At 70.1% G+C, this 56,038-nt stretch carries 52 protein-coding genes and 1 pseudogene (2 of these 53 running past the window's edge); 31 read left to right on the forward strand and 22 right to left on the reverse strand.

The window, feature by feature from the left end; genetic code table 11:
* From AB0H86_RS25435 to AB0H86_RS25445, 3 genes are all read left to right on the forward strand, one after another.
* Positions 1 to 561 carry the 3' portion of a TetR family transcriptional regulator gene (locus AB0H86_RS25435; protein WP_362443017.1) on the forward strand. The gene continues 81 nt to the left of window position 1, outside the view, so only the last 561 of its 642 coding nucleotides appear in the window; its start codon lies off the left edge, out of view; it ends in the stop codon at positions 559 to 561.
* A gap of 89 nt (positions 562 to 650) precedes the next feature.
* Positions 651 to 1,868 (forward strand): alpha/beta hydrolase, encoded by a 1,218-nt coding sequence (locus tag AB0H86_RS25440; protein ID WP_362443019.1) that lies wholly within the window; start codon positions 651 to 653, stop codon positions 1,866 to 1,868.
* A 57-nt stretch (positions 1,869 to 1,925) separates the two neighbouring features.
* The gene (locus tag AB0H86_RS25445) at positions 1,926 to 2,786 is read left to right on the forward strand and encodes a DUF4429 domain-containing protein (protein WP_362443237.1); all 861 of its coding nucleotides are present in this window, start codon (positions 1,926 to 1,928) and stop codon (positions 2,784 to 2,786) included.
* Positions 2,787 to 2,852: 66 nt separating this feature from the next.
* Here the strand turns inward: AB0H86_RS25445 and AB0H86_RS25450 are convergent, their stop codons facing one another.
* Positions 2,853 to 3,869, reverse strand: a complete 1,017-nt coding sequence (locus AB0H86_RS25450; RefSeq protein WP_362443022.1) for an aldo/keto reductase — start codon at positions 3,867 to 3,869, stop codon at positions 2,853 to 2,855.
* Entirely contained in the window at positions 3,869 to 4,330 is a 462-nt protein-coding gene (locus tag AB0H86_RS25455; RefSeq protein WP_362443025.1) for a MerR family transcriptional regulator, read from the reverse strand. The genes AB0H86_RS25450 and AB0H86_RS25455 overlap by 1 nt, the downstream gene beginning before the upstream one ends.
* A gap of 97 nt (positions 4,331 to 4,427) precedes the next feature.
* On the opposite strand from AB0H86_RS25455, the gene AB0H86_RS25460 reads away from it, so the two are divergent.
* Both AB0H86_RS25460 and AB0H86_RS25465 read left to right on the forward strand, forming a co-directional pair.
* Positions 4,428 to 4,895: a GNAT family N-acetyltransferase gene (locus tag AB0H86_RS25460; RefSeq protein ID WP_362443028.1), complete on the forward strand. Its 468-nt coding sequence runs from the start codon at positions 4,428 to 4,430 to the stop codon at positions 4,893 to 4,895.
* Positions 4,896 to 4,914: 19 nt separating this feature from the next.
* Positions 4,915 to 5,748, forward strand: coding sequence for a serine hydrolase domain-containing protein (locus AB0H86_RS25465; RefSeq protein ID WP_362443031.1), 834 nt, complete (start codon positions 4,915 to 4,917; stop codon positions 5,746 to 5,748).
* A 154-nt stretch (positions 5,749 to 5,902) separates the two neighbouring features.
* Here AB0H86_RS25465 and AB0H86_RS25470 read toward each other — a convergent pair whose 3' ends face one another.
* Both AB0H86_RS25470 and AB0H86_RS25475 read right to left on the reverse strand, forming a co-directional pair.
* Positions 5,903 to 6,040, reverse strand: coding sequence for a hypothetical protein (locus AB0H86_RS25470; protein WP_362443034.1), 138 nt, complete (start codon positions 6,038 to 6,040; stop codon positions 5,903 to 5,905).
* A gap of 26 nt (positions 6,041 to 6,066) precedes the next feature.
* Positions 6,067 to 6,717: a pirin family protein gene (locus tag AB0H86_RS25475; protein WP_362443240.1), complete on the reverse strand. Its 651-nt coding sequence runs from the start codon at positions 6,715 to 6,717 to the stop codon at positions 6,067 to 6,069.
* Positions 6,718 to 6,790: 73 nt separating this feature from the next.
* On the opposite strand from AB0H86_RS25475, the gene fasR reads away from it, so the two are divergent.
* The 5 genes from fasR to fabF all read left to right on the forward strand — a co-directional run bounded on the left by fasR (position 6,791) and on the right by fabF (position 11,748).
* Positions 6,791 to 7,993, forward strand: a complete 1,203-nt coding sequence (gene fasR, locus AB0H86_RS25480; protein WP_362443036.1) for a fatty acid biosynthesis transcriptional regulator FasR — start codon at positions 6,791 to 6,793, stop codon at positions 7,991 to 7,993.
* Between the two features lie 89 nt (positions 7,994 to 8,082).
* Positions 8,083 to 9,021: an ACP S-malonyltransferase gene (locus AB0H86_RS25485; protein WP_362443039.1), complete on the forward strand. Its 939-nt coding sequence runs from the start codon at positions 8,083 to 8,085 to the stop codon at positions 9,019 to 9,021.
* 17 nt (positions 9,022 to 9,038) lie between these two features.
* Positions 9,039 to 10,040, forward strand: a complete 1,002-nt coding sequence (locus AB0H86_RS25490; protein ID WP_362443042.1) for a ketoacyl-ACP synthase III — start codon at positions 9,039 to 9,041, stop codon at positions 10,038 to 10,040.
* Between the two features lie 80 nt (positions 10,041 to 10,120).
* Complete coding sequence (locus tag AB0H86_RS25495) at positions 10,121 to 10,369, forward strand: acyl carrier protein (RefSeq protein WP_057583001.1); 249 nt, start codon at positions 10,121 to 10,123, stop codon at positions 10,367 to 10,369.
* A 98-nt stretch (positions 10,370 to 10,467) separates the two neighbouring features.
* Positions 10,468 to 11,748, forward strand: a complete 1,281-nt coding sequence (gene fabF / locus AB0H86_RS25500) for a beta-ketoacyl-ACP synthase II (protein ID WP_362443045.1) — start codon at positions 10,468 to 10,470, stop codon at positions 11,746 to 11,748.
* A 158-nt stretch (positions 11,749 to 11,906) separates the two neighbouring features.
* Here the strand turns inward: fabF and AB0H86_RS25505 are convergent, their stop codons facing one another.
* Entirely contained in the window at positions 11,907 to 12,401 is a 495-nt protein-coding gene (locus AB0H86_RS25505; protein WP_362443048.1) for a DUF3145 domain-containing protein, read from the reverse strand.
* Between the two features lie 339 nt (positions 12,402 to 12,740).
* On the opposite strand from AB0H86_RS25505, the gene AB0H86_RS25510 reads away from it, so the two are divergent.
* Both AB0H86_RS25510 and AB0H86_RS25515 read left to right on the forward strand, forming a co-directional pair.
* Positions 12,741 to 13,634, forward strand: coding sequence for an SGNH/GDSL hydrolase family protein (locus AB0H86_RS25510; RefSeq protein WP_362443051.1), 894 nt, complete (start codon positions 12,741 to 12,743; stop codon positions 13,632 to 13,634).
* 37 nt (positions 13,635 to 13,671) lie between these two features.
* Complete coding sequence (locus AB0H86_RS25515; RefSeq protein WP_362443054.1) at positions 13,672 to 14,643, forward strand: aldose epimerase family protein; 972 nt, start codon at positions 13,672 to 13,674, stop codon at positions 14,641 to 14,643.
* Positions 14,644 to 14,756: 113 nt separating this feature from the next.
* Here AB0H86_RS25515 and AB0H86_RS25520 read toward each other — a convergent pair whose 3' ends face one another.
* Complete coding sequence (locus AB0H86_RS25520) at positions 14,757 to 17,192, reverse strand: glycoside hydrolase family 3 C-terminal domain-containing protein (protein WP_362443057.1); 2,436 nt, start codon at positions 17,190 to 17,192, stop codon at positions 14,757 to 14,759.
* Positions 17,193 to 17,296: 104 nt separating this feature from the next.
* Here AB0H86_RS25520 and AB0H86_RS25525 point away from each other — a divergent pair, with 104 nt between their 5' ends.
* Positions 17,297 to 17,872, forward strand: a complete 576-nt coding sequence (locus tag AB0H86_RS25525; protein ID WP_362443243.1) for a TetR/AcrR family transcriptional regulator — start codon at positions 17,297 to 17,299, stop codon at positions 17,870 to 17,872.
* Between the two features lie 194 nt (positions 17,873 to 18,066).
* Here the strand turns inward: AB0H86_RS25525 and tnpB are convergent, their stop codons facing one another.
* Positions 18,067 to 19,557: an IS607 family element RNA-guided endonuclease TnpB gene (tnpB, locus tag AB0H86_RS25530; RefSeq protein ID WP_362443060.1), complete on the reverse strand. Its 1,491-nt coding sequence runs from the start codon at positions 19,555 to 19,557 to the stop codon at positions 18,067 to 18,069.
* Positions 19,554 to 20,138, reverse strand: coding sequence for an IS607 family transposase (locus AB0H86_RS25535; RefSeq protein WP_362443064.1), 585 nt, complete (start codon positions 20,136 to 20,138; stop codon positions 19,554 to 19,556). Before AB0H86_RS25535 ends, tnpB begins: the two co-directional genes overlap by 4 nt.
* Positions 20,139 to 20,231: 93 nt before the next feature.
* Here AB0H86_RS25535 and AB0H86_RS25540 point away from each other — a divergent pair, with 93 nt between their 5' ends.
* Entirely contained in the window at positions 20,232 to 21,506 is a 1,275-nt protein-coding gene (locus AB0H86_RS25540; protein ID WP_362443067.1) for a pyroglutamyl peptidase, read from the forward strand.
* Here AB0H86_RS25540 and AB0H86_RS25545 read toward each other — a convergent pair.
* Together AB0H86_RS25545 and AB0H86_RS25550 are read right to left on the reverse strand one after the other, a co-directional pair.
* On the reverse strand, positions 21,457 to 22,284 hold the full coding sequence (locus AB0H86_RS25545; protein ID WP_362443070.1) for an EI24 domain-containing protein: 828 nt from the start codon (positions 22,282 to 22,284) through the stop codon (positions 21,457 to 21,459). The genes AB0H86_RS25540 and AB0H86_RS25545 overlap by 50 nt on opposite strands.
* A gap of 111 nt (positions 22,285 to 22,395) precedes the next feature.
* Entirely contained in the window at positions 22,396 to 23,316 is a 921-nt protein-coding gene (locus AB0H86_RS25550; protein ID WP_362443073.1) for an alpha/beta hydrolase, read from the reverse strand.
* A gap of 289 nt (positions 23,317 to 23,605) precedes the next feature.
* On the opposite strand from AB0H86_RS25550, the gene AB0H86_RS25555 reads away from it, so the two are divergent.
* The 3 genes from AB0H86_RS25555 (at position 23,606) to AB0H86_RS25565 (ending at position 25,950) form a co-directional block, all read left to right on the forward strand.
* Positions 23,606 to 24,481, forward strand: a complete 876-nt coding sequence (locus AB0H86_RS25555) for a helix-turn-helix domain-containing protein (RefSeq protein ID WP_362443076.1) — start codon at positions 23,606 to 23,608, stop codon at positions 24,479 to 24,481.
* Between the two features lie 97 nt (positions 24,482 to 24,578).
* Positions 24,579 to 24,869, forward strand: a complete 291-nt coding sequence (locus AB0H86_RS25560) for a DUF2255 family protein (protein WP_362443079.1) — start codon at positions 24,579 to 24,581, stop codon at positions 24,867 to 24,869.
* A 436-nt stretch (positions 24,870 to 25,305) separates the two neighbouring features.
* On the forward strand, positions 25,306 to 25,950 hold the full coding sequence (locus AB0H86_RS25565) for a dihydrofolate reductase family protein (RefSeq protein WP_362443082.1): 645 nt from the start codon (positions 25,306 to 25,308) through the stop codon (positions 25,948 to 25,950).
* A gap of 121 nt (positions 25,951 to 26,071) precedes the next feature.
* Here the strand turns inward: AB0H86_RS25565 and AB0H86_RS25570 are convergent.
* The 3 genes and pseudogenes from AB0H86_RS25570 to AB0H86_RS25580 all read right to left on the reverse strand — a co-directional run.
* Positions 26,072 to 26,398, reverse strand: a pseudogene (locus AB0H86_RS25570) (transposase); the annotation flags it as partial.
* 244 nt (positions 26,399 to 26,642) lie between these two features.
* Positions 26,643 to 27,509, reverse strand: a complete 867-nt coding sequence (locus tag AB0H86_RS25575; protein WP_362443085.1) for a class I SAM-dependent methyltransferase — start codon at positions 27,507 to 27,509, stop codon at positions 26,643 to 26,645.
* Positions 27,482 to 28,363: a hypothetical protein gene (locus AB0H86_RS25580; RefSeq protein WP_362443088.1), complete on the reverse strand. Its 882-nt coding sequence runs from the start codon at positions 28,361 to 28,363 to the stop codon at positions 27,482 to 27,484. The genes AB0H86_RS25575 and AB0H86_RS25580 overlap by 28 nt, the downstream gene beginning before the upstream one ends.
* Before the next feature lie 419 nt (positions 28,364 to 28,782).
* On the opposite strand from AB0H86_RS25580, the gene AB0H86_RS25585 reads away from it, so the two are divergent.
* Together AB0H86_RS25585 and AB0H86_RS25590 are read left to right on the forward strand one after the other, a co-directional pair.
* Positions 28,783 to 31,395, forward strand: a complete 2,613-nt coding sequence (locus tag AB0H86_RS25585) for a M14 family zinc carboxypeptidase (RefSeq protein WP_362443091.1) — start codon at positions 28,783 to 28,785, stop codon at positions 31,393 to 31,395.
* On the forward strand, positions 31,392 to 32,543 hold the full coding sequence (locus AB0H86_RS25590; protein ID WP_362443093.1) for a serine hydrolase domain-containing protein: 1,152 nt from the start codon (positions 31,392 to 31,394) through the stop codon (positions 32,541 to 32,543). Before AB0H86_RS25585 ends, AB0H86_RS25590 begins: the two co-directional genes overlap by 4 nt.
* A gap of 145 nt (positions 32,544 to 32,688) precedes the next feature.
* Here the strand turns inward: AB0H86_RS25590 and AB0H86_RS25595 are convergent, their stop codons facing one another.
* Positions 32,689 to 33,711, reverse strand: a complete 1,023-nt coding sequence (locus AB0H86_RS25595) for an NADP-dependent oxidoreductase (RefSeq protein WP_362443096.1) — start codon at positions 33,709 to 33,711, stop codon at positions 32,689 to 32,691.
* A 94-nt stretch (positions 33,712 to 33,805) separates the two neighbouring features.
* On the opposite strand from AB0H86_RS25595, the gene AB0H86_RS25600 reads away from it, so the two are divergent.
* Positions 33,806 to 34,249: a MarR family transcriptional regulator gene (locus AB0H86_RS25600; RefSeq protein WP_362443099.1), complete on the forward strand. Its 444-nt coding sequence runs from the start codon at positions 33,806 to 33,808 to the stop codon at positions 34,247 to 34,249.
* A gap of 74 nt (positions 34,250 to 34,323) precedes the next feature.
* Here AB0H86_RS25600 and AB0H86_RS25605 read toward each other — a convergent pair whose 3' ends face one another.
* The gene (locus tag AB0H86_RS25605; protein ID WP_362443102.1) at positions 34,324 to 35,307 is read right to left on the reverse strand and encodes a hypothetical protein; all 984 of its coding nucleotides are present in this window, start codon (positions 35,305 to 35,307) and stop codon (positions 34,324 to 34,326) included.
* Between the two features lie 416 nt (positions 35,308 to 35,723).
* Here AB0H86_RS25605 and AB0H86_RS25610 point away from each other — a divergent pair, with 416 nt between their 5' ends.
* From AB0H86_RS25610 to AB0H86_RS25645, 8 genes are all read left to right on the forward strand, one after another.
* Positions 35,724 to 36,884, forward strand: a complete 1,161-nt coding sequence (locus AB0H86_RS25610; RefSeq protein WP_362443105.1) for a mandelate racemase/muconate lactonizing enzyme family protein — start codon at positions 35,724 to 35,726, stop codon at positions 36,882 to 36,884.
* Complete coding sequence (locus AB0H86_RS25615) at positions 36,881 to 37,894, forward strand: alcohol dehydrogenase catalytic domain-containing protein (protein WP_362443107.1); 1,014 nt, start codon at positions 36,881 to 36,883, stop codon at positions 37,892 to 37,894. The genes AB0H86_RS25610 and AB0H86_RS25615 overlap by 4 nt, the downstream gene beginning before the upstream one ends.
* A 112-nt stretch (positions 37,895 to 38,006) precedes the next feature.
* A complete protein-coding gene (locus tag AB0H86_RS25620) occupies positions 38,007 to 38,975 on the forward strand; it encodes a hypothetical protein (protein WP_362443110.1) in 969 nt (322 codons plus the stop codon).
* Positions 38,976 to 39,120: 145 nt separating this feature from the next.
* Positions 39,121 to 40,233 carry a multiple monosaccharide ABC transporter substrate-binding protein gene (chvE, locus tag AB0H86_RS25625; RefSeq protein WP_362443113.1) on the forward strand — a complete coding sequence of 371 codons (1,113 nt, stop codon included), beginning with the start codon at positions 39,121 to 39,123 and terminating at the stop codon, positions 40,231 to 40,233.
* Between the two features lie 42 nt (positions 40,234 to 40,275).
* A complete protein-coding gene (gene mmsA, locus AB0H86_RS25630) occupies positions 40,276 to 41,826 on the forward strand; it encodes a multiple monosaccharide ABC transporter ATP-binding protein (protein WP_362443116.1) in 1,551 nt (516 codons plus the stop codon).
* Positions 41,823 to 43,070: a multiple monosaccharide ABC transporter permease gene (gene mmsB / locus AB0H86_RS25635; protein WP_362443119.1), complete on the forward strand. Its 1,248-nt coding sequence runs from the start codon at positions 41,823 to 41,825 to the stop codon at positions 43,068 to 43,070. The genes mmsA and mmsB overlap by 4 nt, the downstream gene beginning before the upstream one ends.
* A 138-nt stretch (positions 43,071 to 43,208) precedes the next feature.
* Positions 43,209 to 44,357, forward strand: coding sequence for an aldose epimerase family protein (locus AB0H86_RS25640; protein ID WP_362443122.1), 1,149 nt, complete (start codon positions 43,209 to 43,211; stop codon positions 44,355 to 44,357).
* A gap of 184 nt (positions 44,358 to 44,541) precedes the next feature.
* On the forward strand, positions 44,542 to 46,311 hold the full coding sequence (locus AB0H86_RS25645; protein ID WP_362443125.1) for an aminotransferase class I/II-fold pyridoxal phosphate-dependent enzyme: 1,770 nt from the start codon (positions 44,542 to 44,544) through the stop codon (positions 46,309 to 46,311).
* 112 nt (positions 46,312 to 46,423) lie between these two features.
* Here the strand turns inward: AB0H86_RS25645 and AB0H86_RS25650 are convergent, their stop codons facing one another.
* The 5 genes from AB0H86_RS25650 to AB0H86_RS25670 form a co-directional block, all read right to left on the reverse strand.
* On the reverse strand, positions 46,424 to 47,419 hold the full coding sequence (locus AB0H86_RS25650; RefSeq protein ID WP_362443128.1) for an arabinan endo-1,5-alpha-L-arabinosidase: 996 nt from the start codon (positions 47,417 to 47,419) through the stop codon (positions 46,424 to 46,426).
* A 169-nt stretch (positions 47,420 to 47,588) separates the two neighbouring features.
* The gene (locus tag AB0H86_RS25655) at positions 47,589 to 48,431 is read right to left on the reverse strand and encodes a carbohydrate ABC transporter permease (protein WP_362443131.1); all 843 of its coding nucleotides are present in this window, start codon (positions 48,429 to 48,431) and stop codon (positions 47,589 to 47,591) included.
* Between the two features lie 3 nt (positions 48,432 to 48,434).
* Positions 48,435 to 49,385 carry a sugar ABC transporter permease gene (locus AB0H86_RS25660; RefSeq protein WP_362443247.1) on the reverse strand — a complete coding sequence of 317 codons (951 nt, stop codon included), beginning with the start codon at positions 49,383 to 49,385 and terminating at the stop codon, positions 48,435 to 48,437.
* Between the two features lie 117 nt (positions 49,386 to 49,502).
* On the reverse strand, positions 49,503 to 50,843 hold the full coding sequence (locus tag AB0H86_RS25665; protein ID WP_362443134.1) for a sugar ABC transporter substrate-binding protein: 1,341 nt from the start codon (positions 50,841 to 50,843) through the stop codon (positions 49,503 to 49,505).
* Positions 50,844 to 50,898: 55 nt separating this feature from the next.
* Positions 50,899 to 51,921, reverse strand: a complete 1,023-nt coding sequence (locus tag AB0H86_RS25670) for a LacI family DNA-binding transcriptional regulator (protein ID WP_362443137.1) — start codon at positions 51,919 to 51,921, stop codon at positions 50,899 to 50,901.
* A gap of 180 nt (positions 51,922 to 52,101) precedes the next feature.
* Between AB0H86_RS25670 and AB0H86_RS25675 the strand changes: the two genes are divergently transcribed.
* Complete coding sequence (locus tag AB0H86_RS25675) at positions 52,102 to 53,472, forward strand: mucin-1 (protein WP_362443140.1); 1,371 nt, start codon at positions 52,102 to 52,104, stop codon at positions 53,470 to 53,472.
* A 192-nt stretch (positions 53,473 to 53,664) separates the two neighbouring features.
* On the opposite strand, the gene AB0H86_RS25680 is transcribed toward AB0H86_RS25675, so the two are convergent.
* On the reverse strand, positions 53,665 to 53,958 hold the full coding sequence (locus AB0H86_RS25680) for a hypothetical protein (protein ID WP_362443143.1): 294 nt from the start codon (positions 53,956 to 53,958) through the stop codon (positions 53,665 to 53,667).
* 146 nt (positions 53,959 to 54,104) lie between these two features.
* On the opposite strand from AB0H86_RS25680, the gene AB0H86_RS25685 reads away from it, so the two are divergent.
* Positions 54,105 to 54,899 (forward strand): intradiol ring-cleavage dioxygenase, encoded by a 795-nt coding sequence (locus tag AB0H86_RS25685; protein ID WP_362443146.1) that lies wholly within the window; start codon positions 54,105 to 54,107, stop codon positions 54,897 to 54,899.
* 47 nt (positions 54,900 to 54,946) lie between these two features.
* Here the strand turns inward: AB0H86_RS25685 and AB0H86_RS25690 are convergent, their stop codons facing one another.
* The gene (locus AB0H86_RS25690) at positions 54,947 to 55,438 is read right to left on the reverse strand and encodes an ATP-binding protein (protein ID WP_362443149.1); all 492 of its coding nucleotides are present in this window, start codon (positions 55,436 to 55,438) and stop codon (positions 54,947 to 54,949) included.
* Between the two features lie 130 nt (positions 55,439 to 55,568).
* Here AB0H86_RS25690 and AB0H86_RS25695 point away from each other — a divergent pair, with 130 nt between their 5' ends.
* Positions 55,569 to 56,038, forward strand: the 5' portion of a protein-coding gene (locus AB0H86_RS25695; RefSeq protein ID WP_362443250.1) for a helix-turn-helix transcriptional regulator. The gene runs 370 nt beyond the window's last position; the window shows 470 of its 840 coding nt (coding positions 1–470); its start codon is at positions 55,569 to 55,571; the stop codon falls past the right edge of the window.

Raw genomic sequence — 56,038 nt, forward strand, 5'->3', positions numbered from 1 at the left:
CTGTTCACGACCCGGGGGTACGACGGCACCACCGTCGACGACATCGCCGACGCCGTCGAGGTCTCGCAGCGCACCTTCTTCCGCTACTTCGCCGGCAAGGAGGAGGCCGCTCTCGCCCTGACCGAGATGACGGTGGCGCAGTTCGTCGAGTCGGTGCGCGCGCGCCCGCCGCACGAGGCCCCGGTGGAGGCGCTGCGCCAAGCCGTCCTGGAGGGGTGGGACACCCTCAACGACATCGTGGCGGAGGTCGTCCCCGTCGAGCTCTATCTGCGGATGTACCGGGTGATCGAGTCGACGCCCGTCCTGCTCGCCGCCTATCTGCGCCGCTCCGACGAGGCGGAGGAGGAGATCGCGCGGGTGCTCGCCGCACGGGAGGGCCTCGATGTCGAGGTGGATCCACGCCCGCGCCTCGCGGTGGCCGTGTTCAGCGGCGTGATGCGCGTCACGGGGCGACAGTGGAGCACCGGCGAGGACTTCAGCCTGGAAGCGATCCGGGAACTGACGGTGCGTTATCTCGAACACGTGGGACCGGCACTGACGGGAAACTGGCGAACGGGGTGAACTGTCCCGATAACACCCCTTTTATCCAAACGTGATTCGCGACACTTGGTTAACGCGATACCGTCTCGTTCTCCTAGTGTGTCCTTTCAGTGACTTCCTTCGACACCTCCCCGCAATTGAACGTCTGGCGCGCACTGCTCGCGTTGGCCGTGGTGTTCGTGATGCTGGCGACCACCGGCTGGACCGCACTGCGCACCCAGCGGGGCAGCTCCGCCCTCCAGTCCTCGCTCTCCGAGTGGGAGCACGGCAGCCTCCGCGGACACCAGTTGCCCGACCCGGACACGGCCCCCGGACGCCTCGCCCGTTTCTTCGCCTCGCTCACCGCCCAGGAGCACACCACCCTCGCCGGCCGCTATCCGCTCGCGGTCGGCAACATGAACGGCGCCCCGGTCGAGCTGCGCTACCGCGCCAACCGGATCGCGCTCGAGCAGGCCCGCAAGGTCGAGCGGAAACGGATGCACGACACCCGGCTCACCCCGAACGGGCAGCAGGACGCCGGCCGGCGCATGCACCGCTACGAGTCGTTGATGACCCGTGACCGCCACATCCTGGCCTTCGACCCCGGCGGCTCGGGCCGGGTCGCCGAGGTGTTCGGAAACCTGACCAAAGCCGAGCGGGTCTCCGTCGTCGTCCCCGGAGTCGACACCGACCTGCTGACCTTCCAGCGCACCAGCCGCCGGTACTCCGCGCCCGTCGGCATGGCCAAGGCCCTCTACAAGGCCGAGCGCACGGAGAGTCCGTCGACGCGTACGGCGGTCATCGCCTGGGCCGACTACACCGCGCCCGCCGGGCTCGGCATCGACTCCGCCACCGCGATGCGCGCGGCGGACGGCGCGGTCCGGCTGAACGCGCTGGTGCGGGGCCTGCCCGGCCGTTCCCCCGTCTCCCTGTTCTGCCACAGCTACGGCTCCGTGGTGTGCGGCCTGGCCGCGCGCAGCCTGCCGGGCCGGGTGGCCGACATCGCGGTGGCGGGCAGCCCCGGGATGCGCGTCGCGAACGCCTCACACCTGCGCACCTCCGCACAGGTATGGGCGATGCGGGACGCCGACGACTGGGTCCAGGACGTGCCGTACATGGAGGTCGGCGGGTTCGGCCACGGGGCCGACCCGATGTCCTCCGCGTTCGGTGCGCGGGTGTTGTCGGCGCGGGGCGCCGACGGGCACAGCGGTTATTTCGTGCCCGGTACGGAGAGCCTGCTGAACTTCGCCGAGATCGGCGTTGGCGCATACCCCGCGGTGCACTGCGCGGGCGATACGGAAGCCTGCCGGACGGGTTTGTCCGGTACGACGTCGGCCGGACGCGCGTAGAGGCGCAGGAATCGCGGTCTGCGCGGGGAGGGGACGGAGGAGCTCGTGCCGCATACGATGAGCCGCATGGGTGACGTACTGGCCGGATTTCATGCCGCCTGGGAGTTCGACTCCGACTCCGTGCTCATCCGCTACGAACGGGGGATTCGAACACCCAAGCTGTTTCAGGCACTCGGGGAACGACGTGTCCCTCTGGCGGCGCTCGCCGGGGTGACACTCACCCCCGGCAGACGCGGCACAGTCGTCCTTCGGGCCGAACCACGCCCCGGCGCCGACCCGTTGATGGAGGCGGCCGCGGGGCAGCTCAAGGAGAGCGGCGACCCGTACCGGCTGGTGCTGCCGGTCGAGCGCGAGACGCTCGCCGAGTACTACGCCGACGAGTTGCGGGCGCGGCTGACCAGCGCGGACGACGGGCCGGCCGAGCGGTTCCTGGTGCCCGCGCCCGAGACGCCGTTGCGGTTCAAGGCGTACGACGGGAAGGCGTCCTTCGACGGCCGGACCGTGCGCTTCCGCTGGTTCTGGACGGGAGCGTCGTCGGCCAAGTGGAAGGCCGGGGACCAGAGTTTCCCGGTCGCCGAGCTGAGTGACGTCGAGTGGCGCTCCCCCGAGGTGTTCGAGGGGCATCTTCGGCTGCTGCGCGGTCAGGCTCCGCCGACGCAGGCCGACCAGGATCCGGCGGCCGTCGTCTTCGGGCTCGGATACGGGCCGGTGCACGAGTCGTTGCCGTTCGCCGCGGCGGTGTTGGCGGCCGTGCGAAACCGCTCCGCGGGGGAAGTGGTCCCGGCCGCGGCAGCGCCGCGCCGGGACCCCGCGGACATCGCCGAGCGGATTCGCCACCTCGGGGAACTGCATCAGGCGGGGCTGGTGACGGACGAGGAGTTCTCCGTGAAGAAGGCGGAGTTGTTGGCGGAGCTTTGAGGTTCGCCGTCGGGTGCGGGGCGGTGGGGGCTGTTCCCCAGTTCCCCGCGCCGCCCCTGGGTGGGTCTACTCCCGTCCGGCAGAGGCGAACCGCATGTCGGCGTACCTGTCTCCTGCCACCTGCGCCGCGATCGGCTCCAGCAGTTCCAGCTGCTCCCTGGTGAGTTCGATGTGCGTTGCCGCGATGTTCTCCTCCACCCGGCCGGGCTTGCGGGTGCCCGGGATCGGGATCACCGGCAGGTCGTGCACCGCCGCCTGCTGCTGGACCCAGGCCAGGGCGATCTGGCCGAGGGAGGCGCCGCGGGCCTCGGCCACGGTGCGGACCGGCTCCAGCAGGGCCTGGTTGGCGGCCGCGTTCTCGCCGGTGAAGCGGGGCTGCTGGCGGCGGAAGTCGCCGGTGGTGAGGTCCTGGTCGGCGTTGGCGAAGGACCCCGTGAGGAAGCCGCGTCCCAGCGGGGAGTACGGCACCAGGGCGACACCCAGTTCCCGGGCCGTCGGCACGACCTGCGCCTCGATGTCCCGGCTGAACAGCGACCACTCCGACTGCACCGCGGCGATCGGGTGGACGGCCTGCGCGGTCCGCAGCTCCGCGCCCGTGACCTCGCTCAGGCCCAGGTGCTTGACCTTGCCCTCGCGCACCAGCTCGGCCATGACACCGACGGTCTCCTCGATCGGCACGTTCACATCGCGCCGGTGCATGTAGTAGAGGTCGATGACATCGACGTCCAGGCGCCTGAGGCTCGCCTCGACGGCCTGACGGATGTAGGGCGCGTCGTTGCGGATGACCCGCCGGGTCGGTTCGTCCGGGGGGATCGACAGGGCGAACTTGGTGGCTATCAGGAGCTCGTCGCGGTGCGCCTTGAAGAACGGGGAGAGGAATCGTTCGTTCTCGCCCGCGCCGTAGGCGTCCGCCGTGTCGTACAGGGTCACGCCGAGTTCCAGGGCCCGCTCCAGGGTGGCCCGGGCCTCCCCCGCGTCCGTGGGGCCGTACCCGAAACTCATGCCCATGCAGCCGAGGCCCTGCGCGCCCACCTCGGGGCCGTCGTCGCCGAGCCGGGCCGCGGGAATCTTGCCGTTGGTCATCAGGACCTCTCCGACGCCAGGGCTCGCCCGGCGTCCGCGTAGAAACCGATCTTCCGGTCGAGGACCGCGAGCGTGTCCTGGAGTTCGGCGATCCGGGCGAGGACGTCCTCGCGGGTCGCCTTCAGCAGCTCGAAGCGGTCCCCATAGGTGTGGTCGCCCGCGCGCACCAGCTCGGCGTAGCGCACCATGTCCGCCACCGGCATGCCGGTCAGCCGCAGCTTGCCGACGAGGTCGAGCCAGTCCAGGTCGCGGTTGCTGTAGCGGCGCTGACCGGTGTGCGAACGGTCGATGTGCGGCATCAGGCCGATCCGCTCGTACCAGCGCAGGGTGTGCGCGGTCAGGCCGGTGATCGCGACGACCTCGCTGATCGTGTAGCTGTCCTGGCCCTCCGGACGCCTGCGGGAGTGTGGTGGGGTGGCACAGCTGTCGGTCGTGGTACCCGTGGTCTCCATCACCGTCATGGCCTCAACGCTATGGCCTTGGAGTGCACTCCAAGCAAGCGGATCCGGTAAGAAATCGGCAGGACGCGGCTGGGGTGCGGTGACTAGGTTGCGGGGCATGAGTCTCGTACGTCGTGCCACGGTCGAGGACGCGGAGGAAGTGCTCCGGCTGCGTCAGGTGATGATCGATTCAATGTCCGGCTCGGACCCCGGCACCGAGTGGCATGTGCCGGCGCTGCCGGCGCTGCGGGACCGTCTGGCCCGGGACGAGGACTTCGCGGCCTTCGCCGTCGACCATCCCGAGCGGCCGGGAGCGCTCGCCGCCCTGGTGGTCGGGACGGTCGACTACCGGATCGGGAAGGCCGCGAATCCGAACGGGAAGGCCGGGTACGTCTTCAGTGTCGCCACCGACCCGGACGCCCGCCGTCGCGGGTACGCGCGCGCGTGCATGGACGAACTGCTGGAGTGGTTCCGCGAGCGGGGCGCCGGGCAGGTCCTGCTCACCGCGTCCGCCGAAGCCGAGCCGCTGTACGCCTCTCTGGGCTTCGTCCGCAAGCCTGACCCCGCGATGAGTCTGCAGCTCTGAGCCGCTTACGCTCGTCCGTATGTCCTTGCAGAGCCTCGCGTTGATCGAGAACTGGCCGGTTCCCACCGCCGCGGCGGCCGTCGTACGGGCGGACGGGACCCTGTCGGGCGCCCACGGCCCGGTCGGACAGCGCTTCCCGCTGGCGTCGGTCACCAAGCCGCTCGCGGCCTACGCCGCCCTCGTCGCGTACGAGGAGGGGGCCGTCGACCTCGACGAGCCGGCCGGGCCGCCCGGGGCCACCGTGCGGCATCTGCTCGCGCACACCTCGGGGCTGGCCTTCGACGAGCACCGGGTGACGGCCCCGCCCGGGGAGCGGCGGCTGTACTCCAACGCCGGGTTCGAGCAGCTCGGGGACCACATCGCGAAGGCCACGGACATCCCGTTCGCCGAGTATCTGCGCCAGGCGGTGCTGGAGCCGCTGGGGATGACGTCCACGACCCTTCAGGGCTCTCCGGCGAAGGACGGCGTGTCCACGGTCGACGACCTCGTACGGTTCGCGGCCGAGGTCCAGGCGCCCCGGCTGCTCGACCCGCGCACGGTCGCCGAGGCGATGACGGTCCAGTATCCGGGGACGAAGGGCGTGGTTCCGGGGTACGGGCACCAGAACCCGAACGACTGGGGGCTCGGCTTCGAGATCCGCGACGGCAAGTCGCCGCACTGGACGGGGTCCTCGTCCTCGCCGCGCACCTTCGGGCACTTCGGCCAGTCGGGGACGTTCCTGTGGATCGACCCGGACGCCCGAGCGGCCTGCGTGGCGCTGACCGACCGGGCCTTCGGCCCGTGGGCGACCGAGGCGTGGCCGGCGTTCACGGACGCGGTGCTCGCCGAGATCCAGGACGTATCCCGGAACTAGGGGCTACGTATAACCCGGACAAGACCGTTTCATGAGGGTGTTTCAGACGCCGGTTCGGCCGAGCCGGTGGTCGAGTGCGGCACCGACATCGGGGCAGTTCGTGCGGATGACGTCGAGGAAGGCGTTCACTGCCGGGGAACGGTGCGGCGGTGCACTACCGGGCCGCGTCGGCTGCCTTCGTCGCGGCTGCGACGGCGTCCGCGCCGTGCGGGTTGTGCTGGAACCAGCGCCGCCCCTGCTCGGTCGTGTACGCCGGCTTCGCCTCGGCTTCGGCCTCCTCCGTCCGACCCACTCGCCGAGCTCTGGCGCCCCCGGGCGCTAGGACATCTCCCATACCAGCAGCTCCGCGCCGCTCATCCCCACCGCTTCCAGATCCTTCGCGTCCGTGATCCGTGCCGCGTCGCCAGGGCCCAACTCCGCGCCGTCCAGGCTCACTTCGCCGTGCACGACATGCACGTACACATACGCCCCGTCCGGCACCGCCGTCCGCTCCCCCGCGCCCAGACGCCGTACGTGCAGCATCGCGCCCGCCTCCGGGACGGCGTAGGGCGTGGAGTCCGCGATGCCGTGGACGATCTCGTACGCCGGGTCGCCGCCGGGCTCCAGCGGGGCCAGCCACATCTGGACGAAGGCCAGGGGAGCCGGGCCGTCGTTGCGTTCGACGTGCCGGACGCCGCCGGCCGAGCTCAGCCGCTGGACGTCGCCGGGACGCACGACCGTCTCGTGGCCGGTCGAGTCGCGGTGGGTCAGCTCGCCCCCGGCCACCCACGTGACGATCTCGGTGTGGCTGTGCGGATGCTCGTCGAAGCCGGCGCCGGGGGCCAGGCGCTCCTCGTTGCAGGCGATCAGCGCGCCGAAGCGGAGGTTGTCGGGCTCGTAGTGCGGGCCGAAGGAGAAGGCGTGCAGCGACTCGATACCGGCCTCCGGGTCGCCGCCTCGATAACGCTCCGTCGCCCGCCGTACGTCCATCACGACACCACCGTAGACCTCACCCTGCACCCGGCGACGCACACTCCCGTCCCGATAAGGCAGTCTTGTCCACGTGCCCGAACCAGAGACCCGCCGCCCCGACGCCCCCGCACCGGCCCACTCGCACCCCGCGACCCTGAAGCGGCTGGAGAGGTCGTCCGGCAGTCTCGCCGCGCAGGCGATCGCGCGCATGGACGAGACGCTGCCGTGGTACCGGGCGATGCCCCCGGAGAACCGTTCCTGGATCGGGCTGGTGGCCCAGGCCGGTATCGCCGCGTTCACCGAGTGGTTCCGGCACCCGGACGCGCCACAGGCCATCTCCACCGATGTCTTCGGGACCGCGCCGCGCGAGCTGACCAGGGCCATCACCCTGCGCCAGACCGTCGAGATGGTGCGCACCACGATCGAGGTCATGGAGTCCGCGATCGACGAGGTCGCCGCCCCCGGCGACGAGTCCGTACTGCGTGAGGCGCTGCTGGTGTACGCCCGCGAGATCGCCTTCGCGACCGCCCAGGTGTACGCCCAGGCCGCCGAGGCACGCGGCGCCTGGGACGCCCGGCTGGAGTCGCTCGTGGTGAACGCCGTGCTGAGCGGCGAGGCCGACGAGGGGGCGGTGTCCCGGGCCGCCGCACTGGGCTGGAACTCGCCCGAGCACGTGTGCGTGGTGTTGGGGCAGGCGCCCGACGGTGACAGCGAACTGACCGTCGAGGCCATCCGGCGGGCCGCCCGGCACGCCAAGCTCCAGGTCCTCACCGGTGTGCTCGGCGCCCGGCTCGTGGTGATCGCGGGTGGCAGCGACAACCCCCTCGCCGTGGCCAAGTCGCTGATCGGGCCGTATGCGGCGGGGCCGGTCGTGGCGGGGCCCGTGGTGGCCGATCTGCTCGCCGCGACCCGGTCCGCGCAGGCCGCCGCCGCCGGGCTCAAGGCGTGTTCCGCCTGGCAGGACGCCCCGCGGCCGGTTCTGGCGGACGATCTGCTCCCCGAACGCGCGATGGCGGGTGACCCAGGCGCGCGCGAGCAGTTGGTGGAGGAGATCTACAGACCACTGGAGGAGGCGGGGTCGGCGCTCCTGGAGACACTCTCCGTCTATCTCGAACAGGCGAGCAGTCTCGAAGGTGCCGCTCGTATGCTCTTCGTCCATCCCAACACCGTCCGCTACCGGCTTCGACGTGTGACTGACGTCACCGGATGGTCGCCCTCCGATGTACGTTCAGCATTCACGTTGCGCATCGCGCTCATCCTTGGGCGTCTCGCCGACGGTGATCTCCAGCTCTAGTCTTTTGTCGGGGGCCCACAAAACCCCCTCGTGTTCTTCGTCCCTGTCCCCACGGGCGGTTGTGGCCGTCCACAAGAGAGAGTGTGAGAGTGTTCGTACTCGTCGCTCCCGGCCAAGGCGCCCAGACGCCCGGCTTCCTGACTCCCTGGCTCGAACTCCCCGGTGCCGCGGACCGCGTCGCCGCGTGGTCGGACGCCATCGGACTGGACCTCGCCCACTACGGCACCCAGGCCGACGCGGACGAGATCCGCGACACCTCCGTGGCCCAGCCGCTGCTGGTGGCGGCCGGACTCCTGTCGGCCGCGGCACTGGGTGACATCGCGCCGGGCGCCGTCGCGGGTCACAGCGTCGGCGAGATCACCGCCGCCAGCTTCGCGGGCGTCCTGGACGACAGCGCCGCGCTGACCCTCGTACGCACCCGTGGCCTGGCCATGGCCGAAGCCGCCGCCGTGACCGACACCGGTATGTCGGCGCTGCTCGGCGGCGACCCCGAGGTGAGCGTCGCGCACCTGGAGAAGCTGGGCCTGACCCCGGCGAACGTCAACGGCGCCGGCCAGATCGTGGCCGCGGGCACGCTGGAGCAGCTCGCCGCGCTGAACGAGGACAAGCCCGAGGGCGTCCGCAAGGTCGTCCCGCTCAAGGTGGCCGGCGCCTTCCACACGCACCACATGGCTCCCGCGGTCGACGCGCTGGCGAAGGCCGCCGAGGCCCTGACGCCCGCCGACCCGAAGATCACGTACGTCTCGAACAAGGACGGGCGGACCGTCAGCACCGGCGCCGAGATCGTGTCGCGGCTCGTCGGCCAGGTCGCCAACCCGGTCCGCTGGGACCTGTGCATGGAGACCTTCAAGGAGCTCGGTGTGACCGCGCTGATCGAGGTGTGCCCCGGCGGCACGCTGACCGGTCTCGCCAAGCGGGCGCTGCCCGGTGTGCGGACGCTGGCGCTCAAGACCCCCGACGACCTCGACGCCGCTCGCGAGCTCATCGCGGCCACTGCTACACCTGCCGCTGACGCGGCGGGCGCCTGACAAGGAGCCTGGAGAGCATGTCGAAGATCAAGCCCAGCAAGGGCGCCCCGTACGCGCGCATCCTCGGAGTGGGCGGCTACCGCCCCACCCGGGTCGTGCCGAACGAGGTGATCCTCGAGACGATCGACTCCTCCGACGAGTGGATCCGCTCGCGCTCCGGCATCGAGACGCGGCACTGGGCGAACGACGAGGAGACCGTCGCCGCGATGTCGATCGAGGCGTCCGGCAAGGCGATCGCCGACGCCGGGATCTCCGCCGAGCAGATCGGCGGCGTGATCGTCTCGACCGTCTCGCACTTCAAGCAGACCCCGGCCGTCGCCACCGAGATCGCCGACCGGCTCGGCACGAACAAGGCCGCCGCCTTCGACATCTCGGCCGGCTGCGCGGGCTTCGGCTACGGCCTGACCCTCGCCAAGGGCATGGTCGTCGAGGGTTCCGCGGAGTACGTCCTGGTCATCGGCGTCGAGCGGCTCAGCGACCTCACCGACCTGGAGGACCGTGCCACGGCCTTCCTGTTCGGCGACGGCGCGGGCGCGGTCGTCGTGGGCCCGTCGAAGGAGCCCGCGATCGGCCCCACGGTCTGGGGTTCCGAGGGCGACAAGTCGGAGACCATCAAGCAGACCGTGCCGTGGACGGACTACCGCGAGGGCCAGGTCGCCAAGTTCCCCGCGATCACGCAGGAGGGCCAGGCGGTCTTCCGCTGGGCCGTCTTCGAGATGGCGAAGGTCGCCCAGCAGGCGCTGGACGTGGCCGGGATCAGCTCGAGCGAGCTGGACGTCTTCATTCCGCACCAGGCCAATGAGCGCATCATCGACTCGATGGTGAAGACTCTCAAGCTGCCGGAGCATGTCACGGTCGCCCGTGACGTGCGCACCACCGGCAACACTTCGGCCGCCTCGATTCCGCTCGCGATGGAGCGGCTTCTGGCGACCGGCGAGGCGAAGAGCGGCGACACCGCGCTCGTCATCGGATTCGGGGCGGGTCTCGTCTACGCCGCCACTGTCGTTACCCTCCCCTAGGCACTGCGTGCCGGATCATCAGGTCCGGTGCGGAGTCAAACTGCCAACACCCTCTGGAAAACAACGAAGGAGCGCCCGACATGGCCGCCACTCAGGAAGAGATCGTCGCCGGTCTCGCCGACATCGTGAACGAGATCGCCGGCATCCCGGTTGAGGACGTCCAGCTGGACAAGTCCTTCACCGACGACCTGGACGTCGACTCGCTGTCCATGGTCGAGGTCGTCGTCGCCGCCGAAGAGCGCTTCGACGTCAAGATCCCCGACGAGGACGTCAAGAACCTCAAGACCGTCGGTGACGCGACCAGCTACATCCTCAAGCACCAGGCCTGATCCTCAGGCCGGTTGCCTGCCCCGCCACCCGGCGGTGGCGCCGTATGTCCCCGCCTCGTCGGGGGTAGTCCTCCCGATCCGTTGGAGAAAGAATTCCCGTGAGCCCGACCAATCGCACCGTGGTCGTCACCGGTATCGGCGCAACCACACCGCTGGGTGGCGACGTAGCTTCCACTTGGGAGGGGCTGGTCGCCGGCAAGTCCGGCGTCAAGCCCCTGGAGCAGGAGTGGGCCGCCGACCAGGCGGTCCGTATCGCCGCGCAGATCGCGGTGGAGCCGACCGAGGTCATCCCTCGGCCGCAGGCCCGCCGTCTGGACCGTTCGGCGCAGTTCGCGCTGATCGCGGCCCAGGAGGCGTGGGCCGACGCCGGCTTCACCGGCAAGGCAGGTGAGGACGGTTCCGACGGGGCGGTCGACGCCGACCGGCTCGGTGCTGTCATCGCCTCCGGCATCGGTGGCGTGACGACTCTGCTCAACCAGTACGACGTGCTGAAGGAGAAGGGCGTTCGCCGCGTCTCCCCGCACACCGTTCCCATGCTGATGCCGAACAGCCCCTCGGCGAACGTGGGCCTGCTCGTGGGCGCCCGGGCGGGCGTGCACACGCCGGTCTCCGCCTGCGCGTCGGGCGCCGAGGCCATCGGCTACGCCATCGAGATGATCCGCACCGGTCGCGCCGACGTCGTCGTCGCGGGCGGCACGGAGGCGGCGATCCACCCGCTGCCGATCGCCGCGTTCGGCAACATGATGGCGATGTCCAAGAACAACGACGACCCCGAGGGCGCCTCGCGTCCCTACGACACCGGCCGTGACGGCTTCGTCATGGGCGAGGGTGCCGGCGTGATCGTCCTGGAGTCCGCCGAGCACGCCGCGAAGCGCGGTGCCCGGGTGTACGCCGAGGCGGTCGGGCAGGGCATCTCCGCCGACAGCCACGACATCGTGCAGCCGGAGCCGAATGGGCGGGGCATCTCGCACGCCCTGCGGAACCTGCTGGAGCGCACCGACCTCGACCCGGCGGAGATCGTGCACGTCAACGCGCACGCGACCTCGACGCCGGCCGGTGACGTGGCCGAGCTGAAGGCGCTGCGCAAGGTGTTCGGCGACGACGCGGACCACATGGCTGTGTCCGCGACCAAGTCGATGACCGGTCATCTGCTGGGTGGCGCGGGCGGTGTGGAGTCGGTGGCGACGATCCTCGCCCTGTACCACCGGGTGGCTCCGCCGACCATCAACGTGGAGAACCTCGACCCGGAGGCGGAGGCCAGCGCGGACATCGTGCGCGGCGAGGCTCGCAAGCTGCCGGTGGAGGGCCGTATCGCCGCCCTGAACGACTCGTTCGGGTTCGGCGGGCACAACGTGGTACTGGCGTTCCGTTCGGTGTGACAGTGCCGTGAACGGCGAATGGCCCGGTCTCCCATGGGGAGGCCGGGCCATTCGCCGTTCTGGCGGCTGTGGATGCCGGGTGCCGGATGCCGGGTGCGGGCCGTGGGGGTTGCTCGCGCAGTTCCCCGCGCCCCTGGGTGGGTTACCTGGGCGTCGCTCTAGACGACCTGGTGGAGCCACCGCACGGGGGCGCCCTCGCCGGCGTACCGGAACGGCTCCAACTCGTCGTCCCAGGGCTTGCCCAGCAGCTTGGCGATCTCCGCCTCCAGGTCCGTCTCGCCGCGCTGGGACCGCGTCAGCGCGGCGCGCAGGCGGTCCTCCGGGATCAGGATGTCGCCGTGGATGCCGGTGACGGCGTGGAAGATGCCGAGTTCGGGGGTGCAGCTGTAGCGCTCGCCCTCGGCGGTGGCGCAGGGCTCGGCGGTGACCTCGAAGCGCAGCAGCTGCCAGCCTCTCAGCGCGGACGCCAGTTTGGAGGCGGTGCCGACCTCGCCCTGCCAGGAGAACTCCGAGCGCCAGGTGCCGGGCGCGGCGGGCTGCCGGATCCAGTCGAGGTTGACGCGTGTGCCGAGCACCCCGGCGACGGCCCACTCGACGTGCGGGCACAGCGCGCGCGGCGCGGAGTGCATGTACAGAACTCCACGTGTCGTCACCGGGACCTCCGGGAAGAGCGGGACATCTTGCGACTGGCGGACGGCAGTCAGTGGCCGGGCAGCCACGTTGAGGGCGAGGCTACCGTGCGGGGGCGCAAGGAGTGTGACGTACCGTCCGTCCCGATGCCCCGAAACGCCCGCCATTCACCCGGCAGGACGCTAGTACGGGTGCGAACCGTTGCGCGCCGCCCCTCGGGAACTCCCGCGCGTTGTTATGGACGGACGACCTTTTCCACGTTTCATGCCATCACCGGACGGCACAGCGACTCACGACCCGGCACCCGACCGCACAGCACCCGACCACACGCAGCACCCGACGACCGAGGGGACCTCCACCGGATGCGAATGCAGGGCCATCGCGCGCGTGCCGTTCTCGCCGTCCTGGCGGCGGCCGTTCTGGGCGTCACCGGTTGTGACGCCGTCGGCGGCGACTCGCCGGGGCCGAGCGGCGCCGGCGCCCAGAAGGCGAAGCCGTCTCCGAAGCCGACCTGGGACAGCAGCCCCGCCTCGGTCGCGGCCGTGGGCGACTCCATCACCCGCGGCTTCGACGCGTGCGCGGTGCTGACGGACTGTCCCGAGGTGTCGTGGGCGACGGGCGGCAGCGCCCAGGTCGACAGTCTCGCCGTACGGCTGCTGGGCAGGGCGAAGGCGGCCGAGCGGAGCTGGAACTACGCGGTGACGGGGGCGCGGATGGCGGACCTGCCCGGTCAGATGGGCCAGGCGGCGGCCAGGAAGCCGGGGCTGGTGGCGGTGATGGCGGGGGCGAACGACGCCTGCCGGGCCAGCACCTCGGCGATGACCCCGGTCGCGGACTTCCGGGCCGACTTCGAGGACGCGATCAGCATCCTGCGCCGGGCGGCCCCCAAGGCGCAGGTGTACGTGGCGAGTGTGCCGAACCTGAAGCGGCTGTGGTCCCAGGGGCGGACCAACCCGGTGGGCAAGCAGGTCTGGAAGCTGGGCATCTGCCCGTCGATGCTGGGCGACGCGGACGCGCTGGACGCGGCGGCGACCGAGCGGCGGGACACCGTCGAACAGCGGGTCGAGGACTACAACAAGGTGCTGAAGGAGGTCTGCGCCACATACCGCCGCTGCCGTTTCGACGGGGGCGCGGTGCACGACTACCGTTTCGGCACCGACCAGCTGAGCCACTGGGACTGGTTCCACCCCAGTGTGAACGGGCAGGCGCGGCTGGCGGAGATCGCCTATCGGGCGGTCACGGGGAAGAAGGCGTGACCGGCGCGGCCTCGGCAGGTGACCTAAAATTCCGCACATGAACGAACTCTTCGCCACACTTTCCGACGGCACCCCGGTTCATCGCTGGGCCCTGGAGCGGGCGGGGGTTCGGGTACGCGTTCTGTCGTACGGCGGGATCGTGCAGTCGGCGGAGGTCCCGGACCGGGACGGACGTGCGGTGAACGTGGTGCTGGGATTCGCGGACCTGGACGGCTATCTGACCCACACCGGGCCGTACTTCGGCGCGCTGGTCGGGCGGTACGCGAACCGGATCGCGGGCGGCCTGTTCACGCTGGACGGCCGGACGTACCCGCTCGCGCCCAACAACCCGCCCAACTCCCTGCACGGCGGCGAGAAGGGCTTCGACAAGCGGGTGTGGGACGTACGGCCCGTCGAGCACGGTGTGCGTCTGAGCCGGGTCGCCGCTTCCGGCGAGGAGGGTTTCCCGGGGCGCCTGGAGGTCTCGGCGACGTACACGCTGACGGAGTCCGGGGCGCTGCGGATCGTCTACGAGGCGGTCACCGACGCGCCGACCGTCGTGAACCTCACCAACCACAGCTACTTCAACCTGGGCGGCTCCGGGAGCGCGGGCGGGCACGAGCTGCGGATCGCCGCGTCCCGGTTCACCCCGGTCGACGCGGACCTGATCCCGACCGGTGTCCTGGCGGAGGTGGCGGGCACCCGCTTCGACTTCCGGGAGACACGGAAGACCGGCGCCGGGTACGACCACAACTTCGTGCTCGACAAGGGCGTGACGCCGGCCCCCGTGGAGGTGGCCGAGTTGTACGACCCCGCGTCCGGGCGGGTCCTGTCCGTCGCGACCACCGAGCCGGGTCTCCAGCTGTACACGGCCGACCACCTGGGCGAGCCCTTCGCGCCCGGCGACGGCATCGCGCTGGAGACCCAGCACTTCCCCGACTCCCCCAACCGGCCTCAGTTCCCGAGCACGGTGCTGCGGCCGGGCGAGGTGTTCCGGTCGGAGACGGTGTACGGGTTCTCGGTGCGCTAGGGCTCCGCTTCCCGGTGGCCGCCGCGGGCCGCCGGGCCCCGCCGAACGTCATGAGCCCCGGCCCAGGTGTCAGGTCCCGGGCCGGGGCTGCTCTTGGGGAGAGTTGTCCCTGATCAGACGTTAATCGTCGCGGTGAGCCGACGGTCCGTGATCGAGCGTCCCACCTGGATCTCGTACGAACCCTTCACAAACGACCACGCGCCCTCCTTCTCGTCCCAGATCTCGAAGGCGCGGCGCGGGAGTTGGACGGTGGCCTCCGCGGTCTCGCCGGGGGTGGCCGTGACGCCCGCGAAGCCGGCCAGTCGGCGGGCGGGGCGGTCCGGGCCGGGCTCGGTGGGCGCCAGGTAGATCTGGACGACCTCGCGCCCCGCACGCTCGCCGGAGTTGCGGACGCGGACCTTCACGCCGGTGCCGTGGACCTCGACGGACTCGTAGGTCCAGTCGGTGTAGCCGAGGCCGTGCCCGAAGGGGTACGCCGGTATTCTGCCCGCCTTCTCCCAGGCGGTGTAGCCGATGAACACGCCCTCGCTGTAAGGGAGTTCGCCGTCCTCCGGGACGACCTGGGTGACCGGGGCGTCGGCCAGGGCGCCCCAGGTGGTCGGCAGCCGGCCGCCGGGCTCGTGCGCGCCCGTGAGCACGTCGGCGAGGGCGGCGCCGCCCTCCTGGCCGGGGAACCAGCTCAGCAGGACCGCGGCGACCTCGTTCCGCCAGGGCATCTCGACCGGGGAGCCGGAGTTGACGACCACGACGGTGCGGGGGTTGGCGGCGGCGACGGCGTGCACGAGTTCGTCCTGGCGGCCGGGCAGGCGCAGGTTCTTGCGGTCGAAGCCCTCGGACTCGACGCGCTCGGTGGTGGCGACCACGACGACGGCCGTGTCGGCGGCCCGGGCGGCGGCCACCGCCTCGGCGATCAGTTCGTCGGGGTCGCGCTGGGGGCCCTGGTGGGCGAGGGCGAAGACGATGGCCTTGAAGCCGGGGCCCTGGGGGAGGGCGACGACGTAGGTGAGGGAGACCTCGACCGGCTGTCCCGCGGTGAGTTCGGCCTGGGCCCGGGGCCGCGGGGCGCCGAAGAAGGTCTCGAAGGGGTCGGCGTCCTCGGCGGGGCGCTGGACGTCGTCGAAGTAGGTCGTGCCGTCCACGGTGAGGGTGAAGGCGCCGGTGCCCTTGATGCCGAAGGTGTGCGGGCCGCTCTCCCGCGGGGTGAAGGTGCCGGTCAGTTGCACGGTGTGGAGCGTGTCGTGGGTGACGCCCTCGGGGAGGTCCGAACCCATCCAGGTGAGCCCGCCGTTGGGGGCGGCGCCGGTCCCGATGACGGTGCCCGCGCCGTCACGGCAGACGGCACGCAGCTCGAATCCCTTGTCGGCGACGGCGAGTTCGGTGTTCGGGTCGGCGCCGACGGCGTATTTGAGGCTGCCGTCGGGGAGGGCGGCGGTGAGGCCGTCGAGCGGGGAGACGATCCGGGCCGGGAAGACGGTCGCGGAGCCGCCGCCGAGGACCCGGGCGTCGCGGGCGGCGGCGCCGATCAGCGCGACCGTGGCCTCGGGCCGCAGGGGCAGGACCCGGTCCTCGTTGCGGGCGAGGACGAAGGCGCGGCGGGCGATCTCGCGGACGAGTTCCTCGCCGTCGACGGTCTCGGGGAGGTCGGTTACGGCCGGGGCGGCGCCCTCCAGGATGCCGACGCGGGCGGCCAGACGCAGCACGTTGCGGACGGCCTTGTCGACCGTGGGCTCCTCGACCCTGCCGTCCCGTACGGCCTGGGCGAGAGCCTCGCCGTAGACGGTGTGGGGGCCGGGCATGGCGAGGTCGAGGCCGCCCTCGATGCCGCCGACGGTGGCACGGGCGGCGGTCCAGTCGGAGACGTTGACGCCGTCGAAGCCCCATTCGCCGCGCAGGACCTCGTTGACGAGGTGGTGGTGCTCGGTCATCGACGTGCCGTTGACCGTGTTGTAGGCGGTCATGACGCCCCAGGGGTGGGCGTTCTCGACGATCGCCTCGAAGGGCGCGAGGTACAGCTCGCGCAGGGCGCGTTCGCCGACCAGGTTGTTCACGGTGAAGCGGTCGGTCTCGGCGTCGTTGGCGACGAAGTGCTTGACGGTGGTGCCGACACCGCCGGACTGGACGCCCCGCACATAACCGGTGCCGATCTCCCCGGTCAGGAAGGGGTCCTCGCTGTAGGTCTCGAAGTGGCGGCCGCCGAGCGGGGAGCGGTGGAGGTTGACCGTCGGGGCGAGGAGCATGTGGACGCCCTTGCGGCGGGCCTCCTGGGCGAGGAGGGTGCCCGCGCGGTGGGCGAGGGCGGGGTCCCAGGTGGCGGCGAGGGCGGTCGGGGAGGGCAGCGCGACGGACGGGTCGCCGGCGGTCCAGCGGACACCCCGGACGCCGATGGGGCCGTCCGACATGACGAGGGACTCCAGGCCGATCTCCGGCACGGCGGGCAGGGACCACATGTCCTGGCCCGCCAGGAGCCGGGTCTTGGCGTCCAGGTCGAGCTTGCCGAGGGCCGCCTCCACGGCTTCCTCGATGTCCGGGGATGTCGGGGTTCCCGTCATGGCGGCGCCTCCTGGTCGAAGTCCGTGCGGTTCCTCTCATCCTGCATCGGCTACCTGTAGATCGGTAGGTTTCGTTATCCATGCGTTACATTTGGTGGGAGCCGGTGTCGTACCGTGACGGCATGAGCGGGAGAGTCAGGAGCGAGGAGCGGCGGGCCGCGATCGTCACGGCCGCGCTGGAGGTGATCGCCGAGCGCGGTTACCGGGGCGCGAGCCTCGCGGCGGTGGCGCAGCGGGTGGGGCTGACCCAGCAGGGGCTGCTGCACTACTTCCCGACGAAGGACGCGCTGCTGGTCGCCGTACTGGAGGAGCGGGACCGCTGGGACGCCATGCCGCCCACGCCGCTGCGGCTGGATCTGCTGGCCTCGCTCGTCGAGTACAACGCGATGCGGCCCGGCATCGTCCAGACCTTCTCGGCGCTGCTCGGCGAGAGCGTGACGGAGGATCATCCGACGCGCGGTTACTTCACCGAGCGGTACGCGCAGGTGCGGGCGAACATGGCGCAGGTGCTGCGCGCCGAGTACGGCGACCGGCTGCCGAACGGGCTCACGCCGGAGCGCACGGCCCCGCTGCTCGTCGCGGTGATGGACGGTCTGCAGTACCAGTGGCTGCTGGACCCCGACTCGGTGGACATGCCGGGGGCGTTCCGGGACTTCCTCACGCTGCTGGGCGAGGGCTGACCGCTGGGCGAGGGCTGACCGTCACACCCGCCTCGCCTGCGGCGGCGGCACGGCTGTCCCGTACGTCACGCGCCATGGCGTAGACCACTTCTGTCACGCGATACTGCGGCCGTCGGCAGCAATGCTTCCGTTGCTTCGAGTCTCAGCGACTCTCAGCGTTCCGGGCGTTTCCGCCCGGAAGGTTCGTGACGGTGTCACCAGAGGGCGAGTTGCTCGCGCCCGGTCTCCTGTCGACGATCTCTCGTTTCCGTCCCCTGGTGGGGTGTTGCGCCAGCCGCCCGCGTGCCCGTCCCCTTGCGGGTTCGGGCGGTGCGGGTCTTCTGCTTGGCTCCACGAGGCTTCGGCACCACCAGGGCGGGGCCCGGGTCTCCGGCCACTCCGGTACCCGTTTTACGGTTGGCCGCCGCGAGGGCGGCCAGGTTGTGGCCTGCGTTCGCGTCCCGGTCCAGGACGAGTCCGCAGGCGTCGCACTCGAAGACACGCACGCCGAGGGGCAGCTTGGCTTTCACCACACCGCAGCGGGAGCAGGTCTTCGAGGAGGGCATCCAGCGGTCGGCGACGATCAGGCGTCCACCGTGGCGCTGGGTTTTGTAGGTGAGCTGGCGCCGCAGTTGCCCGAACGCCGCGTCGGAGATACGGCGGGACAGACGCCGGTTGCGGACCATGCCTTTCACGTTGAGGTCCTCGACCACGACGGTGCCGTACTCGGCGGGGATACGCGCGGTGGCCTGGTGGAGATGGTTCTCCCGCAGGTTCGCCACCCGGTGGTGCACCCGGTTACGGACCGCGTTGGCCTTCTCCCAGCGACGGGACGGGGCCTGCCCGGTGCGCCGGTTGGGGCCGCGTCGGCGGGAGACCGTCCGGGAGGTCTTCCGGAGCTGCGTGAGTGCCTGGTCGTAGTGCTTGGGGTTCGCGACTTCACGGACCTCGCCGGCCGAGTCCGCCATGACGAGGAGAGTCTTCACGCCGAGGTCGATCCCGACCGCCATGCCGGGCCGGTTGGCAGGGATGATGGTTTGATGTTCCTCCATCTGTAGGACCGCGAACCAGCGGCCCCGCTCGAACCGCACCGTCACCGACAGAATCCGCGTCCCGCCTTCGGCGATCGCGTCCACGAGGGGCTGGACGTCCTCATGGAGGCGGATCCGGCCGAGGCGGGGCAGGACGATATGCCGCCGGTCATCGAGACGGATGGTGCCGGTGGTGAACTTGCACGCCGGACGGGCCTTTCGCTTCGACTTCAATCGGGGCCTGCCCATCCGGGCGCCCTTGCGCTCGCCGCGCCGGGACTTGGCGTAGTTGTCGAACGCGGAGGCAGCGTTCGCGAGGCCGGTGTTGTAGGCCTCCTTCGAGTTCTCCGCCCACCACTGGCGCAGGAACGGGTCCGTGTGTTTGGCCTCGTTGAACGCCTTCCGCAACGACGGCAACGACCACGACCGCCACGGAACGCGCTCTGTCCCGGGGACGCCGTAGGTCTCCTCCGCTGCGCGCTGCGACCAACTCGCCAGCACATGCCGCACCGCCCAGTTGTAGGCGACCCGCGCCGCCCCGCAATGCGAGGCCAGAGCCTGCAGGGCCAACGCATTGGGGTCGAGGGCGAGTCTGCGGCCCACGACGTGAAAGCCGGGCCGCGCCTCGAACCCCCGGCGCTTCTTCCCGCTCCCGGCAGGCTCCGCCCCGCTCACCCGGTCGTCTCCGCCGCCGGGGCGGTGGCCTCGGCGATAGCGCGTGCAGCCCGGTTCTTCGCCGCTCCCTGCCCGTACAGTCGGGCACACATCGACGTGAGGACTTCCGTGATGTCTAGGACCAGGTCGCTGGTCGTCTCCTGCGGATCGAGCACCACCAGGCGTCGGCCGGAAGCCGACAATGCCGATTCCAGATGCTCGACACCGAAACGGGCCAGCCGGTCGCGATGCTCCACGACGATGACGGCAACGGCCGGGTCCGACAGGACACGGTGCAGCTTCCGCCGCTTCCCGTTCAGTCCCGACCCGACCTCGGTCACCACCTCGGCAACGGCGAGACCCAGCCCGGTGGCACCCCGGACGACACGGGAGACCTGCCGGTCAAGATCCGCCTTCTGGTCACCGGACGAAACACGGCAGTACGCCACCGTCCGCCCAGAGATCTCGGGAATGGACTCTTCGACCAGCCACATACCGGACGGCGTCTGCACGACAGGGACCGGCATACGGCCCTCCTTCGCCCAGGCCCACGCGGTCTGGTAATGCACGCCGTTACGCGCCGCCCACTCGGAAAGCTTCACACCATCAGGATAAAGACGGATGAAGACAGATAACTACCGATGAAAAATGCGACTGTTGTTCATCCCCCACGGCGACAGAAGGGCCCAACTGCCTTGACGACTTCTCTGCGGGTTCGGATCGGTGTCCTCGGACTGACTCTCCTGGCGGGCCTGGCGGCCCCCACGACCACCGCGGCGGCAAAGGCCGCGCCCTCGCCCACCGCCGAGGAGCAGCGGCTCGACCGGGCGGTGCCGCGGGAGATTCTCAGGCGGTCCGGATTCGACTCCCTCACTGGGGAGTTCACGCGGGCGCTCGGCTCGGCGGGGTCGTACGCGCAGGCCCGCCGGGTGGTCGTACGCGAAGGGTCGGGGCTGTGGCAGCGGGCCGTGTCCCGGGCCCAGGGGCGGGGGCCGGCGGGCGGGGATCTCAGCCGGGACGACGACCGGCCGTTGTACTGGGCACGGCTGGCGATGACCCGCGAAGTGCGCACCTGGGAGCCCGGGTTCGGTGTGTCCGAAGCTCAACGGGCCGCGCTGATCGATGAGTTGGAGCGGACTTCGCGCGGGCAGACCACCGTGCGCCTTCCGCAGGGCGTTCCGCAGGGCAGCGCGCAAGGCAGGAAGAAGACCAAGCGGATCCTGGTCACCGGGTTCGATCCGTTCACGCTGGACCGGGACATCCGGATCTCCAACCCCTCGGGGGCCACCGCGCTCGCGCTCGACGGCACGGTGATCGAGACGGCGGACGGGCCGGCGCGGATCGAGACCGTGGTGTTCCCGGTGCGCTGGCGGGACTTCACGGAGGGGACGGTGGAGCGGACGCTGCGGCCGTATCTGAGGAAGGTGGACCTCTTCACCACCGTGAGCCAGGGACGCGTGGGCCGTTTCGACGTCGAGCGGACCAACGGGGCCTGGCGGGGCGGCTTCGCGGACAACGACAGCATCGGCGTGACCGGGACGGTGCCGGTCAGCGACCCGGCCTCGCAGCCGCAGTGGACGACGACGACGCTGCCGTACGCGAAGATCGTGGCCGCCGACACCGGACGGTTCCCCGTGTACGACAACACGAAGGTCACCGAGATCCCGGCGGGCGGCGCCGATCCCGTCGTACGGCCGGACGGGCCGACGCCGGGATCTACCGCCCGGCAGGGCGGCGGCGGGGACTACCTCTCCAACGAGATCGCCTACCGGGCCACGCTGTTGCGGGACCGGCTGGGGCGCCACGACGTGCTGCCGGGCGGGCATGTGCACACGCCTGTGCTGGAGTTCGGGGCCGGGAACACCGAACCGGCGACGGGGACGGTCACCGATCCGGGGTTCGTGCGCAACCGGCTGGACATCATCGCCCAGGTGCGGTCGATCCTGAAGGTGGCGGCGGCAGCGGGCTGACGTCCTCGGCGGCGTCCGCCTGACCGTCGCCGTTCTCCTCGCCGAGCAGGTCGCGGGCCATCAGCGTGGCGCCCGCGACCGCGCCCGGCATCAGGAAGACCGCGACGAACGGCACCAGGAAGGCCACGGCCAGCGGGGTGCCGAAGCCCCACACCAGGGTCTTGCGGGCGCGCAGGAGGGCGAGGCGGTCGCGGAGGTCGACGCGGCGGCGCTGCAGGGCGACCGCGGTGAGCTCCTCGGTGAGGAAGAACCCGGTGACGAAGAAGCCGATCACCGGGACGGCGGTCTGGCCGACGAACGGCACGAAGCCGCACGCGAAGAGCAGGACGCCCCAGACGGCGGCGCGCAGCACGATACGGAGGCTGTCGCGGGCCGAGATCCACAGCTCGCGCCAGAGCGGCAGGCCGGACTCGGGTGCGATGCCGTCCGGGGAGACGTCCCGGTCGACCTTCTCGGAGAGGTTCTCGTAGAAGGGCTGGCCGACGAGGAGCGTGACCGCGGTGAAGGTGACGACGGACAGCAGCAGGCCGAGCGCGAACAGGACGACGGTGAGGAAGCCGCGGAAGAGCCCGAGCCAGGGGCTCGACCAGTCGTCGGCGAACGGTGTCGCCCAGGCGACGAAGTCCTCGCCCCACAGGGCCAGCGCGACGAGTGCCGCCGCGTAGAGGACGAGGGTGATCAGTCCCGGGAGCAGACCGAAGCCGTACTGCCTGCCGTGTCCGGCCACCCAGCGTTGGCCCTGCAGAAGGTACTTGAATCCCGCCCCGAGATCGCGCATGGGAAAACTCTATCGGGGCGGGTTCGAGGGGCCGCACCCGCGCTGGGGCAGGCCGTGGCGGGGCCGCACCGCCGCCGGGGCACGCCGTGCCGGGGTGCGGTGAGGTGCCGGTCACTTGCCGAGGTTGGTGGTGAAGTAGTCGGTGAGCTTGTCGACGGCGGGGTCGATGTACTCGCGCTTGTCGTAGAGGTCGACGTGGCTGGCGCCCTTGATCCAGTGGATCTCCGCGGGGCCGGTGGCACGCCGGTGGGCTTCGAGGCCCATCCAGGCGGTGACGGCGTGCTCGCCGAGGATCTGCAGAATCGGGCGGGGACCGATCAGCGGGACGGAGTAGAAGACGTCGCTGGAGGCCATTTTGTCGATGCTCTCCCAGGCGAGGGACTTCGCGGAGCGCTCGTGGTAGCCGCGGGGGCCGCAGTAGTACTCCCAGCCCTCGATGCCGTGTTCGCCGCCAAGGGCGCCGGCCTGTTCGGCGGTGTCGGGGAACATGGTCATCACGCCGGGGTCCTCGCCGCGGGCGGCGGCTGTGCGGGCGGCGGCGGAGGCGTCGAGCAGAGACTGGAAGACGGCCGGGTTTTGGGTGCCGTCGGCGCCGTAGCGGAACTGGCGGGCGGGCTCGGCGGTGCATACGGTCGCCACCGCCTTGACCCGGTGGTCGCCGCTGGTCGCGGCGAGCGAGTAGCCGCCGGAAGCGCAGATGCCCAGCAGGCCGATCCGGTCGGCGTCGACCTCCTCACGGGTGGTGAGGTGGGACACGGCGGCCTTGAAGTCCTCGATCCGCTGGGCCGGGTCCTCAAGGCCCCGGGGCAGACCGCCGGACTCGCCCTGGTAGGCGGCGTCGAAAGCGAGAGTGACGAAACCGCGCTCGGCCATGAGCTGCGCGTACGTACCGGACGTCTGCTCCTTCACCCCTGTGCCGGGGTGACCGACCACCAGCGCCGGCAGCGGCCCGTCGGTGGGGGCGTCCGGGGTATAGAGGTGCGCGGCGACCTCGATACCGGCATTGTGGAACGTGACGCTGGCCCTGGTCATGAGAACTCTCCTTGCCGATCAGTTGCAATGCACCTGCCGCCTTTTGCGGCGAGTGCATTTCTGTTCCCTTTCCGCAGACCACTCACCGACGAATCCAGCCCGGAATCAGTCGGACGACCGGATGCTTCGCCGGGCGCTCGGAGTGCGTTCGTCCAGCTCACTGGGTCTGCGGTGCCTCCACCATCAACCCGCATCGGCACTGGCGCAAAGAGGTCAGTTTGTGCCTGGGAAGAAACCTGCCCCCTTACACGTGTGCCGTGCTCGCGGCGAAGGTCTCACACTGGAGACCATGAATTCGGCATCCCATTCCCACCTCGGCGCCTTTCTCAAGGCTCGCCGGGCGCAGCTGGCGCCGCAGGAATGCGGCCTGCCCGAGGCGGACTCCGTGCGCAGGGTCGCGGGGCTGCGCCGCGAGGAGGTCGCCCAGCTCGCGGCGATCAGCGTCGACTACTACACCCGTCTGGAACAAGGCCGTGTCAGGGCCTCCGCTACCGTGCTCGCCACCCTGGCCTGCGCTCTGCGCCTGGACGACGACCAGAAGAGCTATCTGTACGAGCTCGCAGGCAGGAGCGATGATCGCCCGCGCCGCCGCCGGCCGGCCCAGGGCACACGGCCCGCGATGCGCCGCCTCCTGGACCAGCTCACCCAGGCACCCGCGCTGGTCCTCGGTAAACGCTTGGACGTGCTGGACTGGAACCCGGCTGCCGCGGCTCTCTACATCGACTTCTCGTCGCTGCCTCCGGCCCGCCGTAATTACGTGAGCCTGCTGTTCACGAACCCGGTGATCCGCGATCTTCACCAGGACTGGGAACACGATGCCCGCAACGCGGTCGCCGCGCTGCGCATGGAGGCCGCCGCCGACTCCGACGACCCGGACCTCGCCCGCCTCGTCGGCGAGCTGTCCGTCCAGGACACGGACTTTCGCACCTGGTGGGCCGAACACCGCGTGAGCAGCGCCGGTTACGGCACGAAGCGCTACCGGCACCGCATCGTCGGCGACCTCACTCTCGACTGCGACACCTGGGCCAGCCCCGACGGTTCCGGACAGCGCCTGATGGTCCTGACCGCGGAGGCCGGCAGCCCTTCCCACGACGCTCTTCGCATTCTCACCACATGGACCGCGGGGGAACCGAGCACCGAACGGACAGAAGACCTGAGCCGATGAACACCTGGACACCCCGGAGAGCAAGCCATGCTCTCCGAGACCTACTCCCTTGTCTTGACTGGCCGGGGACGACGATCGCCCGGGCGTGGAGATCGGCATGGTGGTCGTCAACGGTGAGTTGTACGTCCGCACATACCGGGGAGTCCGCTCCCGCTGGTACCGGACGGCAGGGGAACACGGCCACGGAACCATCCGGGTGGGCGCCGTCACGTGGGACGTCCGCCTGGAGACCCGCGACCTCGAGCCTTCCACCGAGATCGAAGCGGCCTTCCGCGGAAAGTATGGCCAGCGGGCCGACGCCCTCGTGGCGAGCCCCGAGGCGCGGGCGGCCACGATCCGTATCGACCCGTTGCTCCTGCCTGCTACCGACACCTCACCCGTCCTGTGAGGGCCCTGGTTCCCGGACATCTTCCACGCGCGCCGAGATCTCGGCTCCCGGCAGGCCGCATGTCCACGCGCACGCTGGAGGCAAGTAACTCGCCGGTAGGTTCCAGCGCTACCGCTCACCTGGGACGACTCCACGCAGTGTCTCGCGTTGCGTGACGTCGACACGTCGTACCCATCGGTACCGGGTCAGCGCCCCGTTGAGTGACCACCACGCCGTTTGCGGCTGGTGACGATCCTGCTGGCTTATTCGGTCAGAACCCGTCTTTGCACCGCCGAGCCGTCCTCGTCCGTCACGGCCTTACGGCCAGCGGGGCTGCTTCCTGATGTGTCTTGGAAAAAAGTTGCGGGCCGCTGTCGATCCGGCCACGTCCCGTTCGACGTCATGATGTGCGGCGCCTCGCCACACGATGACGCGACAGGACCTGACGAGGAAACACGTGGATCAACTGCTGAGAGTCATGAACTTCAACGTCTCGAGCGACGGAATCGGTGCCGGTGAGCACCAGAGTCTCGAGAGTCCGTTCGGCCACGACCATCCCGAGAGGCTGTTCGCCTGGGCCGGAGCAACGGCGAGCTGGCCCATGCGCACCGACCCCGGCGGGAGCCGGGGCCTCGACGACTACTTCACGCGAGACTTCGCACGCAACATCGGTGCCGAGATCATGGGCCGCAACAAGTTCGGGCCCCAGCGCGGGCCCTGGCAGGACCATGAGTGGCGCGGCTGGTGGGGGGAGGAACCCCCGTTCCGCACGCCGGTGTTCGTCATGACCCACCACACGCGTCCGTCGTTCACGCTCTCCGACACCACCTTCCACTTCGTCGACGGCGACCCGGCCACGGTCCTCGAACAGGCGCGGGAAGCGGCACAGGGCAAGGACGTCCGACTCGGCGGCGGGGTCACCACCATCCGACAGTTCCTCGATGCCGACCTCGTCGACACCATGCACGTGGCGGTCTCACCGGTAGAGCTCGGATCCGGGCTACGGCTCTGGGCGTCCCCCGATGAGCTGCTCGACCGGTTCCACCTGGAGGTCGTGCCCAGCCCGAGCGGGGTGACGCACCACCTGTTCTGGCGAAGGTGACGCCAGGGCCCACTCGGGGCGCCTGAAAAGGCTGGCCGGCACTCAACGAGGACCAGCCGTTCAGCTGATTCGCCCTGATCAGCAGCAGGTCGAGCGCTTTCTCTTCCATCCCGTGCTCGACCAGTCGTGTGCGGAACTCGGACAGCACCGAGGCGTCGAACCCGGGATCGTCCAGCTCCAGGCCGAGCGCGTATTTCAGGTCCATGCCGTACCGCACCCGATGCGCTGCCGCCCGGTCGGTGAGGTTCTCGGCGAACTGCAACACCGTCACCAGCGCCAGCTGGCCCGGTGACCAGCCCGGCCGCCCTCTGGATCCGAACGCCTCGCCCAGCTCGTCACGGACCCGCATCGCCAACGGATACGGGCCCCGTGCCGCCACCGCCCGCGCCACCTGCGCGGTCAGCTCAGGCACCTTCGGCCACGGCTTCGGCCTCGGCCGCATCGACATTCCACACCCCACCCGCGACCGGGAACGCCAAGACGGCCGCTGCTGTCCCGACCAACGAGCCGCCAGCCCCGCTGGGCACGGAACAAGCCAGCAGGATCGGTGACTGAGTTCTCACCAGCACGTCGGCCGTGGGTTCAGCGTGACTGAGGTGCTTTCGCTGGGAGCCCACGGCGTTTCCGGCAGGCAGGCGTGAAGGTGCGGTGGGTCCGTTGCCGCTGAATCGGCAGGTCCTTCACCACTGGGCTCACTGGGCGCGCTGTCCGACACGGAGGACGCTCAGGTAACGGCGTGATGCTCGGTCGCGCATCCGCGTGCGGATGCGCGACGCGACGGCGTCGAGCAGGGGCTCACGGACGTCGCGGTCGAGCCTCCGGTACAGCGACAACGAGCGAAGGTGATCGGCAAAGCCGTCTCCGTTGAACCACTGAACGGTCGGGTACCAGCGCACGATCGTTGGGCCGAACAGTCCTCCGGGGTCTTCGACCAGGCCCCAGCCCTCGTCGGTGGTGCGCACGTCGTCCTCCAGGGGAGGATGACCCCAGTCGGGGTTCCCAGGGCAGAACTGCTCGAGGAGATCGGCGGTCTCGGCGTACACCTCCGGCTCTCCCGGCCGGCGGACAACGACGTGGCCGAGCAGCGCCATCCAGCCTCCGGGATTGAGCACGTCGTGGGCCCGCTGCCAGCCGATCGACGGGTCGACCCAGTGCCACGACTGCGCGGCCACGAGAGCATCGAAGCGTCGACCGCGGTTGTCCCACTCCTCGAACGTCGACGTCTCGACTGCGACGTTACGGAAGGAGGCCATCCGTTTGCGAGCGAGTGCGGCCATGCCTGCGCCCGGCTCGATGGCGGTCACTGAGCATCCGAGTGCTGCCAGCGAGCGCGTCGCCTGACCGGTGCCGCAGCCCACCTCCAGCACCGCCGACCTGTCGTCCGTGCCGGTGACGGCGACAAGGTCCGCGAACAGCTCGTCGGGGTATCCCGGCCGGACCCGGTCGTAGAGCTCCGGCACCTCGTTGAACACCCGGCCGAGGTCGTGTGGATTCGGGCGCATCTTCGGAGCATCAGTCACGAGCGCACAAGCTATGAGGTTCGTCGACGGGGACGCCACTGGTTTAACGGCAGCTCCTCGACAGCAGCCGTGTCGTCGAGCAGGTTCTGGGCGATGGCCGCGTAGCTGCTCGCGGTGGTGTGGGACAGGTTGAAGACCAGGGCGAGGTGCAGCGGGTCGGCGCCGACGGTCAGTGCTTCGTGCAGGACCCGGTCGCCGCGGATGCGTTCGAGGTAGACGCCCTGGTGCAGTAGGTGCCGCTTGAGGTATTCGGGGCTGACGGGCCCGGTTCCCAGGGCGGTCTTCGCGTTGATCAGGACGTGCCGGTTGAGGGTCTTCGGCCAGGTGGCCCGGCGCTGGTCGAGCCAGGTCAGCAGGGTCTGGTGGGGCAGTTCGCCGAGTCGTTGGCCGTGTCCGGCGATGGTGATCCTACGGTTGGGCAGGTCGAGGTCGTCCAGTGTGAGGCGGCGGATGGCGGTGGCGCGGGCGGCGTGGACGGCGGCCAGGGCGACGATCAGCCGTTGCGCCGAGGGGACGGCGATCCGTTGGACGGCGAGCACTTCGGCGTCGGTCATCGGCAGCAGACTGCGTGGGATGTCTTCCATCCTGAGGCGGGTGGTGGGGTTGGCGAAGATCAGGCCGCGCTTCTTGGCGAAGCGGAACAGTGAGCGCAGTGCGGCGATGGCGTTGCGCCGCTGCCATCCGCGCAGGGGTGACAGCGCGGCCGTGACGTCGGTGACGGTGATCTCGCGCAGGTGCCCACGGGTCGTCGCCCAGTTCTCCAGCAGGGGGCGGACGCCGCCGAAGTAGACGTAGACGCAAGCGTGGGACCGGGGCTTGGCACGGCTGTCGCCGTCGAGCAGGACCAGCAGCCAGGCGCGGACGTCGCTGGCGAACCCGGCGGTCGACACCATCCCGCCGCCACACCGCCGCCGGGCGACACCATCCCCGGGCCACTCCGTCCCGGGGCCACTCCGCCACCAGGCGACGCCCTCCCGGGGACCACACCACCCCACGGGCTCACGGCCCGTAGCCCACGCGGGGGATCGTCACCGCGGCCACGACCCCCCGGTCCGCCGCGAGCGGCACCGCCGTTGGGGCCCCTCGCCACGGGCGGTCACCCCGCCTCGCCCGGCCCGGTGTCCACCCCGCCTCGCCCGGCCCGGTGTCCACCCCGCCTCGCCCGGCCCGGTGTCCGCCCCGGCGTGCCCGGTCCGCGCACCCCGGGATGCGCCATCCGGGGTATCCGCGACACCAACTCCCTCTTGTTGCGGTTGAGTCGAACAGGTACACCTCGCCGTACCGATCTCAGGAAGCTCCGGAGGAGGTACGCGTGCGCACCAAGAGACCCGTTCCTGCGAGACCCGTTCCTGCGCGACCCGTTCTGTTCGCCGTCCTAGCCGTCACCACGGCGGGATCACTCCTGCTCACCCCGCACACCGCCGCCGCCGAGCCCGCGCCCCCCGTCACCCGTGAGGGCCCCGCCGTCGACGAGAGCGCCGCCCGCGCCCCCGAGAGCGCCGCCGAGCGGGCCCTCACCGGCCCGGCCGGCCCCACGGCCGACACCGGGCGCACCGGGCGCGGCTATCCGCGTGAGCAGGTCCTGACCCCCGACCCGGTGAACCCCGCCGACAAGTCCATCAAGCTGGGGCTCACCCCGTACCACGCCATCGCCCCCGAGTTGAACGCGCTGCAGCGGCTCGGCGAGAGGGTGAGCGTCGAGGTCACGGGCCGCTCGGCCGGCGGGCACCGGCTCTATCTCGTCACCGTGACCGCCCCGGAGACCGCCGGCCAGACCCGCGCCCAGGAGCGGATGCGGGAGCTGATCGAGAACGCGCCCGCCCGGGCCGCCGCGGATCCGGCGATCAAGAGGGGTTACAAGGCTCCCGTCTTCTTCAACAACAACATCCACGGCAACGAGTGGGAGGGCACCGACGCCTCCCTGAAGCTCATCGAGCGGCTCGCGACCGCCGACGACGCGCGCACCGAGGACCTGCTCGCTCACTCCCGTCTCTACTTCAACATCACCGCCAATCCGGACGGCCGGATCGCCGGCACCCGCGCGAACGCCAACGGCTTCGACCTGAACCGGGACTTCGTCACCGCCTCGCAGTCCGAGACGCGCGCGATGCGGCAGATCGAGATCGACAAGCAGCCGGCCGTCATGCTCGACCTGCACGGCTACGTCAACGGCACGCTCATCGAGCCCACCACTCCCCCGCACGGCGAGAACTACGAGTACGACCTCTTCCTGAAGAACACCTACGCCAACGCGCTCGGCATGGAGACCGCCGTCAACGGCCTCGGCTACACGCCCGCGAAGGACGGCGTCGAGCCCGCGCAGATCCCGTTCCGGGACCAGGAGGAGGGCTGGGACGACTGGCCGCCGATCTTCACCCCGCAGTACGCGGCCTTCCACGGCACGGTCGCCGCGCACACGGTGGAGATCCCGATGGAGGTGAACAACTCGGCCTACGACAGCCTGCCGGCGGCCGAGTTGCGCCGCCGGTCCGCGATCAACGTGGACGTGGCCGGTGCCGCCCTCCGGGCCACTCTCGACTTCGTACAGAAGAAGCGCGCTTCGCTGGTCGCCGACCAGATCGAGGTCTTCCGGCGAGGGGCGGCGGGCGCGGCGCAGGTGCCGGTGTCGGAGGAGACCGTGCCGGGCGTTCCGGGCATCGGCCCCGAGGACGTGTACACCACGAACTTCCCCCGCGCGTACGTCATTCCGGCCGGCGGCGCCTCCCAGCGCTCCGCCACCGCCGCCGCCCGCCTGGTCGACCATCTGGTCGCCAACGACGTCCGGGTCACCCGGGCCACCCGCGACCTGCGGCTCGGCGGGCGGTCGTACGCGAAGGGCTCGTACGTCGTCGACATGCGCCAGCCGAAGCGGGGGCTGGCGAACGTGCTGCTCGCCGACGGGCGGGACATCAGCGACAAGGTCTCGGTGATGTACGACATCTCGGGCTGGAGCCTGGGCCGCCTCTGGGGCGCGACGGTCCGGCCGGTGACGTCCGGGAGCCTGGCGGGCGCGCCGCTGCGGGCCGTCCACGAGGCCGCCGGGGTCGGCCATGTCGCCCAGGTCGCCCCGCGCGGCGCACTGCGGCTGCGGCTCGACGACCCGCGGGAGGTCGCGGCGCTCAACGCCCTTCTCCGGCAGGGGGTTTCGGTACGGCAGGCCGTCGACGGCAGTGCGATCGTGCCGGCGTCGGCACGGTCCCGCGCGGTCGCGGCGGCCCGGACGTACGGCGTCGTCTTCGACGCGACGAAGCTGACCGGAACCGCCGAGCTGCGCCGTCTCCGGGTGGCCGCCGCCGTCACCCCGGGTGAGCTGTTCGCGCTGCGGGAGATGAACTTCGAGGTCACGCCGGTGTCGACGGCCGTATTGAACGCGGGCTTCGACTGGTCGGCGGCGGACGTGCTGTTCGTGTCGGCGGGGCTGGACCGCGGGGACCTGAACGCCGGGGCCCGCGCGGCCCTCGACGCGTTCCTCGGCGCCGGGCACGGTCTCGTCGGGCGCGGGGCCACGGGAGCGGCCCTGAACGCCGCCGCCGGACTCCTCGCCGTCAAGCCCGTGGAGGGCAACGGGGACGCCAACGGCGTGGTGCGCGTGGTGAATTCGGGCCCGGTCACGGCCGGGGCGCCGGAGCACGGGTTCGTGTACGCGCCCGTCTGGTTCACCGATCTCGGGCCGGGGGTCCGGGTGGAGCAGTCGTACGCCAGCGGCGACCCGCTGGTCTCCGGGCACTGGCGGGCGCTGGAGGACGGCTCGGGCGGCCGGGCCGACGCGGCCGGGCGGGCCTCGGTGGTCAGCGGCCCCGGGGCCGTACTGTTCGGCACCGAACCCCTCTTCCGGGATCATCCCAAGGGGGAGTTCGCGCAGGTCGCACGCGCGTTGTTCACTGTGGGACACGTGGGTGGCGGTTCAGGTGAGGAGAGCGAATGACTCAGGAGATCCACGGCACTGTCGCCGACGGCTTCGAGGCGGTACGTGAGGAGTTCGCGGCCTTCGTCGGGGGGGAACTCGCGGATTACGAGGGCCAGTTGTGTGCGTATGTGCACGGGCGCAAGGTCGTCGACCTGTGGGCCGGTGACGGCGTCGACGCAGGCTCGCTGTACGGGGTGTTGTCGTCGACGAAGGGGGCGGCCCACCTGGTGGCCGCGCTCCTGGTGCAGGACGGCACGCTCGAACTGGACCGCAAAGTCACCTACTACTGGCCGGAGTTCGCGGCGGAGGGCAAGGGTGCGCTGACTCTGCGGGACCTGCTCACACACCGGGCGGGCCTGGTCGGGCTCGACGCCGGGTTCACCGCGCAGGAGTTGGCCGACGACCGGGTGGTGGCCGAACGCCTCGCGGACCAGCGGCCGTTCTGGCGCCCGGGTACCGCCTTCGGCTATCACGCCCTGGTCATCGGCGCGCTCAGCGGTGAGGTGGTGCGCCGGGCCACCGGACGCACCCTCCAGGAGGTGTACGAGGAACGGATCCGCGCTCCGCACGCCCTGGACTTCTTCCTGGGGCTGCCTCAGGCGCTGGAGCCCCGTTACCGCTCGGTGCAGCCGATGGCACCGACGGCGCCTCAGCAGGCCGTCCTGGACGCGCTGCCGAGTGGGCCGCACACCCTGTCCTCCATCGCGTTCAACACCCATGTGCCGGAGCCCGGGAACCTGGAGGACCACGCCAACTCCCGTGCCGTACGCGCGAAGGGACCGGCGTCGGCGGGCGGGGTCGGCGCCGCGCGCGGGCTCGCCGGGATGTACGCGGCGGCGATCAGCGAGGTGGACGGGCGGGCGCCGCTGCTGAAGCCGGACACCGTCGCCGAGGTCGGGCAGATCCACTCCGTCGGCTACGACCTGGTGGCGCGGGCGCACAGGTCCTACGGCCTCGGCTTCCAGGCGACGGCGGACACCTGGTACCCGTTCCTGGGTGCCGGGGCGTTCGGGCACAGCGGCGCGGGTGGCTCGCAGGCCTTCGCGGATCCGCGCAGCGGGCTGGCGTACGGCTACACGCGCCGCCGGATGGCGTTCCCGGGCGGGGCGGCGCCGGAGAACGAGCGGCTGGTGAAGGCGGTGCACACGGCGGCCCTGGCGAGCTGATCGCGAGCAGGGAACGGGGAAACGGGACACCGCCGTGACCCCGCCCTGACCCGTTCGTTGGGTACGACGGAGGCCGCATCCCTGGACGTGGGGTGCGGCCTCTTCTGTGTCTGGTTCGCCCTACAGCTCTGCTGCCCGGCTCGGACTACAGCTTGACGATCATCTTCCCGGTGTTGTCGCCGCGCAGGACGCCGAGGAAGGCCTCCAGGTTGTTCTCGATGCCCTCGACGACGGTCTCGCGGTACTTGAGCTCACCCGAGGCGACCCAGGGGCCGACCTCTTCGACGAACTGCGGCTGGAGGTCGTAGTGGTCGCCGACCAGGAAGCCCTCGATGCGGCCGCGGGTCGCGATGAGACGGGCGAGGTTCTTCGGGCCGGGGACGGGCTCGGTGCTGTTGTAGACCGAGATCATCCCGCAGACCGCGATACGGCCACCCTGGTTGAGGGAGCCGATGGCGGCCTCCAGGTGGTCGCCGCCGACGTTGTCGAAGTAGACGTCGATCCCGTCCGGGGCGGCAGCGCGCAGCTGCTCGGAGACCGGGCCCTCCTTGTAGTTGAAGGCGGCGTCGAAGCCGTACTCCTCGACGAGGAGCTTGACCTTCTCGTCGGAACCGGCCGAGCCGATGACCCGGGCGGCACCCTTCAGCTTGGCGATCTGGCCGACCTGGCTGCCGACGGCGCCCGCCGCGCCGGAGACGAACACCGTGTCGCCCTCCTTGAAGGAGGCGGTGCGCAGCAGCCCGGCGTAGGCGGTGAGACCGGTCATGCCGAGCACGCCGAGGTACGTCGACAGGGGCGCGGCGTCGGCGTCGACCTTGACGGCCTGCTTGGCGTCGAACGTGGCGTACTCGCGCCAGCCGCCGAAGTGCAGGACATGGTCACCGACGGCGATGCCCTCGGCCTCGGAGGCGACGACCTCGCCGACCGCGCCGCCCTGCATGGCCTTGCCCAGCTCGAAGGGGGCCACGTACGACTTGGCGGCGCTCATCCGGCCACGCATGTAGGGGTCGACGGAGAGGTACTTGTTGCGCACCAGGACCTGACCGGGGCCGGGCTGCCGGATCTCCGCCTCGGCCAGCTCGAAGTCCTTGGGCTCGGGCCAGCCGACGGGACGGCTGAGCAGACGCCATTCGCGGCCGGCGGAGGGGAGCTTGGGGGTGTCGGACATCAGGTGTGCGCCTTTCCTGCGAATGCTTCAGTACCTGAAACAACCATGCCTCTGAATATTTCAGGATGTCAAGTAACGGGGTACCCTGAATCCCATGGCCACACCCGAGAAGACCCGCCGTCCCGATGCGCTGACCATGGAGGTCGTCGAACTCATCGGCGACGTCGTGGCCCGTTTCTACGAGGACTACGAGGACGCCGCGGCCGAACACGCCCTGACCGGGGCGCAGGCGCGGCTGCTGAGCCTGCTGTCACTGGAGCCGCTGCCGATGCGGAAGCTGGCCCGGAAGCTGAAGTGCGAGCCGTCGAACGTGACCGGCATCGTGGACCGGCTGGAGTCGCGGGGTCTGGTGGAGCGGCGCATCGATCCCACGGACCGGCGCGTGAAGCTGGCGGCGGCCACGAAGGAGGGCGGCCGGGTGGCCCGCGAACTGCGGGAGGGCCTGCGCTTCGCCCGTGAACCGCTCGCCGGCCTCTCCGCCGGGGAGTGCGAGGCCCTGCGGGACCTGCTGCGGCGGATGCTCCGCAACGACGCGTAGGTCCGAGGCGCCGGTCGGCCGATGCTCGGCCGACGCTCGGCCAGTGGACTGACGGATTTACGGAAGCGAACGTTTCACGTGCACCACCACAGGAAGCGGTCGCACGTCCGTGTCGAGGTCGGTTCCGGGGTCGGGTCCGAGGTGGTCGGGTCGGCGGTAGGGGTCGGGGCCTGGGTCGGGTTCGACCCGCCCGGGGTCGTCGGAGAGGTGCCCGTGGCGGCGTCGGACGGTGCGCCGGCGCCCTCGGTGGACTGGTCGGGGTCCTTGTCGGACTTGTCGTCCTCGGCGTCCTTGTCGTCCTTGGCCGACTCGGAGGCCGACGGGGACGCCGAGGGGCCAGGGGAGGACGAGTCCGACGCCCCGGCTGCGGCGCCCTTCGGGTCGTCCAGTGGCTTGTCCGTCTCGCCCGCCCCCGGGGAGGCGCCGCCGTCCGCCGACTCGTCACCGGCCGCGGCCGGCTTCGGGGCGGAGCCCGGGGCGTCCATGCCGAGTTCCGCGAGACTCAGTCCGCCCGCAGCCAGCAGGAAGCCCGCGACGATCAGCAGGGTCCGGCGCCGACGACGGCGATGCGCCGCGGCTTTGCGATCGCGGCGGCTCGCACCGCCCGAGGGAGCATCGGGGTCCTCGTCGGCGTCGTCCTCGTTCCGGCCGGCGCCGTCGTACTCCCCGGCGCCGTCGGAGTTTTCGGCGCCATCGAAGCCCTCGGGCTCCTCGGGCTCCTCGGGGGCCGGTACGGCCCGGCCGCCGCGGCCCCGCGCACGCCGACGCGCCGCCCGGCCGCCCGTCGGCTCGCCCACCGCCTCGGCCCGGTCGAGGGCCGGCCCGGCCTCGACCCCCGCCTCGACCCCCGCTTCCGTCCCGGCATCCGCGCCGTCGGGAGCCGCGGCCTCCGCCGCACCCGCATAGGAGGAGGCCTCGACCCCGGCGTCGTAGGGGGCCCCGTACGCGGCCGTGGAAGCCTCGCCGGGATACCCGCCGCCGTACGTGCCGCCGGCCCCGTACGCGGTTCCGTACGCCTCATAGGGCCCGGTCCCGCCCGCGACCGACCCCCCGTCCATCGGCCCCGGCTGCGCGGGCGCGTGATCGCGCGTCACATGTGCGCGGAGTTGTCCGACGGGGGCGCCGCACCCCGGGCAGGCGAGAGCGCCGTTGAGGTGCCTGCGGCACGGCTGGCAGTAGTCCATGACGCGTGGAAGATTAAGTTCCGCCAAGCCGCCCCTCATAGTCATAGCTGTGAAAGTTGTGTGGGGAAGCGGACGCCCGGCGTGGCCACTTGCGATCAGGTCGGGACATCGCGCCGAAACCGCCTCCGAAAGCTCTATCGAAAGCAGTGTCGAAACCGTTATGTGGTGGACCCATTGACACCCGCCTCACACCGTCCTTACTGTCACGCCAGCATTTCGAACGTGTGACGAGATTTCGAACACGCTCTCCGAACCGAACGAAACAGACGACGCAGCAAGGGGCAACTGCCGTGCGCATCACCGGAATCAGCACACACGTGGTCGGTACGCCGTGGCGCAACCTGACCTACGTCCAGGTGCACACCGACGAGGGCATCACGGGCGTCGGCGAGACCAGGATGCTGGGCCACACCGACGCGCTGATCGGGTATCTGCGGGAGGCTCAGGCCAATCACATCCTGGGCTCCGACCCGTTCGCCACGGAAGACCTCGTCCGGCGCATGAAGTACGGCGACTACGGGCGGGCCGGCGAGATCGTGATGTCCGGGATCGCCGTCATCGAGATGGCCTGCTGGGACATCAAGGGCAAGGCCCTCGGCGTGCCGGTGTGGCAGCTGCTCGGCGGCAAGGTCACGGACAAGGTCAAGGCGTACGCCAACGGCTGGTACACCACCGAGCGCACCCCGGAGGCCTACCACAAGGCCGCGCAGGGCGTGATCGAGCGCGGGTACAAGGCCCTCAAGATCGACCCGTTCGGCACCGGGCATTTCGAGCTCGACCACGAGCAGAGCCTGTACGCCGTCTCCCTCATCGAGGCCGTACGCGACGCCATCGGGCCGGACGCCGAGCTGATGCTGGAGATGCACGGCCGCTTCTCCCCCGCCACCGCCATCCGGCTGGCCAGGGACCTCGCGCCCTTCAAGCCCGCGTGGCTGGAGGAGCCGGTGCCGCCGGAGAACCTGAAGGCGCTGGAGAAGGTCGCCGCGAAGGTCGACATCCCGGTCGCCACCGGTGAGCGGATTCACGATCGCATCGAGTTCCGTGAGCTGTTCGAGAGCCAGGCCGTCGACATCATCCAGCCGGACGTCGGCCACATCGGCGGCATCTGGGAGACCCGGAAGCTGGCCGCCACCGCCGAGACCCACTACGTGCTGGTCGCCCCGCACAACGTCGGCGGCCCGGTGCTCACCGCGGCCTCCCTCCAGGTCGGCTTCTCCTCGCCGAACTTCAAGATCCTGGAGCACTTCAACGACTTCGCCGACGCGGAGATCAAGAAGGTCGTCAAGGGAGCGCCCGAGGTGATCGACGGGTACTTCCACCTGTCCGACAAGCCCGGTCTCGGTGTCGAGCTGGACACCGACGCGGCCGCCGAATTCCCGCAGCAGCAGGCCCGCTTCGACCTGTGGGCCGACGGCTGGGAGCAGCGCAAGCCGAAGGGCGCCCAGAAGTGAGCACCGCCGTCGTCATCGAGGCGCCGGGCGAGCACCGGGTGACCTCGCACGACCCCAGGCGGCCGGAGGCCGGGGAGGCGCTGGTGCGCGTCCACGCCGTGGGCATCTGCGGCAGCGACCGCGAGGTGTACCAGGGCAACCGGCCTGAGGGGTACGTGCGTTACCCGCTCGTCCCCGGCCACGAGTGGTCCGGGACGGTCGAGGCCGTCGGTGCCGGGGTACCGGCGTCCCTGGTCGGCCGCAAGGTCGTCGGTGAGGGCTTCCGCAACTGCCAGGTGTGCGACCGCTGTCACGCGGGCGAGACGACGCTGTGCACCGCGGGGTACGAGGAGACCGGGTTCACCCAGCCGGGTGCGATGGCCACCACGCTCACCCTCCCGGCGCGTCTCCTGCACGTCCTGCCGGACGACGCCGACCTGACGGCGGCCGCCCTGCTGGAACCCGCCGCCTGTATCGCGGCTGCCGCGATCAAGGCGAACGCCCTGCCGGGCGAGCGGGTCGCCGTGGTCGGCACCGGGACGCTGGGCATGTTCGCCGTGCAGTTCCTGAAGGCCGGCTCCCCGGCCGAACTGCTGGTCGTGGGCACCCGGAACGACCGCGAGGCGCTGTCCCGCCAGTTCGGCGCGACGGACTTCCGCACCAGGAACGACGAGGGCCCCGCACTGCCCGACGACTTCGACGTCGTCATCGAGACCGCCGGGTCCGCGTCCGCCGCGCGCACCGCCGCCTCGCTGCTCAGGCGCGGCGGCCGGCTGGTCCTGACGGGCATCCCGGCACCGGGCGCCGAGGGTCTCGACCCGACGGACCTGGTCGTACGGCAGCTGGAGGTGCACACCGTCTTCGGGGCACCGCCGGACGCCTGGGCGCACACGGTGCGGGTGTTCGCGGCCGGACTGCTCGATCCGCTGCCGCTGGTCACGCATGAGCTGCCGCTGGCCGAGTTCCCTCGCGCCATCGAGCTGGTCGGATCCGGTGATCCGAAGGTCGGAAAGGTGCTGCTGCGCCCCTAGACGTACGCCGGTCCGGCGGTTACCTGACGGCCCCCGGACCGGCGTACCACCAAGCCTTTCCGTCCCCTGAGCCGCGAACTTCGTCCGACATATCGAACACTAAGGACAGCTTGTGACCGACGCTTCCGCCACGGCAGCCCGTAGGCCCGGTGAGCCGGCGCTCACCGCCCTCGGCCTGGGCGCGCCCGCCCTCGACCCCGCCGACGCCTCGCCGCACACCTTCCCCGGCGGCGGCCGCTGGCGCACCGAGATCCCCTCGTGCGAGGGTCCCGAAGCGCTGGCCGTCGTCCTCAAGGAGTCCTCGCGCCTCGATGTGCCGATCCACCGGATCAGCCAGGGCAGCGGCGTGTGGATGCTGACCGACGCCGAGATCACCGAGATGGTCGAGGCCACCGCCGAACGCGACATCGAGCTCTGCCTGTTCACCGGTCCCCGCGGCACCTGGGACATCGGCGGCTCGACCCGGACCGACTCGCGCGGCGGGGGTCTGCGGGCCCGCGGCCACGACGCGGTCGCCGGATGTGTCGAAGACGCCGTTCGCGCAACGGAGTTGGGCGTCCAGTGCCTGCTCGTCGCCGACGAGGGCGTGCTGTGGACGCTGCATCGGGCGCGGCTGGCCGGCATCATCCCGGCGGACACCACCCTCAAGGTGAGCGCCCTGATCGGGCCCGTCAACCCGGCCGCGTACGCGGTGTACGAGAACCTGGGCGCCGACTCGGTCAATGTGCCCAGCGATCTGACGCTCGATCACCTCACCGAGATCCGGCGGGTTTCCGCCGCTCCCATGGACATGTACATCGAGGCCCCCGACGATCTCGGCGGCTATGTACGGATGTACGAGGTCGCCGAGTTGATCCGGCGCGGCGCACCGCTCTACCTGAAGTTCGGTCTGTCCAAGGCCCCTTCGATCTACCCTTACGGGCACCACCTGCGCGATGTGACTCTGTCCACCGCCCGGGAACGGGTGCGGCGCGGCAGGCTCGCCCTGGATCTGCTCGCACGGCACGGAGTTGGCGACGACATGGCACCGCTGGGCTCCCGGCTGCCTGGCGCTCTGCGTCGGTTCGACACGCCCTCATAACGTTCCGGACAACGCCCCTTCACAAAAGACGACGCAGCCACACACAATCCCACAACCCCTCTTCTTCGGTCTTGCCTTCGCCCCGCGCCACGGAGCGCGCCCGCACCTGAAGACCGAGCCCGTTCCGACATCAAGGATGATGATCATGCGTACTCGTCGAGCCGCACTCGCCGCCGTAGCCGCCTCCGCCTCCATGGCCCTGACCCTGTCCGCCTGCGGTCAGAGCGGCGATGGTGGCAGCGAGGACAAGTCAGGCAGCACCAAGGGTGCGACCATCGGCATCTCGATGCCCACCAAGTCCTCCGAGCGCTGGATCGCCGACGGCAAGAACGTCGTCAAGGACCTGGAGGCCAAGGGCTACAAGACCAAGCTGGTCTACGGCGAGGACGAGCCCGACCAGCAGGTCTCGCAGATCGAGAACATGATCACGCAGGGCGTCAAGGCGCTGATCGTCGCGGCGATCGACAACAAGTCGCTCAACAACGTCCTCCAGCAGGCCAAGGACGCCGACATCCCGGTGATCTCCTACGACCGCCTGATCCTCGGCTCGAAGGACGTCGACTACTACGCGTCCTTCGACAACGAGAAGGTCGGCGAGCTCCAGGGCAGCTACATCGTCGAGAAGCTCGGCCTGAAGGACAAGTCCAAGAAGGGCCCGTTCAACATCGAGCTCTTCGCGGGCTCCAACGACGACAACAACACCAAGTACTTCTTCGGCGGCGCGATGAAGGTGCTCCAGCCGTACATCGACAGCAAGCAGCTGGTGGTCAAGTCCGGCCAGAAGGAGCTCACCAAGGTCACCACGCTGCGCTGGGACGGCGCCACCGCCCAGCGCCGCATGGACGACATCCTGACCGGCACCTACAAGAGCGGCCGGGTCGACGCGGTCCTCTCGCCGTACGACGGCATCTCCATCGGCATCCTGTCCGCGCTGAAGTCGGACGGCTACGGCACGGCGAGCAAGCCGCTGCCCGTCATCACCGGCCAGGACGCCGAGGTCGCCTCGGTGAAGTCGATCAAGGCGGGCCAGCAGACGCAGACCGTCTTCAAGGACATCCGCAAGCTCGCCGAGGTCGCCACCAACATGGTCGACTCGGTGCTCAACGACAAGAAGCCCGAGGTCAACGACGAGAAGACGTACGACAACGGTACGAAGGTCGTGCCCGCGTACCTGCTGCAGCCGGTGAGCGTCGACAAGGGCAACTGGCAGAAGGAGCTCGTCGACTCCGGCTTCTACAAGGCCGGCGACCTCAACTAACCGACGGCGCCTACTGGCGGCAACAGATTGGAAGGCACGACCATGGCGGGACCCGTCCTGGAAATGCGCTCGATCGTCAAGACCTTTCCCGGCGTCAAGGCGCTGTCGGACGTCACGCTGACCGTCCAACAGGGCGAGGTCCATGCCATCTGCGGGGAGAACGGGGCCGGCAAGTCGACCCTGATGAAGGTTCTCTCCGGCGTTCACCCGCACGGCACGTACGACGGCGAGATCCTCTTCGACTCAGAGGTCTGCGAGTTCAAGGACATCAGGGCCAGTGAGCATCACGGCATCGTGATCATCCACCAGGAGCTGGCCCTGGTGCCCTATCTCTCCCTCGCGGAGAACATCTTCCTCGGCAACGAGCACGCCACCCGCGGGCTCATCAACTGGAACGACACGCTCAAGCACGCCAGTGAACTGCTGCGCCGGGTCGGTCTCTCCGACCACCCGGAGACCCGCGTCGCCGACATCGGCGTGGGCAAGCAGCAGCTGGTGGAGATCGCGAAGGCGCTGTCGAAGAAGGTGAAGCTGCTCATCCTCGACGAGCCGACCGCGGCTCTGAACGACGAGGACAGCGGCAAACTCCTGGATCTCATCCTGGAGTTGAAGAAGCAGGGCATCACCTCGATCATCATCTCGCACAAGCTGAACGAGATCCGCAAGGTCGCCGACTCGGTGACGATCCTGCGGGACGGGCAGACCATCGAGACGCTCGACGTGAAGGCGTCGGACACCACCGAGGACCGGATCATCTCCGGCATGGTGGGCCGCGACCTCGACCACCGCTTCCCCGAACGCACCGCGTACGAGGGGAAGGTGGGCACGGCCCCCGCTCTCGAGATCCGCAACTGGTCGGTGCACCATCCGATCGACCAGCAGCGCAAGGTGGTCGACGACGTGTCGATCAACGTCAAGCGCGGAGAGATCGTCGGGATCGCGGGCCTGATGGGCGCCGGCCGCACCGAACTCGCGATGAGCGTCTTCGGCCGGTCCTACGGCCGGTACGCGGGCGGCCAGGTCCACAAGGACGGCACGGAGATCCGTACGAAGACCGTCCCCGAGGCGGTCAAGCACGGCATCGCGTACGTCACCGAGGACCGCAAGCACTACGGCCTCAACCTCATCGACACCATCAACCGCAACATCTCGCTCAGCGCGCTGGGCAAGGTGGCCAAGCGCGGGATCGTCGACGAGCAGGCGGAGCGGCGGGTCTCCGAGGGCTTCCGCAAGTCCATGAACATCAAGGCGCCCACCGTCTCCGAGCCGGTGGGCAAGCTGTCCGGCGGCAACCAGCAGAAGGTCGTCCTCAGCAAGTGGATCTTCGCGGGTCCCGAGGTGCTGATCCTGGACGAGCCGACGCGGGGGATCGACGTCGGCGCCAAGTACGAGATCTACACGGTCATCGACCAACTGGCCGCCCAGGGCAAGGCGGTCGTCTTCATCTCCTCCGAGCTGCCTGAGCTGCTCGGAATGTGCGACCGCATCTACACGATGGCCGCGGGGCGGCTCACCGGTGAGTTCTCGCGGGCCGAGGCCTCGCAGGAATCGCTGATGCGTCAGATGACAAAGGACAAAGAGGTAACCCGATGAGCACGGATGTGACCGCCAAGACGCCGGCCCCGGCGCCGCCAGGGAAGAGCGGAGGTGCGGCCGCCGGCGGTGGCCTGCTGCAGCTCGCCCTGGACGGCCTGCGCCGCAACATGCGCCAGTACGGCATGTTGATCGCGCTCGGCCTGATCGTCGCCCTCTTCGCCGTGTGGACGGACGGCGACCTGCTGCTGCCGCGCAACGTCTCCAACCTGGTCCTGCAGAACAGCTACGTCCTGGTCCTCGCGATCGGCATGATGCTGGTGATCATCGCGGGCCACATCGACCTGTCGGTCGGTTCGGTGACGGCCTTCGTGGGCGCGTTCGCGGCCGTACTGACGGTGCAGCACGATGTGGCGTGGCCGGTGGCCGTGGTGCTGAGCCTGGTGGTCGGCGCGGTGGCGGGCTCGGTGCAAGGGTTCCTCATCGCGTATCTCGGCATACCGTCGTTCATCGTCACCCTCGCCGGCATGCTGATCTTCCGCGGTATGACGGAGATCCTGCTGGAGGGTCAGACCCTCGGCCCGTTCCCGGACGGGCTGCAGAAGATCGGCAACGGCTTCCTGCCCGAGACCGGCCCCAACACCAACTACCACAACCTGACACTGCTGCTCGGCCTGGCCCTGATCGTCTTCGCGGTCTTCCAGGAGGTCCGCGACCGCAGGCGGCAGAAGGAGTTCTCGCTCGACGTCGTCCCGCGGAACCTCTTCCTGCTCAAGCTGGTCTTCATCGTCGCCGCGATCCTCGTCGTCACGATGCTGCTCGCCAGCTACAAGGGCGCGCCGATCATCCTGCTGATCCTCGGTGTGCTGGTGGTCGGCTACGGCTACGTCATGCGCAACGCCGTCTTCGGCCGCCACATCTACGCCATCGGCGGCAACCTGCCGGCGGCGAAGCTGTCCGGCGTCAGGGACAAGAAGGTCACCTTCCTGGTCTTCCTGAACATGGGCGCGCTCGCGGCCCTGGCGGGTCTGGCGATCGCCGCCCGCCTGAACGCGGCCTCGCCGAAGGCGGGCCTGAACTACGAACTCGAGGCGATCGCCTCGGCGTTCATCGGCGGCGCGTCCATGAGCGGCGGTGTCGGCACCGTCCTCGGCGCGATCATCGGCGGTCTCGTCCTCGGCGTGCTGAACAACGGCATGAACCTCCTCAGCGTCGGCAGCGACTGGCAGCAGGTCATCAAGGGCATGGCCCTGTTGGCCGCGGTCGGCTTCGACGTATGGAACAAGCGCAAGGTCGGTTCGTAGAACGACCGGGGCCCCGCCGACCGGCGGGGCCCCGGCCATTTCCGGACCCGATTTTGACAGGAACAGCACAACGCTGTCGCACGACTACGCACCGCACAGTACGGGGAGACAACTCCCCTCATTCACGAGGAGCCGCACGTGGAACTGAGCAGACGTACCGTCATCGCCGGGGCGGCCGCCGCCGGTGTCACCGCCGCCACCGTCGGTGGCACCGCGCACGCAACGGGAGGCAGGACACCGGTGAAGGAGCTCTTCGGCAAGCTCGCCGACGGCACGAAGGTCCACCGCTGGTCGCTGGAGAACGGCGGCACCCGCCTGAAGGTCCTGTCCTGGGGCGGCGTCGTCCAGTCCCTGGAGATACCCGACCGGCGCGGCCGCTACGCCAACGTCTCCCTCGGTTTCGACAACATCGAGGACTACGTCGCCAAGACCCCGTACTTCGGCGCCCTGATCGGCCGTTACGGCAACCGGATCGCCAAGGGCCAGTTCACCCTGGACGGCAAGAGCTACCAGGTGAACGTCAATGACGGCGTCAACAGCCTGCACGGCGGCGTCCAGGGCTTCGACAAGCACGTCTGGGACGTCGAGCCGTTCACCAAGGGCTCCGACGTCGGCCTGTACCTGCACTACACCAGTGTCGACGGCGAGATGGGCTACCCGGGCACGCTCAAGGTGAAGGTCACCTACACCCTCACCCGGGACGGCGACTGGCGCATCGACTACGAGGCCACCACCACCAAGGCCACCGTCGTCAACCTGACCAGCCACGTCTACTGGAACCTGGCCGGCGAGGGCAGCGGCACGATCGAGAACCACGAGCTGAAGATCGCCGCCGCCCGCTACACGCCCACCGACTCGGGTCTCATCCCGACCGGCGAGCTGGCGAAGGTCTCCGGCACCCCCTTCGACTTCCGCCGGGCCAAGACGATCGGCGAGGACATCCGCGCCGGTCACCCACAGCAGGTCCTCGCCAAGGGCTACGACCACAACTGGGTCCTCGACAAGGGCATCACGGCCAGGCCCGAGCATGTGGCGACGCTCCGGGACCCGTCCTCCGGGCGCACCCTGAAGATCGCCAGCGTCGAGCCGGGGCTGCAGTTCTACTCGGGCAACTTCCTCGACGGCACCCTGGTCGGCACCGGCGGCAGCACCTACCGCCAGGGCGACGCGCTCTGCCTGGAGACGCAGCACTTCCCGGACGCGCCGAACCACCCGTCATTCGCGTCAACCGTGCTGCGACCTGGACAGACGTACCGGACGACGACAATCCACTCGTTCGACGCGTAAGGCCGGCGACGTCCTTCCGGACACGTTCGACGGGCAGGTTTAGAAGTCACACTTCTTTCACACCAGTTGAACAGCGTCACCCTTGCCTCCGTATGTAAGGGCGGCCCGTGCTCCCCCGCGCGGGCCACCCAATGACGACGGGCCCGGTCGTCCCCGCCGGGCCCGCCCCATACGGAGGCTCTCCTTGGCTGACAACGTCACCTCGCTGTTTCGCAGCACTGCGGCGCACAGCCCGTCGATGGCGGCATTGACGCGGGAGGGCGGCGAAGGGGCCGGCCCGGTCGACTTCTGCATCCCCTGTAACCCCTACTTCCCCACCCCCGCCATGTTCGACGAGATGGCGGCGCGGCTGCGGGAGATCATCACGTACTACCCGAGCAGCGCCGACACCATCACGGCCGAGCTGTGCAGTCTGCTCCAACTGCCGCCGCAGTGCGTGGCGATGGGTAACGGCTCGACCGAGCTGATCACCTGGATCGACCACCTCCTGGTGCGCGAGTCGCTCGCCATCCCCGTGCCCACCTTCGGCCGTTGGACCGACCAGCCGATGGAGACCGGCAAGCGGGTCGACATGTTCCCGCTCCAGGAGTCCAGCGGTTTCGCCCTGGATCTCGCGCAGTACGCCGAGTTCATCCGCGCCCGCGGCACCCGGGTCGCCGTGATCTGCAACCCGAACAACCCCGACGGCGGCTTTCTGCACAAGCACGCGGTCGTGCAGTTCATGGACGCGATGGCCGACCTGGACCTGGTCGTCATCGACGAGTCGTTCCTGGAGTTCGCGGACGCGGAGGTCGAACCGAGCGTCGTCCACGAGGCGATGCTGCGGCCCAACGTGGTGGTGCTGCGCAGCCTCGGCAAGAACTTCGGCCTGCACGGCATCCGGTTCGGCTATCTGGTCGCCAACCCGGCGCTCGCGGGCCGGATCCGCTCGATGCTGCCCAAGTGGAACCTCAACTCCTTTGCCGAGCATGTGGTGTTCATCCTGAAGGAGCACGGCGCCGAGTACGCGCAGAGCCTTCAGCAGGTCCGCCGCGACCGGTTGGACATGGCAGGCCAGCTTTCGTCGCTGCCCGGGCTGACGGTCTATCCGTCGCAGGGCAACTTCCTCTTCGTGCGCCTGCCGGTGGGCGCCGAGGGCACCGTGGTCCGGGACCGGATGCTCACCGAGCACCGGATCCTCGTCCGCGAGTGCGGCAACAAGATCGGCTCCTCCAGCCGCTTCCTGCGGCTCGTGGTGCGCCCCCAGGTGGATGTGCGTCGCCTGGTGTCCGGCCTGGAACAGGTGCTCTACGGGACCAGGAGGGGAGCCGCCGTGCCCGAGCTGGCTACAGGGACCAGCTACAGCTCGGGTACGGCGGCAGTGGACCGGTTGGTCGGTGCCACCAACGGGAACGGCATGCAGGGCCTTGCCGCTCAGGCCATGGCCGTCGGCGGGCAGGGGCTCTCAGCGGCCCCGCCCGCCGTCGCCGGCATGCAGATGCCCGTGGCGGCACAGTTCGGCCAGCCGCTCCAGCCGGGTCAGACCGGCGGTGCCGGGATGCCGATGCCGGCGGTGGCCCAGGCAGCCCCACAGCCGCTCGGCATCCCGGCTCAGGCGCCCGCCCAGGCGCCGATACCCAGCCAGATGCCCAACCAGATGCCCAACCAGATGCCGAGTCAGATGCCGACTCAGATGCCCACGCCGGTACCGGCTCCGGCCCCGATACCCAACCAGATGCCGATACCGGCCGCGGCCGCGGCCGGCCCCATGCAGGGGCCGATGTCAGGGCCGATGACCGCCCCCATGTCCGGCCCGACCCCGCCCGGTGTCCCGGCCCGCGGTGGTCTCACCGCCGCCCAGGTCCGCGGCATGACCAGCCCGGCCCCCGTACCGGACCTGACCACCGCCCCGGCCACCGGCTGGCCCAACGCCCAGAGCTGGCCGAACGCGGCGGGCATGGGGCAGACGGGGTGAGCCGCGGCGATCGGGCGCGGACGATCTGACGCCTGATGCCTGACGCCTGATGCCTGGAGGGGCACACCGCCCACAGCGGTGTGCCCTCCCCCCTCGGCCTGCTACAGCAGGGTCAGTAGGCGACGGGCCATCCGCTGCTCCAGTTCAAGAGGTTGATCCCGAGCTTGGGTGTGCCGTTGTCGTTGCCGTCGTAGTAGTGGTAGACGATCAGGTCACCGTCGGCGTCGTTCATGATCGACTGGCCGCCCGGGCCGATGACGCTGCCGTGCGACTCCAGGACCGGGGTACCACCGTTGTTCGTCATCGCGACGCCGTTCTTGTCGCGGTACGGCCCGGTGACGCTGCTCGCACGGCCGACCTTGACCTTGTACGTCGAGCTGGTGCCGGCGCAGCAGGTGTCGTACGAGGCGAAGAGGTAGTAGTAGCCGCCGCGCTTGACGATGTAGGGCGCCTCCACCGCCTTGGTTCCGGTCGGGCGGGAGGCGAGGGAGTACCGGGTGGTGTTGGAGGAGAGCTGCTTTCCGGTGGCGGGGTTGATCTGGATCATCTTGATCCCCGTCCACCAACTGCCGAAGGACAGCCACCACTTGCCGTCGTCGTCCACGAAGAGGTTCGGGTCGATGGCGTTGTAGTCGCTTGCGGTGGTGGAGGTGTAGACGGTGCCCTGGTCGCTCCAGGAACCCGGCAGCCCGGTACTCGAAGTCGCCAGTCCGATGGCCGACTTGTTCGAGCCGAAGGTCGAGACGGCGTAGTACAGCAGGTACTTGCCGCCCTGGTACGAGATGTCCGGCGCCCAGGCCTCGGAGGCGTACGACGACCACCAGCCCGGCTTGCCGCCGAAGGCGTCGCCGCCGCCCGTGAAGGCGATCCGGTCGGTGGAGGTCTTGTAGCCGAGGCCGCCTCCGGTGCCGTACAGCAGGTAACGGCCCGAGGAGTTGCGGATCATCGTCGGATCGTGGACGACGACATCGCCGGTGACCCGCCCGGGGTTCGGGTACGCGGACGCCGAGCTCGGGATCAGGGCGAGCAGGACGGCGGCGGGGACGGCGAGGAGAGCGGCTCTGCGGGAGGTTCGGGGAGTGCGGGAGGTTCGGGAGGTGCGGCTCACGCGGGTCCTCCTAGTGGGGGGGGCGTACGGTTCCGTCGTTCGGTATGCCGATCACCGATCAGAACTTCGGACGGACCGTAGAATCGAACCCCTTGCGCGTCAATGGTCCGCGCGGCAACAACGCCAACACCGGCGGTGCCGGGCGGCCGCCCTCCTCCGGAACGGACCCTCAGCCCTTGACGGCGGAGCTGGCGACGCCTTGGACGAACCAGCGTTGGAAGAAGGCGAAGACCACCAGGACGGGCAGGACCAGGAGGACGCCGAAGGCCAGGATCTGGCCCCAGTCCGGGGGCTGTTGGCCCTGGAAGACGCTCATCTCCAGCGGCAGCGGGCGGACCGACGGGTCGGAGACCATCAGCACCGGCCACAGGAACGAGCCCCACTGGATGAGGAAGGTCAGGATCGCCACGGAGGCGAAGGCCGGCTTCGACATCGGGACGACGATCGCGAAGAAGGTGCGCCAGGGGCCCGCGCCGTCGATCCGGGCCGCTTCCTCGATGCTCGGCGGGATCGAGCGGAAGAACGTGTGGAACTGGTAGACCGAGAAGGCGTTGGCGATGAACGGGAGCGCCAGGATGTAGAGGGTGTTGCGCTGGTCGTTGAACATGTAGAAGAGCGGCACCGCGACCGACTCGAACGGGACCAGCATCATCAGCAGGATGAGCGTGAAGACGGCTTCCCGGCCACGCCACTTCAGCCGGGAAAGGCCGTACGCCGCCATCGAGTTGACGAACAGGCCGCCCGTGACCACGACGAACGCCAGCAGCAGCGAGACGCCCATGAAGCGCCAGAAGTAGCCGGTGCTGTCGGAGTTGAGGCTGCTCAGGACGGCGGAGTAGTTGTCGAAGGACAGGTTGGTCGGGAGGAAGCCGGAGAGGCCGCCCAGGACCTCGTCGGACGGCTTGAGGCTGCCCAGGAACAGGTAGATCACGGGCAGCACGAAGATGAAGGCCAGCACGCTGAGTACGGCGTAGTCCATGAAGCGGCGCAGGGGCGTAGGGGTCGTGCCCATGGGTCAGTCCTCGTTTCCGGGCCGGACGACGCGGCGCTGGATGAGCGTCAGGACGACCACGATCAGGAAGAAGACGACGGTGATCGCGGACGCCTGGCCGACGTTGTTCTGGTCGAATGCGGTGGTGACGGCCTGGTACATCACGGTGCGGGTGGCGTCCTCGTCGAGGCCGCCGCCGCGGACGAGGACGTAGACCTGGTCGAAGACCCGGAAGGAGAGCACCGAGGTGAGCATGGCGACGAAGACCAGGGTGCCGTGGATGCCGGGCAGGGTGACGTGGCGGAACTGCTGCCACCGTGAGGCCCGGTCGAGTTCGGCGGCTTCGTAGAGTTCGCCCGGGATCTGCTGGAGGCCGGCCAGGAGGATGACCATCTGGAAGCCGACGCCCTGCCAGACGGACAGCACGATGATCGAGGCCATCGCGGTGGCGGAGTCGCCGAGCCAGTCGAAGGCACCCCAGTTGCCGAAACTCACCGCGTGCAGCGCGGAGTTGAGCATGCCCTGGTCACTGCGGGCGAGGATGAGGCGCCAGATCACGGCGACCAGCGCCATCGGGAAGACGACCGGCATGAAGAACAGGGACCGGAACAGGCCGATGGCCTTGAGCTTGCGGTTGAGCAGGATCGCCAGGCCCAGCGCCAGAGCCGTCTGCACGGGGACGACTACTACGGCGAATGTCAGGTTGTTCAGCAGCGCCCGCAGGAACGGGCCTGACAGGTCAGGGTCGGTGAACAGCCTTCGGTACTGCTCCAGGCCGAAGAAGGACGGTGCCAGCGGGGAGCCGAGGCGGACGTTGTAGAAGGAGAGCACCACGGCGTAGCCGAACGGCACCCCGACGAAGGCGATGAGTCCGACGACGGCAGGGGCGGACATGAGCAGACCGTGCAGCCAGTCGCGGTTCTTGCGGCCCGGCCGCGCTGATCGTGTCGACGGCGCGGGCTTCACGGATGTCACGGAGGGGGCCGGCTCCGGGCCGGGCGGCGCGGCGGGCGCGGGTTCCACGGATGTCACGGGAAAGTCCTGTTCCCGGCGGGGCGGGCGCGGCTGCCGCGCCCGCCCCGGCCGATGGTCCTACGGGATCTTGTAGCCGGCGTTGTCGGAGAAGTCCTGGTCGATGGCGCGGGCGGCCTTCTCCAGGGCGCTCTTGGGGTCGGCGCCGCCGTAGATGGAGTTCACGGCCTCGCTGAACTTCGAGGTGATCACGGGATATCCGGCGGTCACCGGGCGGGTGACGGCGACGCAGGACTTGGTGATGTCGCTGTCGCCGCAGGGCTTGGCGAGCTGGTCGGCGAAGAGCTGGAGCGGGCCGCCCTGCTTGTAGAGGCTGCTCTTGGCGAGCGCGGTCCTGGTGGCGGGCACCGCTCCGTTGGCGGTCGTCATGGCGGTGATGTTGGCGTCGTCCAGGAGGGTGTCCAGGAACGTGCCGGCGGCCTTGGCGTTCTTGGTGTCGGCGCCGATGCCCCAGGCCCAGGAGCCCTGGCCGGTCTTGGGGCCGTTGCCGAAGTCGGGCAGCGGCAGGACGACGAGGTCGTCGCCGAGGGCCTCGCTGTAGGCGGGGTACATCCAGTGGCCGACCCAGCTCAGGGGGACACGGCCCTTGGCGAAGGCGTTGCCGTCGGTGTTGGGGTCGACGTAGGTCTTCCAGGACTGGAAGGTCTTCAGCGCCGAGACCACGGCCGGGGTGTCGAGGGCGCCTTCCGCCTTGCCGTCCTTGAGGAGGGAGCCTCCGGCGGACCAGACGATCGGGGCGAAGCCGTAGGTGCCCCACTCGTTGGCGTAGCCGCCGCTCTCCTGGAGGTCGAGGGTCTTGCCGTCGGAGTCCTTGGCCTTCAGCGCCTTGAGCGCGGCGGTGAACTGCGCCGCCGTCCAGTCGTCGGCCAGGCTGGTCGGGTACTTCACCCCGGCCGCGTCCAGCAGCTTCTTGTTGCCGTAGATCCCGAGCCCGGAGTCGAACATGCCCAGGCCGTAGTGCTTGCCGTCGACCTCGCCCTGCGCCTTGCTCGCGTCGGTGGCGTTGTCCATGGTCTTGGCGGAGACGTACGTGTCGATCGGGGCGAGTTTCTTGTTGTAGACGAAGTTCGCCATGGTCGGACCGTCGAACTCCATCACGTCCGGCAGCTTGGCGGCGTCGGTGGCCGTGATGGTCTTGGTGTAGTCGGCCTCGGGTATCAGCTTCAGGTCGACCTTGACCTTGTCCTGTGAGGAGTTGAAGGACTTCACCGCGTTCTGCAGCGCGGCGGCCTCGCTCTTCTGACCCTGGTGGGCCCAGACACTGATGGTGCCCTTGCCGCTCCCGGCCTCGGCGGAGGCATCGGTACCGCCGCCCGAGCCGCAGGCGGCCAGCGCCACCAGGGGGACCAGGGCCAGGCCCGTACGGGCGGTGCGGCGGTACTTTCTGCTGGTTGAGCTCATGGCTGTGCCTCCGTGCGGCTGACGTGCTTGCGGGCGTGGTGTGGAGCTCAGGGAGTTACTGCGGGCCGCGCGGGCGCGGCGGGGCGGTGGTCTCGCGCAGGACGAGGCGGGTGGCCATCTGCACCTGCTCGGCGGGTGGTTCGGCGTCGGGCTCGTCCAGCTGACGCAGCAGCAGCCGCGCGGCCTCGGCGCCCTGGTCGGCGACCGGCTGGGCGACGGTGGTCAGGCCGACCACGTCGGCGAGTTCGTGGTCGTCGAAGCCGACCACGGACACGTCGTCCGGCACCCTCAGTCGGTGGCGGCGCAGGGCACGCAGCGCGCCCATCGCCATTTCGTCGGACTGGGCGAACACGGCGGTCGGCGGGCGGGAGGCGGCCAGCAGCTCGGTCATGGCCCGCTCGCCGCCCTCGACGGTGTAGTCGCCGTCCGCCTCCAGGGCCGCGTCGTGCTCTATCCCGGCATCGGCCAGGACGTCCAGGTAGGCGTTGCGGCGCTCGATGGGGGTGGTCCAGTGCAGCGGCCCGCTGGTCCCGCTGATCATGCCGATCCGGCGGTGGCCGAGGTTCACCAGATGCCGTACGGCACTCTCGGTTCCGGCCCGGTCGTCGATGCCGACGACGGTGAAGCCGGGGCGCAGGCCGCCGACCGTGGTGGCCAGCGGCACCCCGAGGGAGCGTAGTGCTGCCGACTCCTCCTCGTCGGGGATGAGCAGCGACAGCACCGCGTCGACCCGCTTGCGGACCGGCAGCCTGGTGAAGAAACGCTTGCGGGTCTCCGGCGAGCCCAGGTTGTACAGCAGTACGTCGTACCCGGCGGCGCTGAACTCGCGCTCGGCGGCGTCCAACACGGTGCCGAAGAACCAGCGGCCCACATACGGGACCACGACCCCGATGGTGAAGGTGCGCCCGCTGGCCAGGCTGGAGGCGGAGCGCGAGGCGGTGTAGCCGAGCTGGGCGGCGATGGCCGCGATCTGCTCCCGCACCTCCTGCGAAACCCCCGACCGCCCGCGCAGGGCACGGGACACGGTGGACGCCGAGACTCCGGCGGCGCGGGCGACGTCGGTGATGCTGGCCGTCACGGCGGATACCTCCCGTTGATGTCACGTCGGTGTGATCTGTGGGTGCCGTGACCGTAAACCCGACCTCTTTGTTGCGCAAGCGTTTGCGTTCATATTTACTTGGGCCGACCCTCAAGAGACCTATTTGTTATCAGGCTTCAGCGCACGCGTTTGAGCGCTGCGGAGCGACAGGAACTGTGCATGCGATACGCCCCGCCCGGCCTCTGCGTGAACGACTTCGCCCTCCTGCGCGACGAGGACGGCACGTACGCGGTGCTGCACCTACAGGGCCCCTGGACACCGGACTTCGACCATCTGCGGATGGAGACCTCCTACGGCCGGGCCACCTCCACCGACCTGGTCGACTGGCAGCCGCAGGGCACCGCCTTCGGCAACGGACTGCCCGGCCGCTTCGACCAGCAGGCGGTGTGGACCATGCACCCCTTCCGGCACGGCGACGGAATGGCGATGTTCTACACCGGGGTGAGCGGGCTGACGCCGGACGGTTGGCCGCTCCAGGCCGTCGGTCTCGCGTACTCGGACCGCACCGACGGCACGGGCTGGCGGCGGCACGGCACCGGTCCGGTCGCCGAGGCGGACCCGCGCTGGTACCGCACCGGTGAACGCATGGGATGGCGCGACCCGTTCGTCGTACGCGACGACGAAACGGACGGCTGGGTGATGGTCGTCTGCGCCGCCGACGCCTCCCTCCCGGTCGAGGTCAGCGGCTGCGTCGCCTGGGCCACCTCCGACGACCTGGAGCACTGGACCGTCCACCCACCGCTCATCTCCCCCGGCGACGTCGACGAGCTGGAGTGCCCGGTCCTGGAACGCCTCGACGACGGAAGCTGGCTGCTGCTCGGCTCCGTCGGCGCGACCCGCGGCTTCGAGGCATGGACCGCCCCGAGCCTGCGCGGGCCCTGGACCCGCCAGGGCCCCCTCGGGCCGACCGGCTCCTACGCCCCGCGTGTCATCGCCGCGCCCGACGGCTCCCGGGTCGTGCTGCACACCGCCCCCCGCCGCGTCGGCCTCACCGACACCGGCGACCACTGCCGCGGCATGCTGGCCCAGCCCAAGTCCCTTGTCCTGCACGGCGATTGCGCGCCCCGCCTGGAATGGTGGCCCGGCCTGGACACCTGGCTCGGCGAGGAGACCGACCGCCCCGCCCCGCACGCGGTCGGCGACATCGGCATATCAGGACCGGTCGAGATCACCCTGCGCACCGACACCCCGGACGGCGCCCGCTCCGCCCTCGCCGTCGGCTGCGACGGCAAGAACCTCTGGATCACCGGCCCCGACGGCACCCGCCTCGGCGAGACGATCCTGGCCGAACCCGCGGCCACCCTGCGCATTCTGACCATCGGTGAATACACAGAGGTCTACGCCGACAACGTCTTCGCCCTCACAACACTGTGCTACTCCGGCCACCCCGCCCCCTGGACCGCCGTCACCGAAGACCGCGAACACACCATCCCCATCCGCCCCATCCGGCTGCCCGACCCCCACCGCGACGACGCCTCGGCCATCTGGCCCGGCCCCACACCCCGGCACTCCTCCACGAGAGGCGCCTGAACACGACGCAGGGGCTGCCGGACCCTGACGGTCCGGCATGCGGCATCCGCAGCCAGTGGCAGCCACGCCGGCAGACCGGTCTGCGCGCGGACGGGCCTGCCGGGGGCTCGCGGTCTTCCGTGACGGCCGTCCAGACGGCACGTCCCCGGCGAAAGAGCGGGCGGTCTCTTACGGTCACCTGTCGGCCGGGCTTCACGCCGGGCCGAAGTCCGCTTCCAGTTGCTCGCGCCAGCCCGCGTCCGCCAGGCCCGCCCCGACCAGGACGTCCCGCCAGTCCTCCTTGGCCAGCTGGACGGCGTCGAGGAGACGGTCCACCCGGCCCCGGCCGCACAGCAGGGTGGCGGCGGCGATCCGCTCCTTGTCCTCTCGGTCGCCCCGCTCGGTCAGGTGGTGCACGAGCTCGGCGAGGAGCTCGCCCACCACCCGGCCGTCCCGCCCCGGAAAGTCCTTGGCGATGCGCTTCTCGACCCGCATGGTCAGCCCCATTCGCACTCCCTTTCGCCCTTTTTGGCCCTTTTGTCACACCACGTTACCCCGACCGGGCGGCAGGGTGTCTCACAACCAACTTGACGGCCCGCCACTTTGCCCAACTGACAGCCGACCGACAGCATCCGCTTCTAGGTTCCGTGCTCATGACAAACACCCCCACGAACGACACGACGGAAACACAGGCACCCCACCCGATCGGCCGCCGCACCGTCCTGATCGCCACCGGCGCCACCGCGGCCACCCTGGCCGTCGGCGCCGTCTCCGAAGCCCAGGACGCCCCCACGTCCCCCGCCTCGGATGCGGTCCCCGCGGCCGCCGCGGCCGTCTGCACCCTCACGAAGGAGATGACCGAAGGCCCCTACTACCTCGACGGACAACTCGTTCGCGCCGACGTCACCGAAGGCAAGACGGGCTTCCCGCTCAAGCTGACCCTCACCGTCGTCGACGACGACACCTGCGTGCCGCTGAGCAACGCGCTCGTGGAGATCTGGCACTGCGACGCGCTCGGCGAGTACTCCGGCTTCGTCGGCAACAACGGCCACAACGAGCCCGACGACGGCACCTTCCTGCGCGGCGGTGTGCTCACCACCTCCAGCGGCGTCGCGAGCATCACCAGCGTCTACCCGGGCTGGTACCGGGGCCGTTGTGTGCACATCCACGTCAAGGTGCACACGAACGTCACGCTCACCTCTGACGGCTCGTTCACCGGCGGCCAGGAAGTACACACCGGGCAACTGTTCTTCAACGAGACAATCACCGCAAGAGTCGGCGCGCTGTCGCCGTATTCGGCCAACACGGTCACCCGCACCACCCTCGCCCAGGACTCCATCTACGACGAGGGAGGCGCCGCGTCCGGCCTCCTCACCCTGACGGCCCTGGGCAGCTCGCCGTCCGCCGGCTACGCCGGCACGCTCACACTGGGCGTCGAGCAGAGCTGACACCCCCCTCCGGCGCGCCCTGGGTGACCGTACGTCCGGACGTACGGTCACCCAGGGCCGTCCCCTGCGCCCTTGACCAGGGACAACCACCCCGGCAGGTCGACCTCGGCCCGTACCGTCTTGCCGGGCGGCGGCTCCCGGTCGACCACCTCCCACCGGTCGGCGAGCGCGTCGACGAGAAGCAGACCCCGCCCCGCCGCGGCGAGCGGACAGGACCGTCGCCGTCGTACGTCCGCCGGGGCCGGGGGACGTTCCACGCGGGTGTCGGTCACCTCGACGCGCACCCCGCCGGTGACGAGCGCGAGCCTCAACTCGAAGTCCCGGCCCGGGACCCGCCCGTGCGTCACCGCGTTCGCGGCCAGCTCGGCGACGATCACCGCGACGGCGTCCGAGGGGCCGCTTCCGTGCGGGACGCCCCAGGTGTGCAGTTGGTTCAGCGCGAGGTACCGGGCGAGACGGGCGCCACGCGGGGTGGAGCTGAGCCGCTGGGTGAACATACGTACGGTGACCGGACCTTGGGAGGTCGGTGTTGCTGTCATGCGCCCAATCTGGCGGGCCCCGAGCCCACTTCACCAGGTCCGCCGCGCGTACGCTGCGGCAGCGTACGCGGTCACGGGCTGGACAGTACTGATGACTTTCCGTGACCATATGTGCGGGAGGTGACCGGTGGTGGTCGATGGAGCGGTGGGTGCGGTCGGGAGCGAGCCGGAGTCGTCCGACAGTCTGCGGACGTTCGGAGCGGTCGTCCAGGCGCTGCGCGAGCATGCGGGACTGAATCGGGAGGAGTTCGCGGACCTGGTCCGGTTCTCCAAACACACGGTCGCGTCAGTGGAGTTGGGACGCCGCATGCCGGACCCGGCCTTCGTGGACCGGGCGGAGGAGGCCCTCGGGAACACGGGGGCGTTACGGAAGGCGGCGGGGCATCTGGCTCGGCAGCCGGGGTTGGCGGCTTGGTTTCGGCAGTGGGCGCGGATGGAGGAGGTGGCCATCGCGTTGTGCACGTACGAGTGCCGGATGATTCCGGGGTTACTTCAGACGGAGGCGTACGCGCGGCAGTTGTTCGCTGACGAGTTGCCGCCACTGAAGGACGAGCAGATCGAGGCCCAGTGGGTTGCACGGGCCGATCGTCAACAGTTGCT

This window comes from Streptomyces sp. NPDC050997, assembly GCF_040660135.1.
Taxonomy (GTDB): domain Bacteria; phylum Actinomycetota; class Actinomycetes; order Streptomycetales; family Streptomycetaceae; genus Streptomyces.

Excerpts from the sequence above, each read along its gene's own strand:
- AB0H86_RS25445 (WP_362443237.1), top strand. The coding sequence starts at position 1,926 with ATGAGCCGCATGGGTGACGTACTGGCCGGATTTCATGCCGCCTGGGAG.
- AB0H86_RS25450 (WP_362443022.1), bottom strand. The coding sequence starts at position 3,869 with ATGACCAACGGCAAGATTCCCGCGGCCCGGCTCGGCGACGACGGCCCC.
- AB0H86_RS25455 (WP_362443025.1), bottom strand. The coding sequence starts at position 4,330 with ATGACGGTGATGGAGACCACGGGTACCACGACCGACAGCTGTGCCACC.
- AB0H86_RS25460 (WP_362443028.1), top strand. The coding sequence starts at position 4,428 with ATGAGTCTCGTACGTCGTGCCACGGTCGAGGACGCGGAGGAAGTGCTC.
- AB0H86_RS25465 (WP_362443031.1), top strand. The coding sequence starts at position 4,915 with ATGTCCTTGCAGAGCCTCGCGTTGATCGAGAACTGGCCGGTTCCCACC.
- AB0H86_RS25475 (WP_362443240.1), bottom strand. The coding sequence starts at position 6,717 with ATGGACGTACGGCGGGCGACGGAGCGTTATCGAGGCGGCGACCCGGAG.
- AB0H86_RS25490 (WP_362443042.1), top strand. The coding sequence starts at position 9,039 with ATGTCGAAGATCAAGCCCAGCAAGGGCGCCCCGTACGCGCGCATCCTC.
- AB0H86_RS25495 (WP_057583001.1), top strand. The coding sequence starts at position 10,121 with ATGGCCGCCACTCAGGAAGAGATCGTCGCCGGTCTCGCCGACATCGTG.
- AB0H86_RS25510 (WP_362443051.1), top strand. The coding sequence starts at position 12,741 with ATGCGAATGCAGGGCCATCGCGCGCGTGCCGTTCTCGCCGTCCTGGCG.
- AB0H86_RS25515 (WP_362443054.1), top strand. The coding sequence starts at position 13,672 with ATGAACGAACTCTTCGCCACACTTTCCGACGGCACCCCGGTTCATCGC.
- AB0H86_RS25520 (WP_362443057.1), bottom strand. The coding sequence starts at position 17,192 with ATGACGGGAACCCCGACATCCCCGGACATCGAGGAAGCCGTGGAGGCG.
- AB0H86_RS25545 (WP_362443070.1), bottom strand. The coding sequence starts at position 22,284 with ATGCGCGATCTCGGGGCGGGATTCAAGTACCTTCTGCAGGGCCAACGC.
- AB0H86_RS25550 (WP_362443073.1), bottom strand. The coding sequence starts at position 23,316 with ATGACCAGGGCCAGCGTCACGTTCCACAATGCCGGTATCGAGGTCGCC.
- AB0H86_RS25555 (WP_362443076.1), top strand. The coding sequence starts at position 23,606 with ATGAATTCGGCATCCCATTCCCACCTCGGCGCCTTTCTCAAGGCTCGC.
- AB0H86_RS25560 (WP_362443079.1), top strand. The coding sequence starts at position 24,579 with ATGGTGGTCGTCAACGGTGAGTTGTACGTCCGCACATACCGGGGAGTC.
- AB0H86_RS25580 (WP_362443088.1), bottom strand. The coding sequence starts at position 28,363 with ATGGTGTCGACCGCCGGGTTCGCCAGCGACGTCCGCGCCTGGCTGCTG.
- AB0H86_RS25590 (WP_362443093.1), top strand. The coding sequence starts at position 31,392 with ATGACTCAGGAGATCCACGGCACTGTCGCCGACGGCTTCGAGGCGGTA.
- AB0H86_RS25595 (WP_362443096.1), bottom strand. The coding sequence starts at position 33,711 with ATGTCCGACACCCCCAAGCTCCCCTCCGCCGGCCGCGAATGGCGTCTG.
- AB0H86_RS25600 (WP_362443099.1), top strand. The coding sequence starts at position 33,806 with ATGGCCACACCCGAGAAGACCCGCCGTCCCGATGCGCTGACCATGGAG.
- AB0H86_RS25605 (WP_362443102.1), bottom strand. The coding sequence starts at position 35,307 with ATGGACGGGGGGTCGGTCGCGGGCGGGACCGGGCCCTATGAGGCGTAC.
- chvE (WP_362443113.1), top strand. The coding sequence starts at position 39,121 with ATGCGTACTCGTCGAGCCGCACTCGCCGCCGTAGCCGCCTCCGCCTCC.
- mmsA (WP_362443116.1), top strand. The coding sequence starts at position 40,276 with ATGGCGGGACCCGTCCTGGAAATGCGCTCGATCGTCAAGACCTTTCCC.
- mmsB (WP_362443119.1), top strand. The coding sequence starts at position 41,823 with ATGAGCACGGATGTGACCGCCAAGACGCCGGCCCCGGCGCCGCCAGGG.
- AB0H86_RS25655 (WP_362443131.1), bottom strand. The coding sequence starts at position 48,431 with ATGGGCACGACCCCTACGCCCCTGCGCCGCTTCATGGACTACGCCGTA.
- AB0H86_RS25665 (WP_362443134.1), bottom strand. The coding sequence starts at position 50,843 with ATGAGCTCAACCAGCAGAAAGTACCGCCGCACCGCCCGTACGGGCCTG.
- AB0H86_RS25675 (WP_362443140.1), top strand. The coding sequence starts at position 52,102 with ATGCGATACGCCCCGCCCGGCCTCTGCGTGAACGACTTCGCCCTCCTG.
- AB0H86_RS25680 (WP_362443143.1), bottom strand. The coding sequence starts at position 53,958 with ATGGGGCTGACCATGCGGGTCGAGAAGCGCATCGCCAAGGACTTTCCG.
- AB0H86_RS25685 (WP_362443146.1), top strand. The coding sequence starts at position 54,105 with ATGACAAACACCCCCACGAACGACACGACGGAAACACAGGCACCCCAC.
- AB0H86_RS25690 (WP_362443149.1), bottom strand. The coding sequence starts at position 55,438 with ATGACAGCAACACCGACCTCCCAAGGTCCGGTCACCGTACGTATGTTC.